Origin of the sequence: Pseudoalteromonas holothuriae, assembly GCF_945859825.1 — a bacterium.
Taxonomy (GTDB): Bacteria; Pseudomonadota; Gammaproteobacteria; order Enterobacterales; family Alteromonadaceae; genus Pseudoalteromonas; species Pseudoalteromonas holothuriae.
This window is the reverse complement of the sequence record NZ_CAMAPC010000023.1, coordinates 1-57671: the sequence shown is the minus strand read 5'-3', so window position 1 is coordinate 57671 and position 57671 is coordinate 1. Positions and strand designations below refer to the sequence as shown.

General features: G+C 40.1%; 50 protein-coding genes and 4 tRNA genes (1 of these 54 running past the window's edge). 45 read left to right on the top strand and 9 right to left on the bottom strand.

Annotation, left to right across the window (positions count from 1 at the left end):
• The 9 genes from OCI93_RS19065 to OCI93_RS19025 all read left to right on the top strand — a co-directional run.
• A tRNA-His gene (locus OCI93_RS19065) sits at positions 1-39 on the top strand; it begins 37 nt to the left of the window's first position.
• 15 nt (positions 40-54) lie between these two features.
• Positions 55-131, top strand: a tRNA-Pro gene (locus OCI93_RS19060).
• Positions 132-151: 20 nt separating this feature from the next.
• Positions 152-228 (top strand) — tRNA-Pro (locus tag OCI93_RS19055).
• Between the two features lie 275 nt (positions 229-503).
• Positions 504-1808, top strand: a complete 1305-nt coding sequence (gene tig / locus OCI93_RS19050; RefSeq protein ID WP_261594834.1) for a trigger factor — start codon at positions 504-506, stop codon at positions 1806-1808.
• A 149-nt stretch (positions 1809-1957) separates the two neighbouring features.
• Entirely contained in the window at positions 1958-2575 is a 618-nt protein-coding gene (gene clpP / locus OCI93_RS19045) for an ATP-dependent Clp endopeptidase proteolytic subunit ClpP (protein ID WP_261594833.1), read from the top strand.
• A gap of 126 nt (positions 2576-2701) precedes the next feature.
• Positions 2702-3985, top strand: coding sequence for an ATP-dependent protease ATP-binding subunit ClpX (gene clpX / locus OCI93_RS19040; RefSeq protein ID WP_261594832.1), 1284 nt, complete (start codon positions 2702-2704; stop codon positions 3983-3985).
• 122 nt (positions 3986-4107) lie between these two features.
• Complete coding sequence (gene lon / locus OCI93_RS19035) at positions 4108-6477, top strand: endopeptidase La (protein ID WP_261627059.1); 2370 nt, start codon at positions 4108-4110, stop codon at positions 6475-6477.
• 201 nt (positions 6478-6678) lie between these two features.
• On the top strand, positions 6679-6951 hold the full coding sequence (gene hupB, locus OCI93_RS19030) for a nucleoid-associated protein HU-beta (RefSeq protein ID WP_010371157.1): 273 nt from the start codon (positions 6679-6681) through the stop codon (positions 6949-6951).
• A gap of 167 nt (positions 6952-7118) precedes the next feature.
• Positions 7119-9029, top strand: coding sequence for a SurA N-terminal domain-containing protein (locus tag OCI93_RS19025; RefSeq protein ID WP_261627058.1), 1911 nt, complete (start codon positions 7119-7121; stop codon positions 9027-9029).
• A gap of 272 nt (positions 9030-9301) precedes the next feature.
• Here the strand turns inward: OCI93_RS19025 and OCI93_RS19020 are convergent, their stop codons facing one another.
• The 4 genes from OCI93_RS19020 to barA all read right to left on the bottom strand — a co-directional run bounded on the left by OCI93_RS19020 (position 9302) and on the right by barA (position 16301).
• Positions 9302-9811, bottom strand: coding sequence for a YfiR family protein (locus OCI93_RS19020; RefSeq protein WP_261594827.1), 510 nt, complete (start codon positions 9809-9811; stop codon positions 9302-9304).
• Positions 9804-11768, bottom strand: coding sequence for a TonB-dependent receptor plug domain-containing protein (locus tag OCI93_RS19015; RefSeq protein ID WP_261627057.1), 1965 nt, complete (start codon positions 11766-11768; stop codon positions 9804-9806). The genes OCI93_RS19020 and OCI93_RS19015 overlap by 8 nt, the downstream gene beginning before the upstream one ends.
• Complete coding sequence (locus OCI93_RS19010; RefSeq protein WP_261594825.1) at positions 11765-13042, bottom strand: sensor domain-containing diguanylate cyclase; 1278 nt, start codon at positions 13040-13042, stop codon at positions 11765-11767. Before OCI93_RS19010 ends, OCI93_RS19015 begins: the two co-directional genes overlap by 4 nt.
• Positions 13043-13544: 502 nt before the next feature.
• Positions 13545-16301 (bottom strand): two-component sensor histidine kinase BarA, encoded by a 2757-nt coding sequence (gene barA, locus OCI93_RS19005; RefSeq protein WP_261594824.1) that lies wholly within the window; start codon positions 16299-16301, stop codon positions 13545-13547.
• An 81-nt stretch (positions 16302-16382) separates the two neighbouring features.
• On the opposite strand from barA, the gene rlmD reads away from it, so the two are divergent.
• From rlmD to OCI93_RS18975, 6 genes are all read left to right on the top strand, one after another.
• The gene (gene rlmD, locus OCI93_RS19000; RefSeq protein WP_261627056.1) at positions 16383-17690 is read left to right on the top strand and encodes a 23S rRNA (uracil(1939)-C(5))-methyltransferase RlmD; all 1308 of its coding nucleotides are present in this window, start codon (positions 16383-16385) and stop codon (positions 17688-17690) included.
• Between the two features lie 5 nt (positions 17691-17695).
• Positions 17696-19852, top strand: coding sequence for a GTP diphosphokinase (gene relA, locus OCI93_RS18995; protein WP_261594822.1), 2157 nt, complete (start codon positions 17696-17698; stop codon positions 19850-19852).
• A 17-nt stretch (positions 19853-19869) separates the two neighbouring features.
• Positions 19870-20661, top strand: a complete 792-nt coding sequence (gene mazG, locus OCI93_RS18990) for a nucleoside triphosphate pyrophosphohydrolase (RefSeq protein WP_261627055.1) — start codon at positions 19870-19872, stop codon at positions 20659-20661.
• A gap of 124 nt (positions 20662-20785) precedes the next feature.
• Positions 20786-22420, top strand: coding sequence for a CTP synthase (locus OCI93_RS18985; RefSeq protein WP_261594820.1), 1635 nt, complete (start codon positions 20786-20788; stop codon positions 22418-22420).
• A 139-nt stretch (positions 22421-22559) separates the two neighbouring features.
• Entirely contained in the window at positions 22560-23852 is a 1293-nt protein-coding gene (eno, locus tag OCI93_RS18980; RefSeq protein ID WP_261594819.1) for a phosphopyruvate hydratase, read from the top strand.
• Between the two features lie 147 nt (positions 23853-23999).
• Complete coding sequence (locus OCI93_RS18975) at positions 24000-24971, top strand: prolyl hydroxylase family protein (RefSeq protein ID WP_261594818.1); 972 nt, start codon at positions 24000-24002, stop codon at positions 24969-24971.
• Positions 24972-24979: 8 nt separating this feature from the next.
• Here OCI93_RS18975 and mutH read toward each other — a convergent pair whose 3' ends face one another.
• A complete protein-coding gene (mutH, locus tag OCI93_RS18970) occupies positions 24980-25654 on the bottom strand; it encodes a DNA mismatch repair endonuclease MutH (protein WP_410007651.1) in 675 nt (224 codons plus the stop codon).
• Positions 25655-26086: 432 nt separating this feature from the next.
• Between mutH and rppH the strand changes: the two genes are divergently transcribed.
• From rppH to OCI93_RS18890, 16 genes are all read left to right on the top strand, one after another.
• Positions 26087-26614 (top strand): RNA pyrophosphohydrolase, encoded by a 528-nt coding sequence (gene rppH, locus OCI93_RS18965; RefSeq protein ID WP_261594817.1) that lies wholly within the window; start codon positions 26087-26089, stop codon positions 26612-26614.
• Between the two features lie 12 nt (positions 26615-26626).
• Positions 26627-28897, top strand: coding sequence for a phosphoenolpyruvate--protein phosphotransferase (gene ptsP, locus OCI93_RS18960; protein WP_261627054.1), 2271 nt, complete (start codon positions 26627-26629; stop codon positions 28895-28897).
• Between the two features lie 74 nt (positions 28898-28971).
• Complete coding sequence (locus OCI93_RS18955) at positions 28972-29781, top strand: sulfite exporter TauE/SafE family protein (RefSeq protein ID WP_261627052.1); 810 nt, start codon at positions 28972-28974, stop codon at positions 29779-29781.
• A gap of 9 nt (positions 29782-29790) precedes the next feature.
• A complete protein-coding gene (gene lgt / locus OCI93_RS18950) occupies positions 29791-30591 on the top strand; it encodes a prolipoprotein diacylglyceryl transferase (RefSeq protein WP_261594814.1) in 801 nt (266 codons plus the stop codon).
• Between the two features lie 10 nt (positions 30592-30601).
• On the top strand, positions 30602-31435 hold the full coding sequence (locus tag OCI93_RS18945) for a thymidylate synthase (protein WP_261627051.1): 834 nt from the start codon (positions 30602-30604) through the stop codon (positions 31433-31435).
• Positions 31436-31443: 8 nt separating this feature from the next.
• Positions 31444-32322 carry a UTP--glucose-1-phosphate uridylyltransferase GalU gene (gene galU / locus OCI93_RS18940; RefSeq protein WP_261594811.1) on the top strand — a complete coding sequence of 293 codons (879 nt, stop codon included), beginning with the start codon at positions 31444-31446 and terminating at the stop codon, positions 32320-32322.
• A gap of 134 nt (positions 32323-32456) precedes the next feature.
• The gene (locus tag OCI93_RS18935) at positions 32457-33008 is read left to right on the top strand and encodes an SPOR domain-containing protein (protein WP_261627049.1); all 552 of its coding nucleotides are present in this window, start codon (positions 32457-32459) and stop codon (positions 33006-33008) included.
• 126 nt (positions 33009-33134) lie between these two features.
• The gene (locus OCI93_RS18930) at positions 33135-33734 is read left to right on the top strand and encodes a DUF4402 domain-containing protein (RefSeq protein WP_261594809.1); all 600 of its coding nucleotides are present in this window, start codon (positions 33135-33137) and stop codon (positions 33732-33734) included.
• Between the two features lie 20 nt (positions 33735-33754).
• Positions 33755-34195 (top strand): DUF4402 domain-containing protein, encoded by a 441-nt coding sequence (locus OCI93_RS18925; RefSeq protein ID WP_261627047.1) that lies wholly within the window; start codon positions 33755-33757, stop codon positions 34193-34195.
• Positions 34196-34209: 14 nt separating this feature from the next.
• Positions 34210-35007, top strand: a complete 798-nt coding sequence (locus tag OCI93_RS18920) for a fimbrial biogenesis chaperone (protein ID WP_261594807.1) — start codon at positions 34210-34212, stop codon at positions 35005-35007.
• Positions 35008-35019: 12 nt separating this feature from the next.
• Positions 35020-37974, top strand: a complete 2955-nt coding sequence (locus OCI93_RS18915) for a carboxypeptidase regulatory-like domain-containing protein (RefSeq protein ID WP_261594806.1) — start codon at positions 35020-35022, stop codon at positions 37972-37974.
• A gap of 16 nt (positions 37975-37990) precedes the next feature.
• The gene (locus tag OCI93_RS18910; protein WP_261594805.1) at positions 37991-38653 is read left to right on the top strand and encodes an SPOR domain-containing protein; all 663 of its coding nucleotides are present in this window, start codon (positions 37991-37993) and stop codon (positions 38651-38653) included.
• Between the two features lie 63 nt (positions 38654-38716).
• Positions 38717-39313, top strand: a complete 597-nt coding sequence (locus tag OCI93_RS18905; protein ID WP_261594804.1) for a FlgO family outer membrane protein — start codon at positions 38717-38719, stop codon at positions 39311-39313.
• A gap of 13 nt (positions 39314-39326) precedes the next feature.
• Entirely contained in the window at positions 39327-40004 is a 678-nt protein-coding gene (locus tag OCI93_RS18900; protein ID WP_261594802.1) for a FlgO family outer membrane protein, read from the top strand.
• An 8-nt stretch (positions 40005-40012) separates the two neighbouring features.
• Complete coding sequence (locus OCI93_RS18895) at positions 40013-40666, top strand: FlgO family outer membrane protein (RefSeq protein WP_261594801.1); 654 nt, start codon at positions 40013-40015, stop codon at positions 40664-40666.
• A 90-nt stretch (positions 40667-40756) separates the two neighbouring features.
• Positions 40757-40831: transfer RNA gene (locus OCI93_RS18890), tRNA-Arg, on the top strand.
• Positions 40832-41077: 246 nt separating this feature from the next.
• Here the strand turns inward: OCI93_RS18890 and OCI93_RS18885 are convergent.
• Positions 41078-42271, bottom strand: coding sequence for a flagellar assembly protein FlgT (locus tag OCI93_RS18885; RefSeq protein WP_261627046.1), 1194 nt, complete (start codon positions 42269-42271; stop codon positions 41078-41080).
• A 109-nt stretch (positions 42272-42380) separates the two neighbouring features.
• Here OCI93_RS18885 and OCI93_RS18880 point away from each other — a divergent pair, with 109 nt between their 5' ends.
• Positions 42381-42860 carry an LPP20 family lipoprotein gene (locus OCI93_RS18880; protein WP_261594799.1) on the top strand — a complete coding sequence of 160 codons (480 nt, stop codon included), beginning with the start codon at positions 42381-42383 and terminating at the stop codon, positions 42858-42860.
• A 65-nt stretch (positions 42861-42925) separates the two neighbouring features.
• Here the strand turns inward: OCI93_RS18880 and flgN are convergent, their stop codons facing one another.
• The 3 genes from flgN to flgA all read right to left on the bottom strand — a co-directional run bounded on the left by flgN (position 42926) and on the right by flgA (position 44446).
• Positions 42926-43354 (bottom strand): flagellar protein FlgN, encoded by a 429-nt coding sequence (gene flgN / locus OCI93_RS18875; RefSeq protein WP_261594798.1) that lies wholly within the window; start codon positions 43352-43354, stop codon positions 42926-42928.
• Positions 43347-43670: a flagellar biosynthesis anti-sigma factor FlgM gene (gene flgM / locus OCI93_RS18870; protein WP_261594797.1), complete on the bottom strand. Its 324-nt coding sequence runs from the start codon at positions 43668-43670 to the stop codon at positions 43347-43349. The genes flgN and flgM overlap by 8 nt, the downstream gene beginning before the upstream one ends.
• A 68-nt stretch (positions 43671-43738) precedes the next feature.
• A complete protein-coding gene (gene flgA / locus OCI93_RS18865) occupies positions 43739-44446 on the bottom strand; it encodes a flagellar basal body P-ring formation chaperone FlgA (RefSeq protein ID WP_261594796.1) in 708 nt (235 codons plus the stop codon).
• 140 nt (positions 44447-44586) lie between these two features.
• On the opposite strand from flgA, the gene OCI93_RS18860 reads away from it, so the two are divergent.
• From OCI93_RS18860 to flgL, 13 genes are all read left to right on the top strand, one after another.
• Positions 44587-45519 (top strand): chemotaxis protein, encoded by a 933-nt coding sequence (locus OCI93_RS18860; RefSeq protein WP_261594795.1) that lies wholly within the window; start codon positions 44587-44589, stop codon positions 45517-45519.
• Between the two features lie 17 nt (positions 45520-45536).
• Entirely contained in the window at positions 45537-46370 is an 834-nt protein-coding gene (locus OCI93_RS18855; protein WP_261627044.1) for a CheR family methyltransferase, read from the top strand.
• An 82-nt stretch (positions 46371-46452) separates the two neighbouring features.
• Complete coding sequence (gene flgB, locus OCI93_RS18850) at positions 46453-46866, top strand: flagellar basal body rod protein FlgB (RefSeq protein ID WP_261594793.1); 414 nt, start codon at positions 46453-46455, stop codon at positions 46864-46866.
• A gap of 5 nt (positions 46867-46871) precedes the next feature.
• Positions 46872-47306 carry a flagellar basal body rod protein FlgC gene (flgC, locus tag OCI93_RS18845; protein WP_261594788.1) on the top strand — a complete coding sequence of 145 codons (435 nt, stop codon included), beginning with the start codon at positions 46872-46874 and terminating at the stop codon, positions 47304-47306.
• A gap of 14 nt (positions 47307-47320) precedes the next feature.
• Complete coding sequence (locus OCI93_RS18840) at positions 47321-48001, top strand: flagellar hook assembly protein FlgD (RefSeq protein WP_261594787.1); 681 nt, start codon at positions 47321-47323, stop codon at positions 47999-48001.
• A gap of 45 nt (positions 48002-48046) precedes the next feature.
• Positions 48047-49441 (top strand): flagellar hook protein FlgE, encoded by a 1395-nt coding sequence (gene flgE, locus OCI93_RS18835; RefSeq protein ID WP_261594786.1) that lies wholly within the window; start codon positions 48047-48049, stop codon positions 49439-49441.
• A 162-nt stretch (positions 49442-49603) separates the two neighbouring features.
• Positions 49604-50368, top strand: coding sequence for a flagellar basal body rod protein FlgF (locus tag OCI93_RS18830; RefSeq protein WP_261627043.1), 765 nt, complete (start codon positions 49604-49606; stop codon positions 50366-50368).
• Between the two features lie 18 nt (positions 50369-50386).
• The gene (flgG, locus tag OCI93_RS18825) at positions 50387-51175 is read left to right on the top strand and encodes a flagellar basal-body rod protein FlgG (RefSeq protein ID WP_261594784.1); all 789 of its coding nucleotides are present in this window, start codon (positions 50387-50389) and stop codon (positions 51173-51175) included.
• A 15-nt stretch (positions 51176-51190) separates the two neighbouring features.
• Positions 51191-51874, top strand: a complete 684-nt coding sequence (flgH, locus tag OCI93_RS18820) for a flagellar basal body L-ring protein FlgH (protein WP_261627042.1) — start codon at positions 51191-51193, stop codon at positions 51872-51874.
• A gap of 12 nt (positions 51875-51886) precedes the next feature.
• On the top strand, positions 51887-52981 hold the full coding sequence (locus OCI93_RS18815) for a flagellar basal body P-ring protein FlgI (RefSeq protein ID WP_261594782.1): 1095 nt from the start codon (positions 51887-51889) through the stop codon (positions 52979-52981).
• 105 nt (positions 52982-53086) lie between these two features.
• Positions 53087-54043, top strand: coding sequence for a flagellar assembly peptidoglycan hydrolase FlgJ (gene flgJ / locus OCI93_RS18810; protein ID WP_261594781.1), 957 nt, complete (start codon positions 53087-53089; stop codon positions 54041-54043).
• 1 nt (position 54044) lies between these two features.
• The gene (gene flgK / locus OCI93_RS18805; RefSeq protein ID WP_261594780.1) at positions 54045-56066 is read left to right on the top strand and encodes a flagellar hook-associated protein FlgK; all 2022 of its coding nucleotides are present in this window, start codon (positions 54045-54047) and stop codon (positions 56064-56066) included.
• A gap of 2 nt (positions 56067-56068) precedes the next feature.
• Positions 56069-57286 (top strand): flagellar hook-associated protein FlgL, encoded by a 1218-nt coding sequence (gene flgL, locus OCI93_RS18800; protein WP_261594779.1) that lies wholly within the window; start codon positions 56069-56071, stop codon positions 57284-57286.
• The last annotated feature ends 385 nt before the right edge of the window (positions 57287-57671 follow it).

The following is a 57671-nucleotide window of genomic DNA, read 5'->3' as shown; positions in this document are numbered from 1 at the left end:
TTCCGGTTGTCGTGGGTTCAAGTCCCATCAGTCGCCCCATCTACATACTTCCGTCGGCGATTAGCGCAGTTTGGTAGCGCACTTGGTTTGGGTCCAAGGGGTCGCAGGTTCAAATCCTGCATCGCCGACCACTTCTTAAAAATAAATTTATCGGCGATTAGCGCAGTTTGGTAGCGCACTTGGTTTGGGTCCAAGGGGTCGCAGGTTCAAATCCTGCATCGCCGACCACTTTATACTCTTCTATATTCCTAAAATTAACTAACTTTTAACCGTTCAGCCCTTATTTCTTCATAAATTTATCCTGATTGCTCGACTAAACATTTTTATAGGTTATAATGCCGCGTCTATTGTTTAACATAGCGCCCATGAAGGGCAGGCAGCAAGAATGACACATGCAATTGGTGCTCAAAACGGACTTCCGTGGATAGGCTGATTAAGGCATGATGTGTAACTTGTTTGTAAAGAAGGCGCGTTGTCGCCAAAATTGAAGATTGAGGTAAATCATGCAAGTTTCTGTTGAGACGACTCAAGGCCTTGAGCGCCGTCTGACTATCACCGTTCCTGCAGAGAACGTTGAGACTGAAGTAAAAAAACGCTTACAACAACTGTCTAAAACCCAGCGTATTGATGGTTTCCGTCCTGGTAAAGTACCAGTGTCTGTTATCCAAAAACGGTTTGGTGCTGCAGTTCGTCAAGAAGTTGCAGGTGAATTAATGCAACGTAACTACATTGAGGCGATTGTTGCTGAAAAAATCAACCCTGCTGGTGCACCTTCTTTTGCGCCAAAGTCATTAGATGCAGGCAAAGACTTAGAATTTGATGCAACTTTTGAGGTTTACCCAGAAGTTGCATTAAAAGACTTAGATAAAATCACGGTTGAAAAGCCTGTTGTAGATGTAACTGACGAAGACTTAGCAAATATGCTAGATACGCTTCGTAAGCAACACGCTACATGGGCTGAAAGTGATGCAGCGGCTGGCGAAAGCGACCGTGTAACGGTTGACTTCGTAGGTACTGTTGAGGGTGAAGAGTTTGAAGGTGGCAGAGCTGAAGACTTTCCACTTGAGCTTGGTCAGGGTCGTATGATCCCAGGTTTTGAAGACAACATCATTGGCAAAAAAGCTGGCGATGAAGTTGTTGCTGACGTGACTTTCCCTGAGGAATATCATGCAGAAAACTTAAAAGGTAAGCCTGCACAGTTCACAATTACAGTGAAAAAAGTTGAAGCTCAAGCACTTCCTGAGTTAGATGACGAATTCGCAACTAAGTTTGGTGTTGCTGAAGGCGGTGTAGATGCGCTCAAAGAAGAAGTTAAAAAGAATATGACTCGTGAACTTTCTCAAGCTATTAAAGCGAATGTGAAAGATCAAGCGATCAAGGGTCTTTTAGAGCATAACGAAACTGAAGTACCGAAATCACTAATCGATCAAGAAATCGATGCTTTACGTCAGCAAGCTGCACAGCGCTTTGGCGGTAACGCTCAAAACATGCCTGAGCTTCCCGCTGAGCTGTTTCATGAACAAGCTGTTACTCGCGTTAAAACAGGCCTTTTATTAGGCGAAGTTATTAAAGCGAGCGATATCAAAGTTGATGACGCAAAAGTTGATGAGTTAATTGATACTGTTGCATCAGCATATGAAGATCCAACAGAAGTTGTTGCTTATTATAAGAGCAATGATCAAATGATGCAGCAAATGCGTAATGTAGCAATGGAAGAGCAAGCAGTAGAATCTATTTTAGCTGGTGCGCAAGTTTCTGAAGTTGAAAAAGCATTTGATGAAATCATGAATCCACAGCAAGGCGCATAATAAGTCATTGACTTAACGCTAAGCTAACGATTTAATGGCTCGTGATGTTCTACACTGGTTTGTAGTTTATCCGGGCCATTTTTTTTGTAGGCAAGAATACCAACTAAACGCAGCCTGCCTAGAACGCTGCGGATTAAGGAATAAAAGATATGAATGACGGTATGATCGACCCTTTCAATGCATTAGTACCTATGGTTGTTGAACAAACGGCCAAAGGTGAGCGCTCTTTCGATATTTATTCGCGCCTTTTAAAAGAGCGTATTATTTTCTTAACTGGGCAAGTTGAAGATCAAATGGCAAATTTGATAGTCGCGCAGTTATTATTTTTAGAGTCTGAAAGCCCAGAGAAAGATATTTATCTATATATAAATTCACCAGGTGGTTCTGTAACTGCTGGTATGTCGATTTATGATACGATGAACTTTATTAAACCTGATATAAGCACGGTATGTGTTGGTCAAGCAGCAAGTATGGGCGCTTTCTTACTATCAGGCGGTGCTAAAGGTAAGCGCTATTGTTTACCCAATTCACGTGTGATGATTCATCAGCCGTTAGGTGGATTTCAAGGGCAGGCGTCGGATTTTGAAATTCATGCCAAAGAAATCTTATCGATTAAAGAGAAACTAAATCGATTAATGGCTGAACATACTGGTCAACCATTTGATGTTGTGTCTCGTGACACTGACCGTGACAATTTCATGAGCGCACAAGATGCTGTGGAATACGGGTTAGTGGATGCTGTTCATACTCGCAGAGATATTAAGTAACTTTTCAAGGAGCGGGGTTGTTAAACCTCGCTCTACAACTATGCGAAAGTCCATTTTATTTGGTATAGTTAAAACAATGTATATGGTTACCGTAAATAGGTAACAATGAAAATATGAGGTAGCTGAATGTCAGACACTCCAACAGACGGCGACAAAAGTAATAAACTCTTGTACTGCTCTTTTTGTGGTAAGAGCCAGCATGAAGTACGCAAATTAATTGCCGGTCCATCGGTATATATTTGCGATGAATGCGTCGAACTGTGTAACGACATCATTAGAGAAGAGATTAAGGATATTGCACCAAAGCATGATACAGGTGACAAACTTCCAGTTCCAAAAGAAATTAGACATCATTTGGATGATTATGTTATCGGCCAGGAACACGCGAAAAAGGTGTTGTCTGTAGCAGTATACAATCATTACAAAAGACTCCGCAGCCAAGGTGCTAAAAGTGATGTAGAGCTTAGTAAAAGTAATATCTTGCTCATTGGACCGACAGGCAGTGGTAAAACACTGTTAGCCGAAACGTTAGCAAGGTTGTTAGATGTGCCCTTTACTATGGCAGATGCAACAACGTTGACTGAAGCGGGTTATGTTGGCGAAGATGTTGAAAATATCATCCAAAAGCTACTACAAAAGTGTGATTACGATGTTGAGAAAGCGCAACGTGGTATCGTGTACATAGATGAAATTGATAAAATATCACGTAAATCTGATAACCCTTCAATTACGAGAGATGTGTCAGGCGAGGGAGTTCAACAAGCGCTATTAAAGCTGATTGAAGGTACTGTTGCGTCAGTGCCACCACAAGGCGGCAGAAAACATCCTCAGCAAGAATTTTTGCAGGTTGATACATCAAAAATCTTGTTTATCTGTGGCGGTGCGTTTGCAGGTTTAGACAAGGTGATTGAGCAGCGTAGTCATAAAAATACAGGTATAGGCTTTGGGGCCAATGTGAAGTCATCTGACTCATCACGCTCTTTAAGCGAGACGTTTAAAAATGTAGAGCCAGAAGATTTAGTAAAATATGGTTTGATCCCAGAGTTCATTGGGCGCTTACCTGTTGTTGCTACGCTTACAGAATTAGACGAAGATGCTTTAATTCAAATTTTGAGTGAACCAAAGAATGCATTAACCAAGCAATTCTCAGCGCTGTTTAAGATGGAAGATGTTGAGCTTGAGTTTAGAGAAGATGCGTTAAAGGCTATTGCACATAAAGCAATGGAGCGTAAAACAGGTGCTCGAGGCTTACGTTCAATCGTGGAGGGGGTTCTGCTAGATACTATGTATGAGCTGCCGTCGATTGAGGATGTAAGTAAAGTGGTAGTCGATGAAACTGTGATCAAAGGTGAATCTGACCCTATCTTAATTTATGAGAATAGCCCTCAGGATAAAGCTGTTTCAGAGTAAGCTTGTGAATCATGTAAAAAGGAGCCAATGGCTCCTTTTTTTATCAATGAGTTGAACTTTATAACCACTATCCCCATATAGTTTGGTATTAATAAAAATTAACGAAGTGTGAAGAGAATATAATGACGCTTGAGAGAACGGATCGAGTTGAAATTCCAGTACTGGCACTACGCGACGTAGTTGTGTACCCACATATGGTGATCCCGCTTTTTGTTGGTCGAGAAAAATCGATAAGATGCCTAGAAGCGGCGATGGAAAATGATAAGCAAATCTTTTTAGTCGCACAAAAAGATGCCACGGTCGATGACCCTAAAACAGATGAAATATATGACGTTGGTACTATAGCGACAGTTTTACAATTATTGAAGTTACCTGATGGCACGGTTAAGGTACTTGTAGAGGGGACGCAGCGCGCAAAAATCGAAGAATTTTTGGTATCAGATGATTATTTCCTAGCTCAAGCACAATTTCTTGAATCACAAGATATTGAAGAACAAGAGCAAGACATTTTTATTCGCAGTGCAGTGAGTCAGTTTGAAGGTTACGTAAAGCTTAATAAGAAGATACCGCCTGAGGTACTGACTTCAGTGTCAGGTATAGATGAAGCATCGCGTTTAGCTGATACTATGGCTGCGCATATGCCTATTAAAGTCCCAGAGAAGCAAAAAGTATTAGAATTAGATAGCGTTACAGAGCGTTTAGAGTATCTAATGGCGTTGATGGAAGGAGAAATCGACTTATTGCAAGTTGAGAAAAAGATCCGTTCACGTGTTAAGAAGCAGATGGAAAAATCCCAGCGCGAATATTATTTGAATGAGCAAATGAAAGCAATTCAAAAAGAGTTGGGTGAACTGGATGACGTGCCAGACGAGTTTGAGGCGTTGAAAAAGCGTATTAGCGAAGCACAAATGCCAAAAGAAGCAGAAGATAAGGCACTAGGTGAGCTGAATAAACTCAAAATGATGTCACCGATGTCTGCAGAGGCAACTGTCGTGCGTTCTTACATTGATACCATGATTGGTGTTCCTTGGAAAAAACGTTCTAAGGTAAAAAAAGATTTAGCTGGTGCACAAAAGATTTTAGATGCTGATCATTATGGTTTAGAAAAAGTGAAAGACCGTATTATCGAGTATCTTGCGGTTCAACAACGCACTAATAAACTTAAGGGTCCGATTTTATGTCTAGTTGGTCCTCCGGGTGTAGGTAAAACCAGTTTAGGTCAATCAATTGCTCGCTCAACTGGTCGAAAATACGTTCGTATGGCACTAGGTGGTGTACGTGATGAGGCTGAAATTCGCGGCCATAGGCGTACTTATATTGGCTCGATGCCAGGTAAACTTGTTCAGAGTATGAGTAAGGTTGGTGTTAAAAACCCATTATTCTTGTTAGATGAAATAGACAAAATGTCTTCGGATATGCGTGGCGATCCTGCATCAGCTCTACTTGAGGTTCTTGATCCAGAACAAAATAGTACGTTTGCTGATCATTACCTAGAAGTCGATTATGACCTGTCTGATGTTATGTTTGTTGCAACATCAAATAGCTTCAATATTCCGGGTCCATTGCTAGATCGTATGGAAGTGATACGTTTGTCTGGTTACACCGAAGATGAAAAGCTGAATATTTCTAAGCAGCATTTGATACCCAAACAAATTAAACGTAACGGTTTAAAAGATTCGGAAGTCGTTATCGAAGATAGCGCAATTATTGGTATTATTCGTTATTACACTCGTGAAGCCGGTGTACGTAACTTAGAACGTGAAATTTCTAAGCTTTGTCGTAAGGCTGTAAAAAATATCTTGTTAGATAAAGAGATTAAACAGGTAGTGATTAATCAAGATAACCTTGAATCATACCTTGGCGTTCAGCGCTTTGATTACGGAAAAGCTGAAGACGGAGATCGCATCGGTCAAGTTACAGGCTTAGCGTGGACTGAAGTGGGTGGTGATTTGTTGACGATTGAATGTGCAGCTGTTCCAGGTAAAGGTAAATTGACTTATACCGGATCCTTGGGTGATGTGATGCAAGAATCCATACAAGCAGCGATGACGGTAGTCAGAAATCGAGCTGACAAATTACGCATCAATAGTGATTTTTACGAAAAACGAGATATCCATGTACACGTGCCTGAAGGTGCTACACCTAAAGATGGCCCAAGTGCGGGTATTGCAATGGTGACCGGTTTAGTTTCCAGCTTAACAGGTAACCCTGTGCGCTCTGATGTTGCGATGACAGGTGAAATCACGCTTCGTGGCGAAGTATTGCCAATCGGTGGTTTAAAAGAAAAGCTGCTGGCTGCACACCGTGGTGGTATCAAAACGGTTGTCATTCCAAAAATTAATGAAAGAGACTTAAAAGAGATACCAGAGAATGTGCTTGAAGGGCTCGATATTCATCCAGTTACGTGGATTGATGAGGTTTTATCTCTTGCTTTAGCTAACCCATTAGAGAGTTTTGCTGTCGAAAACAGCAAAAATGAAGAAAAAGTCTAAAAAAGTGTGTGAAAGGGCTTTTCAAATCTAAAAGGTATGTTAACTTAAGCACTAGTTTTAAGCCTAGCCCTTATGTGGCCTAGGCTTGATAAAGATTTTTGAATTAGAGAGTCGCTGTGATGTCTCTAAATGAACAGCAAAAGTGGCGTTGTAAAAGTAACGAGACCGCTTTTGATAATAACAATGTAAGAGGATGATATTGTGAATAAATCTCAATTAATCGATCAAATCGCAGCTGATGCTGATATTTCTAAAGCGGCTGCAGGTCGTGCCCTAGATTCATTCATCGAGTCAGTAACTGGTGCGCTTAAAGATGGTGACTCAGTAGCGCTTGTTGGTTTTGGTACTTTTTCAGTACGTGAGCGTGCAGCGCGTTCTGGCCGTAATCCACAGACAGGTGAAACTATTCAGATTGCTGCTGCTAACATCCCATCTTTCAAAGCAGGTAAAGCATTAAAAGACGCTGTAAACTAATCCCTAATCGGATTTTAAGCGCGGCTTTACGTAGCTTCACAACTTTTACTTTATAAAAGTTGTGTGCAGCTTCAACAAAAAAAGCGTATCTGATAAGATACGCTTTTTTTACATTAGCGATAAACTCAAAGTGCATTGGTGCTTTGGCTTAGATAAGAGAAGAACAAATGCTTGAAAAGATCAGAGAAGGGTCACAGGGCCCCGCAGCCAAAATTATACTTGGCGTAGTCATCTTGTCTTTTGCTTTGGCAGGGATTGGTGGTTACCTAGGTCAGACCACAGAGCAACCTGTAGCAGAGGTCAATGGTGTCAAAATTAGTCAAACAGAGTTTTCTCGTGCATATCAAAATGAGCGGGCGAGATTAGAACAACAGTTTGGTGAGTATTTTACACAAATTTCAGCGGATCCTGCTTATATGGCTCGTATCCGAAAGGGTGTTGTTGATAGACTGGTACAGCAAGAGTTGCAAAATCAATTAGCTACTGAGCTTGGTTTACGTGTAAGCGATGAACAGGTAAGAAATGCTATTTTGGAAATGCCGTATTTTCAAATTGGTGGGCAGTTTAGTAACGACCGTTATTTACAGCTTATTCGTCAAATGAATTTTCAGCCAGACACGTTCCGAGAATATTTGCGTGAAGAAATGACCAGAACTCAGTTAGTTTCAGCAGTAGCTGGCACAGAGTTCATGTTGACTTCTGAGCTTAAAAAGGCGGTTGCGCTACAGCAACAAACGCGTGATTTAGACTATGTATTATTGAGTAAAGAGTCATTTAAATCACAGGTAGAAGTGGCTGAGCAAGAAATTGAAGATTATTATCAATTAAATCAAAATTTATTTCAGTCACCAGAACGCGTAGCACTGGAATATTTAGAGTTAAAAGCTGATGAGATTGAACCTAGTAAAGTAATTTCAGAAGAAGATGTTTTAGCTTATTACGAAGAAAGTAAATCTCAATACTTGGAGCCAGAAAAGCGACGTGTTTCTCACGTTCTTATCGAAGGTAGTGCAGACGATGCTGAAGCTCAACAAAAAGCACAAGATATCTTGAGTGAACTAAAAAGTGGTGCAGACTTTGCCCAAATCGCTCAAACACAATCAGATGATATTGTCAGTGCAGAACTTGGTGGTGATTTAGATTGGATCGAAAGAGACATGATGGACCCTGAGTTTGAAGAAGCGGCATTTTCATTAGAGAATGTTGGCGATATCACAGAAGTTGTAACATCTGAATTTGGGTTTCATGTTATTAAGTTAACTGATATTCAACGTCAGCAAGTCAAAGCTTTTGATGAAGTCAAAGATGAACTTCGTGCAGAGTTGGAGAAAGCTGAGAAAATTGACACTTTTTACCAAAAACAAACAGAAGTCGCTGAGTTAGCATTTGAGGTTTCTGATTCTCTTCAAGATGCAGCGATTGCAGCTGATGCTGAAGTTAAAAAGACACAGTTACTAGCACGAAATGCGCTGCCTGCACCTTTAAATTCACCAACCGTGACAAGTGTTATTTTTAGTCCAGAAGTACTTGAAGATAGAGTGAACTCAGATGTATTAGAGGTTGCGAGTGAACATATTGTTGTAGTACGTGTGAGTGACTATCAAGCCGCTTCGACTAAACCTTTAGAAGAGGTAAGCGCTCAGATAAAAGAAACACTAATTAATGATAAAGCTTCTGAATTGGTAAAAGAGCAAGCGCAAGAATTGTTTGCACAGCTGCAAAATGGCTCTGCCCTTGATGACATTGCACAAGCTCAATCAGTGGAAGTAAAGTCTGAGTCGGCCCTTAAGCGTCAGACTTATACGATTGCACCGGCGATTGTGAGTGAGGCATTTCAACTACCTCATCCAGAGGAAGATAAAGCACAGCTAGCAATGGTTGAGCTCAATAATGGAGATGCGGCACTGCTTAAGCTTAAAGCGGTTAATTCACCTCAGATAAGTGATGAGATTGACCCTCAGCAAGAACAGAGTATTTCAATGACACATGTAAATAAAAATTATAATGTATTTATTGCAGCTCTTGAGGCAAAAGCACAGGTACAACGCCCTCAGATAAATGTAGTGCAAGAAAACTAACCTTATCGTTTTGAAAAAAAAGGTGCCAAATTGGCACCTTTTTTATATTCTGGCTGAACATTTGGTATTCATGTTCTATATTAATTTTATTAAAACAGTGATCACTCTAGGAGCTAAATAACTCATGAACTGCATTAAAAGTGACACCTGTAGAATAACTACATAGCAAAAATTTTGTCTGGTTACTAAGTCGTTTATTCCGTGTAGTATCTGGTCATTTATTTAATGCAATTGGTATTATCTCATTTATTCGGCTCCAGAGTGGAGACTATTTAACGCACTTCAGACGCAAGCTTGAGTAAGTGCGCACTAAAGTTTAGCCCTCGACGCTTTGCATCGGTTAGGTTAATACGAAAACTTAGATTATTGGCATCTGCAATTAACCCGATCATTGCACCTTGGCGAAATCCTTCGCTAGTATCTGCAACAACTAAAATAGGCTGGTGTTCTAGCTCTGCAAGCCAATATTGAGTTTGTTGTCTATTTTGTTGACTCAAAAATAAAATGTCACAAAGTTGTGCTTGTTCATTACTGGGCAGCTCAATTACTTCTGAACTATTTTGAATGTTCTGAGTATCAAATAACGCAAGTACAGCTTTGTAAAGCTCATGATTACCCACGACGCAAAAGCTGAGCTTATCAGGGGGTGGAGGTGGCCACTTGCTGAACTGACTAAAGCGATATAAAAATGCAGCCTTGAGTTCATTTTCGCTGAGTCCTTGAGCATAACTAAAGGGCAGGTAAGAGATAAAAATGCACAGAGCAATGATGGCTTTAGTCATTACTCCAACTCCAGTTTATTGATAAGTGTATCTGGCGACGGCGTTGTACATAGGGGATAAAACCATCACTTGTTATTTCTAGGATTTTTTCATTGGTGATATTTCTCACACCTAAAGCAATGAATAGGCTATTGGTGCTTTGCCAATTTATACTCGCATCATGACTTGAGAATGCAGGTAATTGATAACCGAATGATTTTCTTTTACTTACCGCGTTAGAATGTAGGCTTAATAAAAAATTAGAAGCACCAAGAGGTACACTAAAGCGAAGTTGACCTATAAACTTAGGTGAATTAGCAATACCAAAACCACCCTCTAGTTCAGAGCGTTGAAATGCCATGCTGGCAACAAGTGACATACCAGCATGCCAGCGCTTATCAATGCCTAGCTCTAAACCTTTACTCCTAATTGGCGGTGTATTGAAATAAATGGGTGCGAAAAAATCTTCGTGAATAAGGTTTTTAATATTTGCTTTATAAAGGGTTGTAAAAGAAGAAAGCGAAGGTGTCCATTTTTGTATTAAGCTAACTTCATTATATTTGATTGTTTCATTCTTGGGGATATCAATATTGAAAGCGGTATTTGCATAGCGCTCTAAAAAATTGGCAACTCTAAATGCGCGGTTATGTCGAACGAGTAAGCTGTGTTTTTCTGCAAAGTTATACTTTAAACTAAAGCTAGGCGACCATCGAGCGGAACTAAAATCAGAGTTATCATATCGCAGCGCCCATTGAAACTTCAAGTTAGGCGTTAATCTCCATAAATCTTGAATATATAAACCATATCTAGACTCATTATTTTTTTGCTCGAAATTGAACTCATTTGGGATACTTGAGCTGGCGCTAAACTCTTGTCGATGATCTTTTTGAAAGTCAAATCCAACCATTAGCTCATGAGAGTCTAGCCCTAAGAACATTAATTGGCCATCTAAATTACTCCACCTTCCCGAGTTTCTTGGCCTATCAAACTCTACATCACCATTTGGTAAAATAAACGGTATCGATCGTTCTAAATCATTGCCATGGGTAGAAATATGAAAATAGGCTTCAATATCTTCAGAGAGTGTGTCATCGAAGGTGAGTGCAAATAAATAAGCTTCGCTTGTTAACTCTTCAAGCTCTGGTGTTGCTTGACTGATTAGGCTAAAGCCATCGGGGAAAATGCGTTTACGTTTTGAGCCAGCAGCTTGAAACTGCAAGCTCCCTCTTTGATGACTGAACATTAATCGAGTACTTTCATCATCATTAAGGTGTTGCCATTTGATCAATTCAGCTGGCACATTCAATACCGGATATGGTATGGCGTTAATTTTTGTTTTACTTATTGAGAGCCAGCTGTCAGAGCCTGAACTCGACCGAAACCCTATCGTCGCTCTAGCGTGTTGTGCACCATCATTGGTGATTGAGACTGCTGTATTCACGCCGCGTAATTTGCTTGTTGTTTTGGTTACAATGTTTATCACACCAAGTAGTGCATTATTTCCATACAGGGCTGCGGAGGCTCCCGGGCTGAACTCAACCCGTTCAATAAGCCCTACATCCACAAAGTTTTCATATCCTAAAAGCCCTGCATCTAATAGGTTTTCGTTTATTCTAGTGCCATCGAGTAAAAATAAAAATCGCGAATTAAAGTCCCCAGGGCGACCTATCCCTCTGGCACCAACATAAATAAATGAGCTATCATCTCGGGTTGTTACGCCTGCAAATAAGGCGATAATGTCAGCAATTGATTGCAAATTAAACTGTCTTATATCTTTGTCTGTTACCACATGCGTGATAGCCATGCTATCGCTGCTAGAGCGTTCAATTCGCGATGCAGTAGAGATTTGTGTATTAGTAGGTAGCTGGTTTAATTGTTGTCCAAGTAATGCTTCCAGATCAGGTAAAGATTTACTTAGTACTTGCGTGCTAAAAAATACGCTCATGCTAAGTGATAAAGCAATGTAACTTCCGCTCATGCTGAGACCTTTTTACTATACACTTTAAAGTTGTTTTTACCTGCTCGCTTTGCAGCATACATTGCATCATCAGCACAGTTTAATAAGTCCATTGCAGAACTAGCGTCATTAGGCGTATATGCTAACCCGATGCTAATACCGATTGGCATAATAGTATCTTTAATAATAATTGGTCGATTGATGATGGAGACAACACGCTCTGCCAATCTTTCTGCATTATCGGTCGACTCTATATTAGGTAATAATAATGCAAATTCGTCGCCACCGAGTCTACAGAGTAAGTCATCGCTTCTAATGATTGAGCTTATACGCACACCTACCTCAATGAGAGTCTCGTCGCCAGCATCGTGACCAAAATTATCATTCACATATTTAAAGTTATCTAAATCAATAAACATTAAACAGCTTAGGGGGTTTGGGTAGCTTGACTCGTTGGTAATTTTTTTCAGCATTTTATTTAGGGCAACGCGATTGGGTAAGTTTGTTAATGGGTCGGTAAGTACCATTTGTTTGAGTTGCTGGCCTTGCAGTTGCTCTTGCTCTAATTGCTGCCTGAGCTCTGCTTGAGAGATATCAACGCGTTTTAGTAATTCATTAAAACTACGTGTTAAAATACCAATTTCATCATTACGAATGACCTTTGCTCGTAGCTGAAAATTATGTTCTTTTGATACACGTTGTGCCAGCTCAGATAATGATAACAGAGGGGTTAAAGCTTTACGCTGAACTCGCGATAGCATAAAGGCAGAGAGCGTAAATAGAACGGTAATTAAAAGTGCTAGCATTAAAGTTAGACGCAAAAACCAATACACTATGCCAGTTAAGTCAAGCACCATGATCAAATCGCCTTCAACTTTACCTTTAATTGCTACAGGATAATACAGACGCATTCTTACCCCATCATAGACCCTTCGTGGTCGCACCGGTAATTGTTGATATAGTTCTGAAGAAGGAACAAAACTAGGCTCAGCGTATTCACTAAAGACCTCTCCATTGGTTTTACGCAGGGCGATAAACAGCACTTCTTTTCTATTTCCAACTAGCGAAAGTTCGTTATTTGCTGTATCCACATCGTTAAACACCAGCATTGGCACTACATTATGAGCTAGCTGGGCTAAATTAATTTCAGCGGTTTCTGCTTGGCGGTCTCTTACAACGTACCAAAGCAATATTGTGGTGAGAGCGAAAACCAGTAGCATACTGCTTGCCATAACAGACAAGTTGAGTTGGGTTAATCTTTTAACGAGTGACATGGTAGGCATAAGTTCGCTCAATGGCTCCTTACAAAACAAATAATTGTATTGTCTTAATAAATATAGATTAGAGATGCATAAAAGGCAGTAAAATGTCTGATAATTCATCGAATATATTGAATGTATATCAATTGAAAATCGCTTTATAGCGATATTAGAGCATTGGTTTAGGTCACTTTCAGATGGTCCAAATCACCTTAATAAGTTCACCCTAAAATAGAGCCGTGTATCTTTTTATAATATACTTCAGTACTGGATTAGCGAATTTCCCTCTATCTGAGTTATTTTCAACGGTGATAGGCTGTCATTACAGTATAAAAACGCCTGAATTTTGAACGCAACATCATCATTGAAGACGACTGTGAGGCAAGGAAAGTTGCTGAGAATCAAAGATAGTTGATGTTTTAAAAATCCAACTACTTATTTTCACTTTTTAGCAGAGACATAGAAGTTGCTGAGGCAGAAGTAAGTTTGTAAAGCGCATGTTCTCATATTATCACTGCTACATACGCTAAATCGTCTATTATCGTGTATTAGCATCTCGACTGAGGTTTGTTAGTTCATCAATTAATTCCAATAGCTCTGGTTCAAATTCACTGATAGGGCGCGATTGCTTGAGTGACGTTTCCAGTATTTCAGCCAAGCTTTTAAGTTTAGGCACGCCGGTATAACAACAAGCGCCATGAAATTTGTGAATAACTTTTAACAGTGCCTGCGTATCTTGCTGCTCATAAGCTTGCTCAAGTGTCTCTAGCAGTCCTTCTAAACCATCTAAAAGCATGTTAAGCATTTCAAGTGCTAAATCAGGTTTTCCTCCAGCATGCTGTAGTGCTAATTGCCAATCTAGTAACGGGCTCTCAAAAGGTGCAACGCTTTCATCATTGATTACTTTGGTTTTTTGTTTGCTCAATGGAGTCTTGGCACTGTGATCAGAAATAGTTTGTCTGAGCATATCTTCATCGATAGGCTTGGTTAAATAACCTTTAAAGCCATCTTTTAATAGTTGGTCTTTTTCACCAGTCAAAGCATGAGCAGTTACAGCAATTATTGGCGTACCTTCATTTAAAGAACACTCCAATATAGTTTTACAGGCGGTAATGCCATCCATAATTGGCATTTGAATATCCATTAAAATTAAATCATATTTGTGTGTTTTGCATAAACCAACGGCTTGGGCACCGTTATGGGCGGTGTCAATAAGCTCTACTTGATCTTCTAACAATGTGGAGAGAAGTTTTAAATTGGCGTCATTATCATCAGCGATTAACACTTTCATTGGTAAAATCTGGGTACCGCCGTCATCAACGGCAATACTTGGGTGGTCCAAGCGGTATGGGGCAGCAAGTACTTCACATAACTTTCTATGGTTGAGTGGTTTGCTCAGACAGGCATCTGCACCACTGCCAATTAGAGACTCTCGCATATTATGTGAAATAGTATTTAGCATTAAATATAAGTAGTCGGCAGCGTCTCGCGCTTTTGCTATATAGCTTTTTACCAATTGCATATGCTCAACACTGGCCATGTTACCTATTAAACAAATATCAAAGTTAAACTCCTTATTTAATGCGTCCAAGAAGGCCTGTTCACTTTCACATGAAGTAATTTGCATATCCCACTCTTCCAATTGAGAGACAACGGCTGAATGTGTATGTGCATGTGGCTCAAAATACAAAATGCGCTTATTTAATAATGAACTGTTTGGCAAATCATCATTGTAGATGCGATTAGGAAGCTCAAAAATCGCATTGAAGGTAAAACATGTGCCATTACCAGGTGCTGAGTTCAAGGTGATCCGACCTTTCATTGTTTCGACAATATGTTTAGTGATAATTAAACCAAGACCTGTCCCCCCAAATTTTCGAGTAATACTAGAATCAGCTTGTGCAAAAGGAATAAATAATGCGTCTTGTTTATCCATCGCAATACCCACACCAGTATCACTCACAGAGACTAGTAATGAGGCGTGAGAGTCATCTAATAAGCGATACGTCACATCTACCTTTACTGACCCTTTTTCAGTAAATTTAATGGCGTTGCTAACTAGGTTGATCAGCACTTGTTTAAATCGAGTGGGGTCACCGACAAGGTTGTCAGGGACTTGCCGGTTAATAGCGATAGACAGCTCCAAGTTTTTATCATGCGCACTGGGTGCCAATAAAGTCATGACTTCATTGACTGCATCACGTAATTGGAATTGAATATTCTCTAAATCCATGGCACCAGCTTCAAGTTTAGAAAAGTCTAAAATATCACTAATGATAGTGAGTAGGCTGTTGGCTGAGAGCTCTATGGTATCTAAATAGTCTTTTTGGTGTTTATTAAGTGGTGTTTTATACAGTTGGCGGGTAAAGCCAATTACGCCATTTAATGGGGTTCTTAGTTCGTGACTCATTTTAGCTAAAAAATCAGACTTTACTCGGTTCGCATCTTGTGCTTCTCGCTTAGCTATATTTAATTGAATATTTTGCGTTTCATACTGTTCAAGTGTTTCTTTATAGTCGCTTGTTGCTTGGTCAATGTGCTTTTGCATTTCGTCACGCTGCGCAATCATTTTTTCATTAATGGTATTGAGACCTTGGCGCAGTAATTCAAATTCACCAATCATCTGTCTCTCAATATCGATATCTCGCTTACCTTCTACTAATTTGTCGGTAGCGAGTAGTAATTGCGATAATGGTACGGTAAACATCTTGCTGATCCGAAAAGAAAGAAACCCGCCCAATAGTAGAGCAAATAAAATGATACAGCTGCTCCAAATCAATGCTTGTTGCTGTGAAATTAAAGCTTGATTTTGGCTTACTTCAATGGCTAACACCGATAAGGTTCTTGGATGTGTGGTATGCCATCGGTCTAGCTGTTTAGAAAAGTGTTTTATGGGTGTAAAAAAAACAAAAGAGTCGTTTAGCTTAACTAATTCCGTTTTATGTAACTGTGATACATCACCAAAAAAATAAAGTTGCTCAAACTGTTCGTGATAATTACTTGTAAGTAGTAATTGGTTATCTTGATCAAATAACGCAATACTCTTAATCAATGGCGAGTGTTTATTGTGTGCAGTACTAATAATCCGGTGCAATGCAGCTCTGTCTTGGGTTAATACGGCTTGTTCAGCAGCAATAGCAAGTGGCTCTGAAATACTACTACCTTGTTGATATAGAATTTCTTCAAGCTCAACATAGCGATTTACGGTAAAATACCCGCCAAGTATTAAGCCGATCAGCACTGTTGGAATGATGGTAAGTGCAAGAATGCTGTCACGAAGGCTAAGTTTTGTCATTGTAGGGCAGTGCGCAGAGTCATTAATTTATCAATAGATTATCTAGTTAGGCGCTGATTAGCAATGTTTAAGGGGTAGAGTATGGCGCAGTTTTTCCGAGCTAAGGCAGCAACATCAAAGGGAAAAAATATAGAATTGACTGTTGAGTCTATAGATCATCAAGGTCGAGGAGTGGCTAAATACCAAGGTAAAGTGTGCTTTGTTGAGGGGGCTTTGGCGGGTGAGTGTGTTAAAGCACAAATTCAGCAAGAAAAAGCAAAGTTGATTATTGCTAAGGCAGTTAAAATCGTCAGCCCAAGTGAGCAAAGAGTAATGGCATTTTGTAAAGACTACCACCTATGCGGTGGTTGTCAGTTACAGCATTTAGATCATACGAATCAGTTGACTCATAAACATAAAGCGTTAGATGCTTTGTTTATGAAGTTTACAAAAGTAGCTAATTTACCATGGCAAGCGGCAATAGAAAGTGAGTCAACGCACTACCGTCGCGCGGCGAGAGTAGCTTGCATATTTGATAATAAAGCACAGCGACTCAAATTGGGCTTTCGAGGCGCAAAGAGTAAGCAAATTGTGGAAGTTGCACAGTGCAATGTATTGACAGACCCATTTGTACATTGCTTTTCTCAACTTAGAGAGACTTTAAATAGACACACTGCGTGTTCTTCAATTAGCCATATTCAGTTATGTGATGCAGATAATGGCCAGTTTGTATTATTTCGGCACACTAAAAAGATAGAACAAAAAGTTAAAGATGAGCTTGCCACCGAGCTAAAACCTTACAATTTGCTATGGGATGATGGTTCTGGGCATACAGCTTATATGACTTTACCAAGTTATAAAGTCGCTCAATTGAACTTTGAATTTAAACTAGATAACTTTGTTCAAGTTAACCGTGCTGTGAATGAGAAAATGCTGTTACAAGCTCAAAGTTGGCTTGACTTGTCTAACGAAGATACGGTACTTGATCTATTTTGTGGTATCGGTAACTTTTCCTTATTGGTGGCAAAACAAGCGAGTGAAGTGATAGGTGTTGAAGGTTCGCAGTCATCGGTTGCAATGGCCAAGCAAAATGCGCACACTAACCAACTTAACAATGTGCAGTTCTTCTGTTTCGATTTAACCCAATCATTGTCACAGGCAAGTTGGTTTACAGAATCTTTAAATGTATTACTGTTAGACCCTTCACGAACTGGGGCCTATGAGATATTAAAACAGTTACCACTTATTCAGTTTGAAAAAGTGTTGTACGTATCGTGTGATCCGGTAACCCTTGCACGAGATTGTACTTTGTTGATAGAAGCCGGTTTTAAATTAGATAAAATTGGGCTAATGAATATGTTCCCGCACACAGGGCATATTGAAACTATGGCGTTGTTCCAAAGGAGGTAACAGGAATGGTTGCAACTCGCCAGTCGCATCAACAACAGCTTCCCGCTGACTTTTCAGCACGATTGTCACTGCTGGCATTGTCGGATGAGAAGCTGGCTCATTTAAAGCAAGCGCACGGCTTGTGTCCAACAGAGCCAAGTGCTGAGATGCTTAACAATGCCATTGAAATGGTTGAGATCCTTGCTGAACTGAACCTCGACGCCGAATCATTAGCAACGGCTTATTTGACCCCCTATTATTTGGCTAACCTGATTGATATCGATAATGTTAAAAGCGAATTGGGTGACAATATTGCGTTATTGCTAAATGGTGTGGAGCAAATGGCGACCATCAGTACATTGGCTCACCAGGGGAAAGGCCATGTACAAATTGATAATATTCGCCGCATGTTGATGGCAATGGTTGAAGATGTTCGAGCAGTGGTGATCAAACTTGCTGAGCAAATTTGCCATTTAAGAGCGGTGAAAGATGCGGATGAAGATGAGCGTGTTATTGCAGCCAAAGCAACGGCCAATATTTTTGCTCCTCTTGCTAATCGATTGGGCATCGGGCAACTAAAGTGGGAACTTGAAGATTTATCTTTTCGTTACTTACACCCACAGACGTATAAAAAAATTGCCAAACAACTTGCGGATAAGCGTCTTGACCGAGAAGCTTATATGGAAAATATGGTTACACAGGTTAGTGATAAACTCGATGCTGCTGGTATTAAAGCTCAGGTATATGGCCGACCAAAACACATTTACAGCATCTATAAAAAGATGTCGCAAAAAAACTATGAGTTTGACCAGCTATTTGATATTCGGGCTATGCGTGTTGTCGTGGATAAACTGCAAGATTGTTATGCAGCGCTTGGTATTGTGCATACAAGTTGGCGACACTTACCTAAAGAATTTGATGATTACGTTGCGACGCCCAAACAAAATGGCTATCAGTCTATTCACACGGTAGTATTTGGCCCTGACGGAAAAACGGTTGAAATTCAAATTCGCACCCAAGAAATGCATCAAGATGCTGAACTAGGTGTGGCGGCGCATTGGATGTATAAAGAAGGTGCTTTACCTGCACGTGGTTCTGGCTATGAACAAAAAATAAGTTGGCTAAGAAAGTTACTGCAATGGCAAGAAGAAGTGGTCGATGGCAGTGATTTAGCGGATGAACTAAAAAATCAAGTGGTTGAAGACCGTGTCTATGTGTTTACGCCAAGAGGCGATATATTTGATTTACCACTGGGCGCAACTCCGCTAGATTTTGCATACTATATTCACTCGAATGTGGGGCATCGCTGTATTGGCGCTAAAGTGTTTGGAAAAATTGTACCATTTACTTATAAGCTATCAACGGGTGATCAAATTGAAATTCTAACGCAAAAAAATGCCTCACCTAGTCGAGATTGGTTAAATCCTTCATTAGGTTATATCCATTCATCTCGAGCTCGCAGTAAAATTCACCATTGGTTTAAGCAACAGGATAGGGATAAAAACCTACTAGCTGGGAAAGAAATTTTAGATACGCAGCTTGCGAAGCTTGATTTAACTTATAAACAGCTAGAGCCAGCAATTGCACGTTTTAATTTTAAAAATGTGGATGACTTAATGGCTGCTGTGGGGGCGGGTGATATTCGCCTCAATCAGTTTTTAAATTATGTGCAGGATAAGCCCGAAGAGCTACCGAAGCTTAAAATAGCGTCACCTCGTAAAAGAAAAGGCGATAAAAACGGCGTTGTTGTTGATGGCGTAGGTTCTTTAATGAGTCATGTTGCCAAATGCTGCCAACCAGTACCCGGTGATGAAATTGTTGGTTATATTACCCAAGGGAGAGGGATTGCAGTACATAGAACGGACTGCGATGCATTTGCGCATATTAGTGACCTTCATCCTGAACGTGAAGTTGCGGTAAGCTGGTCTGAAGAAATTCAGTCGGCATATGCTATCACGATAAGAGTAGAAGCGCATGACAGACAGGGGTTGATCAGAGATATTAGTTCGGTGTTGGCGAATGAAAAAGTCAATGTATTGAATATGAATGTGCAAACAAACGATGAGCGGGCTGTGGCTATTTTTGAAATGAAAGTAGAAGTGTCTGATTTATCTTCTATGAACCGCTTACTCACTAAATTACAACAAATAGATGGTGTATTTGAATCAAAAAGGCAACACTAAAGTGAGCGTTAACTTACATGAGTGATCAAGTAGCAGAGTTGTTGTCAATTATGGCAACATTGCGTGACCCCGAAAAAGGGTGTGACTGGGATAAGCAACAAACGTTTAAATCTATTGTGCCACACACATTAGAAGAAGCATATGAAGTTGCTGATGCAATTGAAAGTAATAATATGGATGCCTTAAAAGATGAATTGGGTGATTTATTATTTCAAGTTGTGTTTTATGCGCAAATGGCACAAGAACAAGGGGCGTTTGACTTTAATGATATCGTAACTGGGTTGAACGACAAGCTAACACGTCGACACCCTCATGTATTTAAAGGGCAGCAGCAATTGTCTGATGCTCAGCTCGAAGAGCAGTGGCAGGTGATTAAAGCACAAGAAAGGGCTACTAAGCACCCCGCAAAAAAGCCACAGTTATGGGGTGATATTCCTAAAGTGCTACCGGCTTTATCAAGAGCACACAAAATTCAAAAGCGTGTTGCAGCATTAGGTTTTGATTGGCCAAGTTACCATGGTGCGCTTGATAAAGTGACTGAAGAAGTGCAAGAGGTCAGTGAAGCACTCGCTCAAGACCCTCACTCAGCGCACAGCGAGGAAGAATTGGGAGATTTATTATTTGCTACAGTCAATGTGGCCCGACACGCCAAGCATGACCCAGAACAAGCATTGCGTTTGGCATGTGAGAAGTTTACAGACCGTTTTGAACGAGTAGATGAAACCTTACGTCAGCAAGGGTTATGCCTCAAAGGTGCAACGTTATCGCAAATGGACAGTGCTTGGGAGCAAGTTAAACAACAAAAATAGGGCGAGAAGATAAGACATCGCTTTGTGTGATTTTTAGCTGGATTGATTTGAGGTGCTTTGCTATACTATCGCCCCGTCTTGATTCTTATTTAAATTCCATTTTTCCTGATATTCTAGGGTTCGCATGAGTACAAAATTTATCTTCGTAACGGGCGGAGTTGTTTCCTCCTTGGGTAAAGGTATTGCAGCTGCATCTTTAGCCGCTATTTTAGAAGCACGTGGCTTGAATGTAACGATTCTTAAGCTGGATCCCTATATCAATGTTGATCCGGGCACGATGAGCCCGATTCAACACGGTGAGGTGTTTGTAACAGAAGATGGCGCAGAAACTGACCTTGATTTAGGTCACTATGAGCGCTTTATTCGCACCAAAATGACAAGTCGTAATAACTTCACTCAAGGCCGTGTTTTTGAAGATGTATTACGTCGTGAGCGTAAGGGCGAATATTTAGGTGCCACTATTCAAGTTATCCCCCATATAACTAATGATATTAAGCGTCGTGTACTTGAAGGTGCTGAAGGCTATGATATTGCGATTGTTGAAGTGGGTGGTACTGTTGGTGATATCGAATCACAACCTTTTTTAGAAGCACTTCGTCAGCTAGGCACGGTGCTTGGTCGTGAACATGCACTATTCATGCACTTAACACTGGTGCCATTTCTTGGCACCGCAGGTGAAGTGAAAACAAAACCAACGCAACACTCTGTGAAAGAGCTGCGTTCAATTGGTATTCAACCTGATATTTTAGTTTGCCGCTCAAACTGTCGGTTGCCTGCTAATGAACGTGCAAAAATCGCATTGTTCACTAATGTTGAAGAAAAAGCTGTTATTTCACTCCCTGATGTAGACAGCATTTATAAAATTCCAGCGCTCTTAAAATCGCAAGATTTAGATAATCTAGTTTGTCGTCGCTTTTACCTAGAAGCACCAGAAGCTGACTTGGTTGAGTGGGAGCAGGTACTTTATCAAGAGTCTAATCCAACGGGTGAAGTAACGATTGGTATGGTTGGTAAATATATTGAGTTGCCAGATGCCTATAAATCAGTAAACGAAGCGCTTAAGCACGCTGGCTTGAAAAATCGTGTAACGGTTAACATTGAGTATGTTGATTCACAAGATATTGAAAGCAAAGGTGTTGAAAGACTTTCTCATCTTGATGCTATTTTGGTACCTGGTGGTTTTGGTAACCGTGGCGTTGAAGGTAAAATTTTAGCTGCAAAATACGCACGTGAAAATAAAGTACCATACCTTGGTATTTGTTTAGGCATGCAGGTTGCTTTGATTGAATATGCTCGAAATGTTGCTGGCCTTGAAGGTGCAAACTCAACGGAGTTTGATGCAAAATCAGCACATCCAGTTATTGGCTTGATCACTGAATGGTTAGATGCAGAAGGTAATCTAGAAGTGCGTGATGAAGAGTCTGATTTAGGTGGCACTATGCGTTTAGGTGCGCAAAAGTGTCATCTTAAAAAGGGTTCTAAAGTCCGTGATGTTTATGGTAATGACGAAATTGTAGAGCGTCATCGCCACCGCTATGAAGTAAATAACCATTATGTTGAGCGTTTGGAAAAAGCAGGTTTACAATTTACCGGCTTATCGGAAGACAAAAAACTGGTGGAGATCATTGAAAATAAAGATCACCCTTGGTTTATTGCGGCTCAATTCCACCCTGAGTTTACCTCCACGCCTCGCGATGGGCACCCGCTATTTGAAGGGTTTATAGCAGCAGCTTATACTCACCAAAAAGCGCAATCGTAATTAAATAATAAGCCGTGCATTTGCGCGGCTTTTTTATGAAGTAAGTATTGCTTTGCATTTAACATGTAAATGAAAACCAGTACTTATTTATAAGTACACAAACATTACACTCACCACTTTGGGAATAAGAGGAATCAAGATGTCAAAAATCGTAAAAGTGATTGGCCGTGAAGTTATGGACTCACGTGGTAACCCGACGGTTGAAGCGGACGTTCATCTAGCTTCAGGCGCATGGGGTCGTGCATGTGCACCATCTGGTGCATCAACAGGAACTCGCGAAGCACTTGAACTACGTGATGGCGACAAATCTCGCTACTTAGGTAAAGGTGTTTTAACTGCTGTTAATTTCATTAACGCTGATATTGCTCAAGCACTTGAGGGCAAAGATGCTTTGAATCAACGCGCTGTTGACCAAGTTATGATCGATTTAGATGGCACTGAGAACAAAGAAAAACTAGGTGCAAATGCGATTTTAGCTGTATCACTTGCTAATGCAAAAGCAGCAGCAGAAGATAAAGGTGTTGCATTGTATGAGCATATTGCAGACATCAACGGTACATCAGGCCAGTATTCAATGCCTGTGCCGATGATGAATATTATCAACGGTGGTGAGCATGCAGATAACAACGTTGATATTCAAGAGTTTATGGTTCAGCCTGTGGGTGCTAAGAGCTTCCGTGAAGCATTACGTATGGGTGCTGAAATTTTCCATAGCTTGAAAAAAGTCCTTAATGCTCGTGGCTTAAACACAGCGGTAGGTGATGAAGGTGGATTTGCACCAGATTTAAAATCTAATGAAGAAGCGTTAGAAGTTATTGCTCAAGCAGTAAGTGACGCAGGCTATGAGCTAAACAAAGATATTACACTTGCTTTAGATTGTGCGGCATCTGAGTTTTACGTTGATGGTAAGTACGACCTTAAAGGCGAAGGTAAAGCATATGACTCAGCAGGCTTTGCTGATTTCTTAGCTGACCTTGCTGCTCGATACCCAATTGTATCAATTGAAGATGGTTTAGATGAAAGTGATTGGGCAGGCTGGAAAGTACTAACAGATAAAATTGGCGACAAAGTGCAGCTAGTTGGTGATGATTTATTTGTAACTAACACGAAGATTCTTAAACGCGGTATCGATGAGAATATTGGTAACTCAATTTTAATTAAGTTTAACCAAATTGGTTCACTGTCAGAAACTTTAGATGCGATTAAGATGGCGCATGATGCTGGCTTTACTGCTGTTATCTCGCACCGCTCGGGTGAAACTGAAGACGCAACAATTGCTGATTTAGCAGTGGGTACAGCTGCGGGTCAAATCAAGACAGGATCACTGTGTCGCTCAGACCGTGTTGCTAAATATAACCAACTACTTCGCATCGAAGAAGCTTTGGGTGAGAAAGCAGCGTATAAAGGTCGCTCAGAAATTAAAGGTCAGTAATTTCTGAACAATAATTAAATGCTTTAAATACCGCTGAGCGTTAATCTAGCGGTATTTTTTTGCTCAAAATAAACCAAGGTAGTGTCCATTGAGTATCTGTAAATGGTAATATGTGCTTATTAATCGCTAAAAAATATAAAAATAACGATGCATAACAGCCGAATTTTTGAATTATTAGATGCAAAACATCAACGTCAACTCCCTAGTCAGCGAGAAGTGCTGGATGAAGCTCTAAAGAGTAAAGAATTTGCGCAACAATGGTTGTGCCATGCCATATCGAGTTCAATTAATATTCAAGAAATCGCCATTGTTTTGTTAGTGGCAAAAAAACATGCACTGGATGTATATACCGAACTGCTAGCCCTTTGGCCTATCCAATCTGAAGTATCATCACAGCAGCGAAATACGTTGACTGAAATAATCACACGGTCCCCCTTAGCAGCTCAACAAAAAGAATTAGATAGCATTGCACCAATTTGGAAAAGTTTAGTTGAGCAACAAAGCTATGAGTGCTTGATGAATGACAAGGTGACGCTTCATATGAGTAAGCTACAGAGTAACTTAGCTGAAAAGTTAGTCACTTATGCGCAATCCAGATTGGACCCCGTAGAGCTGTACGGGCGCATCGAAAGCCGTGAAAAGCGCAATAATGTCAGGGATAATGAGCAGTTTATTGCTGATATTCTCTCAAGTAATATGCTTTTATCAGTATGTCAAAGATTAATGTGTATGCACAATTTAGCACAGCTGCCTTTTGCTGAGCCTCCGGTGTTTTATCGTTATCGTGATGGGCAACAATATAAATGGCATTGCGATTATATTGTGCCTTCAAATCCTGAAATACGTAAAGAATTGGCGTTTTTTGGCCAGCGTATCGCCACAACAATACTTAATTTAACCGATAATTTTGACGGTGGAGAAACGAGTTTCAAGAAGTGGAATATTGACGTTATCGCTAAAGCTGGTCAGTTAATTCAGTTTTTTAGTGTTGAGAATAGCCAGTTAGACCCAAATTCAGTTCATGCTGGGTTGCCTGTTCTTCAAGGTGAAAAATGGGTGTGCACACTGTGGTTTAGAGACAAACCTTACTGGCTTAGAAGCTCGATTTGGTCATATTAATAATAGAATTATGCTTTAAACTCTTGCATGAGGATACTTTGTGTAAAGTTAGTTTTTAAGTAAAACCCTCTTGGTAATGTTTTTATAATCTTGCCTGCAGGTCCTATGGCATCAGTGGTTACTCTACTATTAGCCGCTTTAGGCCTGATTTGCATAACTTGCCCTAAATGCCCCGAAATTTCATCTACACGACCCAACGCGATGAGTTCAATTTGTTCTTCCCAATCCCTTTGTAGTGCAGCTTGTTGAGCTGATGATGGCTGCCATAAAAAACCACTGCCAATAGTGCGGTCAACTGGCAAGATATCTCGTTCAGCCAGTACTGGCAGCCATAGTACATGGTTGAGCTTCTTTTTTACGGTACTGTTTGCCCATCTGATGCCTGTTAAGTTAGTAAGTGGGACAACAGAGACATAGGTTGTCTCTAGAGGTTTACCTGCATAATCAATAGGTAGCGATTTTAGTTCAATTCCTAATAATTCAAAGTCAGGTACAGGTTTTGAGCCTGCGCTTGCACCTAGCACATACTCTAAGAGCTGCCCAGGCCACCCCTTTTCACGTAATAAGTGCTCGGGGCTTTTAAATTGATATTGAGTTGCCAGGTCGCCCAGTGTAAGACCTGAAATAGCTTCAACACGCTGCATCAATTCTGCGATCGTTTGGGGAGGAGAGGGTTTAATCATGATAAGTAATAATAGCCAGATTATGGAACAGGCATTGTAACTAAAATTCGTAATATATAGAAATTCAAGTTAAATGGCTGTGCGATTTTTAATCTAATTTGTTTTTGTTTGTTTAATCACCGCATAAATATACAGTGCTTTTCTTTATTGTATTGAAATAAAAGAAATTTTCTATTCTTAGTTGAGAGGTGCAACCTGTAAAAAATAGGAGGGCTTGGATAAATACAACAATATGAACATAATTATCCACAGTTTCTGTGGAGAAAGTACTGTATATGTCGGTTAATTGTGGATTTGTTTGTAAATTAAGCGTAGTTATAAAATATTATGTACAAGCTGTGAGTAACTTGAGTAAAAGCAGGAATAATATTTGCTGTGTGCCAGAAGTTGTGGAACAATCATTAAAAATCGACTTATAAAAGAGGCACTAAGGTGATTGATGCCGAAGGTTTTCGTGCCAATGTCGGAATAGTGATCTGTAATAATCAAGGTCAAGTATTTTGGGCTCGGCGTTTTGGACAGCATTCTTGGCAGTTTCCACAAGGTGGCGTTGATGAGGGGGAGACTCCTGAGCAAACGATGTATAGAGAACTGTATGAGGAAGTGGGTTTAAAGCAAGAAGATGTAGAAATTGTTGCCAGTTCTAAGCACTGGTTACGTTATAAATTACCAAAGCGGTTGATCCGTAGAGATTCAAGTCCAGTGTGTATTGGCCAAAAGCAAAAATGGTTTTTGCTGAAGCTTAGGTGTAAAGATGAAGATGTAGATTTGTTGCATACACATCACCCTGAATTTGATGATTGGCGATGGGTCAGCTATTGGTATCCAGTTAGGCAAGTAGTATCTTTTAAAAGAGATGTATATCGGCGTGTGATGAAAGAGTTTGCACCGTTTGCAATGCCCTTTAATAGAAAAGAGCCTCAGGGCAGAGAGTCATCTAATTGGCGGCACCGCCGATAAAAGGAGTTAACAGTGTTAGCAACGTTGCGCTCAATTGTTGAATCGGTTTCACAACAAGCAAATCTTGATGATGCTTTGACGCAATTTGTAATTTTGGTCAAACAGGCCATGAATACTGAATGTTGCTCCATTTACTTTGCAGACTATAGCCAAGATAACTTTGTACTCATGGCCAGTGATGGCTTAAATCCAAACGCTATTGGTCAATTTAGAGTGGGCTTTACAGAGGGCTTAGTGGGGCTGGTGGCTCAAAGAGAAGAGCCAATCAATATTGCTCATGCGCAGTCTCACCCTCGTTTTAAACTATCACCGGAAGTGAATGAAGAGGGCTATAATGCATTCTTATCTGTGCCAGTGGTTCACCAGCGCAAAGTGCTTGGCGTTATTGTGGTGCAGCAAAAAATGGCTCGGGTATTTAGTCACGATGAAGAGTCATTTCTTATTACTTTGTCGGCTCAACTTGCATCTCAACTAGCACATGCTGAAATTCAAAATGTTTTGCTGCAAGAAGCAAGCGCGCACCATACATCCGTATTAAAAGGTGTATCTGGTGCACCGGGGATCGCAATCGGTCAAGCGTTTGTGGTACTTCCCAAACTCAGTTTTGATAGTATCGAACCACAAAAATCAACCCATATTGAGCAGCAAAGGCAGTTATTTTTGCAGGCTGTCGCCACAACTCGACAGGAATTTCACCTTCTAGCGAATACCCTTAGTGACACGATACCCAAAGAGGCATTGGCAGTTTTTGAAGTGTATCAACAATTGTTAGATGCGCAAAGCTTGGGCCAACAAGTAGATGCTCAGTTAAAATTAGGGTGGAATGCTAAAAGTGCCTTAAAGCATGTGATTGAAAGCTTGCTTAAGCAATTTAATGCGATGCAAGACCCCTATATTAAAGAGCGTGCTGTTGATGTTAAAGATATTGGTTTAAGGGTGTTACACCACTTAGTTAGTACTGAGCATGCTGTGAAGACATATCCCGATGATACCGTATTAATAACACACACTCTGACACCAACTATGCTCGCAGAAATACCCAAAGATAAGTTAAAAGGCGTTGTGAGTGTGCAAGGCGCAGCTAATTCTCACGCATCGATTTTAACGAGAGCAATGGGTATTCCGGCAATTTGGGGTATAGAAGATATACCCCTTTTGCAACTAGAAAATAAAGATATTATCTTAGATGGTTATGCGGGGCGGCTATATATTTCGCCTTCGAACGTATTGCGTCATGAATATGAGCAAATACGTTATCAGGAGGGACTGCTGCATGATAAATTTGAAGCAGAATATGCGCTTCCACCTATAACTCTTGATGGTGAGAGAGTGAGTTTACTTCTTAACGCAGGGCTTGATTTGAGCACTGAATCATTAACTTCAAAGTATTGCGATGGGGTCGGTTTGTATCGCACCGAAGCGTGGTTTATGCAAAAAGGACGCTTCCCATCACAGAGCGAACAAGAGCAATGGTATCGCGAAGTTTTAACACGCTACCACCCAGAGCCTGTGGTGATGCGCACCTTGGATATAGGCGGTGATAAAGTTTTAGATTACTTCGATATTAAAGAAGAGAACCCTTTTTTGGGTTGGCGTGGTATCCGAGTATCGTTAGATCACCCGGAGCTATTTCTCGATCAATTAAAAGCCATGATTAAAGCTAATGCAGGATTAGGTAACTTGCGCATTATGTTACCTATGGTCAGTCATACAGAAGAAGTCGATGACTCTTTAGCTTTACTAGAGCAAGCATATTTTGAGTTACAAGAAGAGTGGGCTGATCAGTTTCTATTGATCGATAAGCCAGAGATTGGAGTGATGTTAGAGGTTCCTTCAAGTGTGTTTTTATTGCCCGAATGGTCAAAAAAAGTCGACTTCTGTTCAGTGGGGAGTAATGATCTAACACAGTACTTATTAGCCGTTGATAGAAATAATGCACAAGTTGCGGATTTATTTGACCCCTATCATCCTAGTGTACTTCGCGTGCTTAATAGTATTGCCCAAAGTTGTCAAAACTTTGAACTGCCCTTTAGTTTATGTGGTGAGTTAGGCGGTGAGCCAGAAGGGGCGATTTTATTGGTGGCTATGGGCTATCGACGACTCAGTATGAATATTTCCTCTTTAAGTAAAGTTAAGTGGGTACTAAGACGTTTACATGTAAGTAGTATGGAAGTGCTGCTTGAAGAATGTTTAGCGCAAGCCTGCGCTAAACAAGTACACCGTTTATTACGTAACTTTATGATTGAACATAATTTCAGCGAACTACTCTACCAGTCAAACTAACCCGGATAGTAAAGATGCACAGCCGCAAAGAATGCGTTACCATTACGCGCTTAAAATATAAGAGATATTGATTTATGAGCGACGTTATCTTGCTGATAGTCGGTTGCGCATTACTTGGAAGCGTTGTTGGTTTTCTTGCAGGGCTACTGGGAATCGGTGGCGGGCTGGTAATTGTCCCCGTTTTATCCGGTATTTTACGTTATTTTAATATTGTTCCAGAGTCACAAATAGTTTTAGTGGCTATTGCTACATCTTTAGCATCCATTTTATTTACCTCCACTTCGTCTGCATTAGCACATCATCGAAATGGTAATGTGCCATGGGATATTGCTCCTTTTGTAATGGGAGGGGTTGCCGTGGGTGCTTTAATCAGTGGCTTTTTAGCTGCACTACTGCCTGAACCAATTATACGGGGTATATTTGCTACCAGTGTGGTATTGATAGCAATTAGAATGCTCTATAGTAGCTCTAAAAAGGCCGCACCTATACGGCAGCTTCCGAGTAGACCGGTTTTATCAATGTTAACGACTATGATGGGTGGCTTATCAGCGATGATAGGAATAGGGGGTGGTGCTTTAATTGTACCTTTGCTTAGTTACTTTTCTTTAGATATTAGAAAGGCAATTGGGTGTGCATCGGCTTGTGGCATTGTCATCGCCTTATTTGGTTCGTTGGGATATATTACATCAGGAAGTGCTCATTATACTATTTTACAAGGTTTTGCTGGCTTTATCTATTTGCCAGCATTGTTTGGTATTGTATTAACGTCTTGGTTTATGGCACCAGTAGGTGCTAAGTCGACTCAGTTTTTACCGGTTTCGACAATCAAGAAAATTTTCGCGGCGTTGCTGTTAGTCATCGCCACTCACATGATCATTAGTTAAGGGAAAGCGATGGCTTTGCAGTTTCCACAGATTGACCCCATTATATTTTCAATAGGGCCATTGAGCGTGCGTTGGTACGGCGTGATGTATTTAATTGGTTTTTTGTTTGCTATGTGGATGGCAAATAGGCAAGCCGAAAAGCCCAACTCAGGCTGGACCAAAGAGCAAGTTAGTGATTTGCTGTTTTACAGCATGTTAGGTGTGATCTTAGGTGGAAGAATTGGTTATGTGTTGTTTTATCAGTTTTCATATTTTATAGAGAATCCATTATATTTATTTAGAATTGACCAAGGTGGTATGTCTTTTCATGGTGGTGCATTGGGTGTGATCACAGCCATCATTGTATTTGCGTTACGAACCAAAAAGTCAATTGTTTCCGTTGGTGACTTTGTTGTACCTCTGGTGCCAGTTGGCCTTATGGCGGGAAGAATAGGTAACTTTATTAATGGTGAGCTTTGGGGTCGAACGACCGACGTACCTTGGGCGTTTGTATTTCCGACAGGTGGACCATTACCAAGACATCCATCGCAATTGTATGAAGCGCTTTTTGAAGGCTTAGTATTATTTATTATGCTTGTCTGGTTCGCTAAAAAACCAAGACCAGCGGGAAGCATAGCAGGCTTATTCTTGCTCGGTTATGGTGTATTTCGCTTTGTGATAGAGTATTTCAGAGAGCCTGATGCGCATATTGGCTTGTATGCAGGCATGATTTCTCAAGGGCAAATATTGTCATTGCCTATGGTAATTGCCGGCGCTGCACTGATGGTGTGGGCATACAAAGTACAGCCAGAGTCAATAAAAAATAAATAAGATAGTCATTATGAAACAATACCTAGATTTGATGCGCTATGTAAAAGAGCATGGCACCAAAAAAGAAGACCGTACTGGCACAGGCACGCTGAGTGTATTTGGTTATCAAATGCGCTTTGACTTGCAAGAAGGTTTTCCATTAGTAACAACGAAAAAATGTCATTTGCGCTCGATTATTCACGAATTACTATGGTTCTTGAAAGGCGAAACAAATATTGCTTACTTGCAAGAAAATGGCGTGAAAATTTGGGATGAATGGGCAACTGATGAAGGTGAACTGGGCCCAGTTTATGGCAAGCAATGGCGCTCTTGGACCGGTGATACTGGGCAAGTGGTTGATCAGATAAAAGACTTGGTTGAACAAATAAAAAGCAATCCAGACTCGCGGCGTCTTATTGTTAGTGCTTGGAACCCCGCATTATTACCCGATACGCAGTATACACCAAAAGAAAATGCTGCCATGGGTAAGCAAGCCTTACCTCCATGTCATACTTTATTTCAATTTTATGTTTTAGATGGCAAGCTCTCTTGTCAATTATACCAGCGTAGTGGCGATATTTTCTTAGGCGTGCCTTTTAATATAGCCAGTTATGCGCTACTGACATTGATGGTGGCACAGGTCTGTGATTTACAACCCGGTGAGTTTATTCATACCTTTGGCGATGCGCATTTGTATTTGAATCATCTGGAGCAAGTGGAAGAACAGTTATCTCGAACGCCGTTTGCAAAACCAACGATGAACATAAACCCCAATGTAAAAGATATATTTGCTTTTACTTTTGAAGATTTTGTGCTTGAAGGGTATCAAGCTCACCCACATATTAAAGCACCTGTGGCTATTTAGGAGAGAAAATGAAAGCCGTTATTCCAGTTGCCGGTTTAGGCACGCGCATGTTGCCTGCAACTAAAGCAATTCCAAAAGAAATGCTGCCTATCGTTGATAAGCCTCTTATTCAATATGTTGTTAACGAGGCGGTTGCAGCAGGGGTAAAAGAAATTGTACTTGTGACGCATTCCAGTAAAAACTCCATAGAAAATCATTTTGATACTAGTTTTGAACTTGAAGCGACCTTGGAAAAGCGTGTGAAGCGCCAGTTATTAGAAGAAGTTCAGGCTATTTGCCCAAAAGACGTGACCATTATTCATGTTCGTCAAGGTGAAGCTAAAGGCTTAGGGCATGCAATCAACTGTGCCAGACCGATTATTGGTGATGCGCCGTTTGTGGTTATGTTACCCGATGTATTAATTGATGAAGCGGCCAGTGATTTATCAAAAGACAACTTGGCACAAATGATCCAGCGATTTACACAGCAAGGTCAAAGCCAAATCATGGTCGAGCCTGTAGCGCATCAAGATGTTGACAAGTTTGGGATTGCCGATATTGGTGATGTGACGTTAACAGCAGGGGAAAGTACGGATTTGTACACTTTGGTTGAAAAGCCCGCGATTGAAGATGCACCGTCTGATTTGGCGGTGGTAGGGCGTTATGTATTGAGTAAAGAAATATGGCCACTGCTTGCTAAAACTCCTTTGGGCGCAGGTGGCGAGATTCAGCTAACTGATGCTATCGCAATGCTAATGGAGCAAGAGAAAGTTCAGGCTTATGCAATGAAAGGTAAAAGTCATGATTGCGGTAGTAAATTAGGCTATTTACAGGCTAATGTTGAATATGCATTAAGGCGTAGTGAATTCAGTAGCGATTTGAAAGCGCATATTAAATCTTTGCTTTAATACTAACCGTGTCAAAATGTAACTAGTGGATTGCTATAAATTTTAACTGTAAATTAAAGTGTCTTAATGGCACTTTTTTTGCTTTTAAACACATAAGGAATATTGCTCATTTGAAATACAAAGGGAGCGTGAAGATGTTAGATACCAAAAAATTCGTTTTACCTTTACTAGTCGGCTTGTTAAATGTTTCTTGTTCTTTGGTAGATCACAACAGGAGTAAAGACACGCAATTTGTCACTAAAGCCGAAGTAGAGCCTTATTTAACGCAATGGCAGAACAGCCAAGACAGTATCACTCGCCTTAGTGAGATGGAAAGTGATTTAGCACTACTAATAAGACTAGTCGCATCGCAAGCCGATTTAGAATCGCTGCCCTCTGAACTGAGAGGGGATTTACATCGAGTTACTCATGCTGTTGCAGATAAAGAGAGTGACTCACAACCGCAACCTTTCGTACAATTAGCAATATTTATACAAAAATCACGGGCTGATTCTTATTTAGCGCAGTTTAAAAAACGTCATCCTAAACTCGCTACAGTGATGACTTATCAAGTCAGTGGTTTTACCAAAGGGAATATAGAATATTATCGAGCTTTAGCAGGGCCTTTTAGTTATAAAAGAGATGCTGAAAAAGTGTGTTATATACTGCAAGCCATGTCGCAGTCATGCCAAGTGCTTATAGAGTAAGTGATTTGTGTGAAATAGTATTTTACAAAATTAGGAACAAAAGTGTAAAGTATCGGGATAATTTGACGATACCCAAGTGGGGGCCACACTTTTCAATGGATGGCCAAATTAATTTAAGGAAATATAATGAAAAACAATATATTTATCATTTCATCTTTTATATCAATTGGTATTCTTAGCGCACCAGCATTAGCAAAAACGCAGCAGTTTTCTGCCACTGTAAATGTACAAAACACCTTTAACATGACCAAAGGTAAAGACTTGAGCTTTGGAACGATCCGTGCAAAAGCAGATACGACGAATGCTGATATTGCAAGCTTAGTTATTCCATCAGACCCAGATGCGCAGGCAACGACAGATACCACAGGTACAGGTGCCGTTATCGCTATATTAGGAGAAGAGGGCAGTGCAGCAGAATTTAGCATTGAGGGGTTACCACAGTATGCCAGCCTGACGATTACTAACCCGACAGAGACGGATCTCGTTGCAGGAGGAAGCCAAGACTCTGACGCAAAGTTTAAGCTTAGTGACTTTACTTACTTTGTCAGAGTGGGCACCAGCGCAGGGGCTGTAACTGGTAATACTTTGCGTGCTGATGCAGAAGGTAAAATTGAGTTTCTTCTTGGCGCAACATTAAATACTAGTAACAATAGCACTGACGGTACAACTACTGATTATGTTGATGGTGAATACTCAGGCACGTTTAATCTCGAGGTAGATTACTAAATTCCACTTGGCTTTTTAAAATGTTCAAATGGCAGTTGTCAGGTTTACTATTTGGCTCAATTAGTACTTTTGCACAGGTAATTGAGCCTCTTGATTTTGGCACTTTAGTTATTGTGCAAAACAATCAAGAGTCGTCTATTAGTGTGTTTCATGATGGTCGAGTTGTCACCAGTGGACTGTACACGCACACAAGAGGCCACCCAGCTTTACTTATTGTAGACTCCTTACAACCAAACAGCCGCGTGTATATATCTGATAATGTTAGCCAAGCTAGATTAAATAATAACTTAGATAATCAGCACTTTATCGTTGAAAAGCTGTTGTATAGGCAATCACAGATTACTGATCAGCATGGAGAGCTTGAGCTATCTATTGGGGCAATGCTCAAAACGTCCGCAAATGGGCGTCCCTATTATGATGGTCAATACTCTTGTGTGCTTGAAATAAGCGTGGACTATTAATAAGCATGAGAATAATGCATACACCTTACTTATTTATTTTTTTATCATTCTTTTTAACTGTGGCAAGTAGTTTTAGCGCGTCAGCCAATTTACTCATATCTCCCACCCGTATTGTGTTTGATGAACGTACGCGAACAGCGAAAGTGTATGTTATCAATAACTCTTCTGAGCGGAAAATGTATCGTTTGCAGTGGCAAGAGAAAAAGGCAAAGTCTGAAGGCGGATATGAGTCATTACCTGATTTAACCAGCACTTCACTTAGTCCGATGATGCGTATGAGTCCAAGCCAAATCTCATTGGCCCCAGGGGAGCGCCAGGTCGTCAAACTTGCGCTAAGAAAACCTCGTGATTTAGCTGAGCTAGAATATCGTTCTCACTTGCGTTTTAAAGCGCTCCCAAATGAGAAAAATTATTCAGAAAAACAGTTAGGGATCACCCTAAATATGGTAATGAGTTATTCAATTCCTGTAATTTATAGGGCTAATAAATCAATACCTAAAGTACGTATTGCTGATGTAAGAGTAGTGCAGCCAGATATGCTGGAATTAAAAATGCTCAGAACCGGTAAGCAGAGTACTTTTGGGCTACTAGAAGTGCTATTTACCCCTGAAAATAGTCAAAAGCAGCAACGGGTTGCAGTGTTATCTAATTTTAGTATTTATCCAGAATTGGCTGAAGCTAAAGTGCATTTGAGCACCATAGATGGTTTTAGATTTACACAAGCAGGGGAGCTAAAGGTCCGTTATGTGGGTGGAAAAGAGTATGTTGGTCATGTGTTTGCGCAGCACTCAATAACATTAAAACATCAATAGCGGCTATTATCTATGCAAGCTCGCAATCAAGAACTGCTTGTTGCATTTACCATGATTTTATTAAGTAGCCATGCAAGCGCAACGGTAAACAATTACTCAAATATTCTGAGTGTTTTAAAGCAAATTGACAATAAGTTAGTGGCATCGCAATTAGCACCTAATCTGAAAGATACTCACAGTAGTATTCCTGAAGGTGAAATGCTTTTTCTTTCTTTATATTTAGAAAATAACTACTTAGGAGAGGTGGTAGGTGTCAAGCATAAATCAGGGTCATGGCTTGAGTTAACGAGCTTCTTCGACAGTCTAGATTTTGCAATTGTAAAAAATGAGAGTGAGTTTGAAGGCTGGTTTATAGATACAGAGAATGAATTTTATTTTGATGTACTAAATCAAACTGTAGCAGTTAACGGAAAAAATATTACTTTATCCAATGGTGATATTCACCTAGAACAAGATGAAGTATATGTTGACCTTAAGGCGTTAGAGTCTTGGTTTGGGCTGAGTTTGGAAGTTGATTATCGTGCGCTTGAAATGTCGTTAAGCTCTAATCAGGTTCTACCCATAGAGGCTAAGCTTGATAGAGGTAAACGTCAAACAAGTAAGCTTGCTAAGAGCCGCTACGCAACTAAACCATGGAAAGCGAGTCCTTATCGCTTTTTTTCATCGCCACTGGCTGATGTGCAACTTGGTTATAGTGAATCAAAAGCGGACAAAAAAGGCTATTACTCCGTGTTGGGTTCCCATGATTTTGCCTATTTACGTAGTGAGTATTTTTTAGCAGGGAAATCTTCGGATTTGCTTAATCAATCTAGAGTTAAGCTAAGTCGCAACAGTGCTCAAGGCGATTTATTCAAAGGTATCAATGTCACCCAGTTTGAGGTCGGTGATATTGTCGCAACTCAGGTGGGAAGTCTTCATCAAAATCAATATGCAAGGGGTCTAAAGCTCTCTAATGCGCCATTGCACAGATTACTTGATCAAAATCGGATTACAATTACAGGTGATGTGCAAAATGGTTGGGATGTAGAGCTTTATCAAAATGGCGTTTTAGTAGAGCAAGTTTTGGCTAGCTATGATGGTCGTTATCTATTTGAAAATATAAATTTATTAATTGGATTAAATGAATTTGACATCATTCTGTATGGTCCCCAAGGGCAAGTTGAAAAGCGCACTGAGCAGCATTTTGTTGATGGCAATGCGCTAAAACTGGGAGAGGGAGTATATGAACTCTCAGTAACGCAACAAGGTTATCGTACTTTAGATAGTCAACGGTATAGAGTTGCCCCAATTGGATGGTTACTGTCCAGTCGTTATGAACGCGGGGTATCTGATAATATGTCTGTATATGGTGCGACTTCAGTTAGAGCAAGCAAAGGTTCGGGGCCACAAAATATTTTGGCATTTGGTACTAACATGACACTTGCAGATAGGTTTTTGGTTAATTTAAATTATGAGAAAGATGATTTGTCTCAATCGCGGGTTGAGTTAATTACTCGAGCCAAAATTTTCGACCAAGCGATGAGACTTCACTATAAGCGTTTTGAGCGCAATAAAATAATAGCTCCACAGCTAAGACAAAGTAATACTCAGTCGTTACTTGGCTTAGACTTCACTGGGAATGTATCTTCTGTTGCATATGGGCGATTGAGTTATAGAAATTCGATTGGTATTTCACAAAGGCAGGTAGGTGAAGATCATAAAGAAATAAAAAATGGCTTTAACTACACGCTAGGAAGATATGGGTTTGGCAATCAAATACAATGGCGACAACGTGCAAGTGGCATAATAACGAGTGATGGTAGCGCTCAGCTTCAAGCTCGATTTGGGCGGGTTTACAGTCGACTATCGGTAGATTATACATTGCAACCTAACAGAGAAATTAGTGGTTATTCTGCTCAATTTAATACCAATGTGGCAACCAATTTACAAGCACAACTTACCTACTCGAGCTCTTTAGATACTGATTTAGATGTTACTAAGTTAGCCTTAAATTGGCAAAATCAAAAGTTAAGTATCAACACCTCAATGTCCTATGATAGTGATGATGATTGGCAGTTTGGAGTGTTTGGGCGATTTAGTGTGGGTTATAACACATTAGGCAACGACTATTTTATTTCGCACAGAAGCTTAGCTAAAAGTGGTAGCGCGCTTGTGAGGGTCTTTTTGGATGAGAATAATAATGGCGAATTTGATGTTACAGAGCCACTAATAAAAGATGTAAAAGTAAATGCATCGCAAGCTTATCGGCACGCTGTTACCAATGCCAAAGGTGTGGCTATATTGACAAGTATGCAAATAAATAGAAAAACAGATATTGTGCTGGATGAGACGAGTATAGCTGAGCCATTTATTATCCCTGCGCATGAGGGGGTTTCTATAACACCAAGAGCTGGATATGTCGAATACATCGACTTTCCATTAGTAAACTCAAGTGAAGTAGAAGGAAGTGTATATTTAGCCGATGGCAAAGTTTTGCCGTATGCCAAAGTAAAGTTGATAGATCAAAAAGGCAGTGAAGTTGCAAGTACAGAATCTGCTTATGATGGCTATTACTTATTAACAGGCTTGAAACCAGGCGAATATACAGCAACAGTCGACCAATCTCAAATGAAGCAGAAAAGCCTTAAAGCAAAGCAGCGGGTTCATGTTGAACTACCGAATGAAGGGGAAGTACTTTCTGAAGTTAACCTGTCTTTACAAGCGCTAAGCAAAGTGAATGGTGTGGTAGTAAGCTTAGGTGCGTTTTCATCTTTACCCATTTTAAAAACTTACTTTGTTTTGATAGGCAATAAAATAAACAAGTTAAATGCTTATCAGCCTTTTTACATATACGATTCGCAGCAAGAAAAATACATCTTAGCCTTAAGCTATACGGGAAAGTCAGTTGCAAAGGCTGAACGTGACTGTGAGCTGGTAATAGAGCAGGGGTTAACGTGTAATGTTTTGCATACGTTAATTCGGTATTAATTTAAAGAAGGAATAAATGATGCTTAAAATTAACTGCCAAATATGGCAGTTCGCTATGATGCTATTTATTGTCGGTGTCAGCAGTGCCTGCACGAGTACAAAAGATACTGAAGAACAAGAAGTAACATTGACTAGAACACAGTTGGAGCAACTTCAAGAGTCTGCCAGGCAGTGGCAAGAGGCAAAAGATGGAATAGCAAGGTTATTACGTATCGAGAAAGACCTGAGTATTTTAATAACACAGCTTGATAGCTTAGTTAAACAGCAAATTAATAGTGGAAATGACAGAAAAAGTTCGTATGCAAGCGATCACTCTCTTAAAAAGGTAATAAAAGTAACAGCCGCTAAGCAAATTGAAAATGTGCCACAAATGACATCTGATAAATTAGCATCGCTACCTAAAGTGACCCCTAAATACGCATTACAATTAAGCGCGGTAACACAAAAGAGTCGGTTAGATAATTTAATTCCAAATTTGAAATCAAAGTTGCCAGATACATTAAGTGAAAATTTGAATATTGAAACGACACAAATAGATAATGTGACATTTTATCGTTTAAAAGCTGGTGGCTATTCAGATAAAAAGTTGGCCCTAGAGGCATGTAACAACCTTAAGCTAAAATCAATAAACTGTATTGTTAGCCTTTCGAGTGACCAAACGGCGAAAACCAAACTGTAATTGATATTTAGGTATGGTTTTTGCATTTATTTAGACAGAGTTATTTGTTTAGGTTTAATAAAAATGCGCTTAGTTCTATTTTTGTTATGCATTGGTCTTTCAGGGTGCCAAAACATAGGGTATGTAAACAAGCAACACCCTCTTTATATTACACCCGAGAAAAAGATGGCACCTTATACTGTGCATCAATATGTTAGTGATCTTAGTGTTCAGCTCAGTAACATAACAGGTGTACGTAAGCGTAATGCCCGCATTGCAGTAATGAGTTTTTTTAAGGCAGAAGGTCTAGGAGAGGGACTTGCAACCCAACAAGCTTCAGGTTTAAGCCAACAAATACAAGAGAGTCTATTGACCCAATTTACACAATTGGGTTATCACATCGTGGAACATCGATTAGAAAATCAGCTGTCGCTGTTAGATAGTGCAGATAGTATGCTAAGTCGAAATATTGATAATTTACGTGAGCGCCAGAGTATTGACTTTATAGTGGCAGGCACTTTAACTCAGCAGCAACATGCTTATATTGTTAACGCAAGACTCATCGATACGCAAAGTGGACGAGTTGTTTCTGCTGCGACGACTGAAATTCCAGTGAACGTGATGTGGTCAGATGAAAAAATACAGCAACGCGATGGGTTGATCTATCGCAGTGAATATTGATGAGGAACATACAATGAAGAATTATTTGTATCTTTTGCTATTACCATTAAGCGTTGGCTGTGCAAACATGCTGGACAACTTTGGTTCTCAGAGCCAACAAGTTCAGGGTAATAATAATGCACAACGTGGCGTTATAGCACCCAATACTTCAAAGGAGGTATTTCAGTCTCGTAATGCAATGCCAAATTTAGTCAGCCAAAGAGCGAATGTGAGCCGCAAGAACATCAACCATTATGTGCGTGGAATAATGCAAGATTTAGTAGAAAACTTGCAGTATGTGAATGCAAAAACACCTTTGGCAGTATCAAGTTTTGTCTATTTAGATGATGAATATGATCAGGGGACCTTGTTAGGTAACCAACTATCAGAAAGCTTTATGCATGAATTACATAAATTTGGTGTTTCTGTGATTGATTTTAAAACTACAGACTACATGCGAGTGACTCCACAAGGCGATTTTGTTTTTAGTCGTGACTATTTGGAGCTTAATGAAACACATAGCTTTCAATATGTTTTAGCTGGCACGTTAGTCAATCATCAAGGTGGTGTATTAGTTAATGCTCGAATCGTAGGTATTAATAGTAAAGCCGTGGTCGGTTCCGCACAGGGTTTTATCCCTCAGCAAGTTGTTGATGCTTTGGGTAATAGTTATAGAACGGATGGCATTTTACTGAAAAAAACCAGTAATTGAGGTGTAAAATGAAGCAGCAAAATTATCTGTTGATAGTAACGGCGTTAACCTTAGGTGGTTGCCAACTATTAAATAATACTCAAGCGCCAATTGCACAGCAACAGGTAGCACCGAGTCAAATTGATGTGCTCTATCATGAAGCCCATGAACAACAGCAAGCGGATGAGCTACAGAGCTTGCCAAATTCACGTCGGTTTAGTCCCGTAATACATAACTTACAGTTGGCTAATTATGTTGAACAAATGGCTTTGGATCTTGTAGATAATTTGTATTCTGAGCAAGAGGTAAATATCGCGGTCACTTCTTTTGTAGACTTTGATAATAATTTACGTACCACAAACCAGCTTGGTAATCAGCTTGCTGAAACCTTCATTCACCAACTACAAAAATTTGGTTATGGTGTAGTGGACTTTAAGGCGACTCAGTCAGTGTCGGTGACAAAAGGCGGAGATTTTTCTTTTTCCAGAAGATCTAAAGCACTGACAAGTAAAAAAATCGCCAGTCATGTGCTTTCTGGTACCATGATTTACAGGAGTACTGGTGTAGAAGTCAATGCGCGTGTTATTGATATTGATTCTAAACAAGTGGTGGCAAGCACACGTAAAATTGTACCTACATACGTCTTACATAATGCAGATATTGCATTGTCAGGGGTAAGATGAGCAATGTTATGCGACTTAGATTAAGTGGCTGACTTTTATAAAAAAGTATTGAAATGTAATAGAACCTACGGCTATAATTTCAGCCGTAGTGGCCCCTTAGTTAAATGGATATAACAGTCCCCTCCTAAGGGATAGTTGCAGGTTCGATTCCTGCAGGGGCCGCCAACATACCTACTTTATACACTTCTTTAAATTAATATTAAGATTCACTTTTATCAAGTCAAAATTTTTGTCTGCTCTTACTGTTCTAAAGCGCTTACTTGGCGCTCAAAATTTATTAAGTCAGTGAAACCTTAAAGGGGTTGTAAGATAAGTAGTTCAGTGATTGAAAATAAATATTTAGAATAAAATTTATTCAAGGAAATTTAGCTGCGCTTAACGGGCCAGTGCAGCTTATCCCTAGATATAAGCTTAATTATCAAGTAAAAAACTTTCTGCACTTTTCACTTTGATTTGAACTATGTCATTGAGCTGTATATTACTTAACGGGCGTGAATTTAAATTAACTGCTGTCGCGCTTTGCATATTTACGTTAATGATTTTTACTTGCTCTATAGTTTGCATTGTGGAATTTATCACAGAACCTTTACTGGTAATGATGTTGCTCTGATGCATGATGGACAGTATCTTACCAGTTTCCAACCCATGGGCTTTTCCAAGGTTAATCACTACCTGATCGTTATCTAAATATAAGATTTTTCCCTTAGTCGGGATACAAGAAACAGCTGCATTCATATCTTGGCTGACTTTATTAAATACTTCCTGGATCTCTTGAGCATAATGAGAGTTCCAAAACTTTTCACTGTGCACATCGATTAATTTGGTTTTTTCAAAAGGCCAAACACCTTGTGTGGCATAGTGCTGCTGCCAGACTCTTTCATAGGTCAGTGCATCATACAAAGCAAAGTCGATTTTAAAGCTTCTTGCGTATTTATCATCTTGCCAAAAAGCATATTCACTGTTTAGTTTATCTGTATCAGCAATATCAGTGATCTGGCTTAATAAAACATATTGGCTATTACTGTTCATTGCGATTGTTTCGATTAGTAAAGGATTATAATTAAATTGCTGAGAGAAGTACTCTGTTACGTTTATTGAGATATTAAGGTATGGAATTGGTTTTATAGTATTTGTCCGCTCATTCAAGGTATTAAACAGCCTCTGAGATGTAGATTTAGCGATGTCAAATATTTGACCCATACGAGCTTGGTGTGGTTGTGTCAATTGGCTTTGAGTAATGGCTATCTGTTTATTGAATTGCTGTTCAAGGCACTTACCCTGCGTTGTATAAATATCGAGGTGTAGAGTAACACTGTATTGGTCCTGCTCCTTACTTTCACTTACTAAGTTGACTTGCTGTATTTCACCATGAGATTGAATTTTTAGCTCATCTTGGCTTAATATGCCATCAGCCACGCTTTGCACACTACTTACGGTTGCGCCAGAAAAAATAAGAGCTTGTGTTATAGCGTCTTTGACGGCTGCTTGTCTTGCTTGAGCAACATCGCGACCTTGAGTACTTGCATAACCAACAACTTCATACCATTCTGCTTTGACAGCAGTACTGATACAAATAAGTGCAAGTAAAGTGGTAGCCTTAATCATAATTAGCGCCTCAAAAATATTATACTGAGTTAGAAGCAAATCATGTACCACAATTTATGGCAAGAATTGTGCATAAATAAATACTATTAATCTTGTGAGGTGATCAACCATGAATATCGAAAAGCAAAGAAACCGAATCGGCCTTATTAGTATAGTGGTGCTTTTGTGTTTTATAAGTGGCTGTAGTAGTTTATTTGATAAGCACATTGAATACGAGTATGTAAAACCAGATAACTACCCTGTGTTAAAAGCAATTGGGTATGCACCATTGAGTGCGCAGCCTGGTATAAGCAGTTCACAGAAAATGTTAATGGCAGTTAAGGTCTCAAAACTTGAAGCATACCGTGAACTAACGGAGCAAGTATATGGTCAGAGCGTCACATCTAGTATGACAGTTAAAGGTGCTGTTGCCCAAAATGATGGCTTAAAAAGTCAAGTGAGAGGGGTTATCCGTGGCGCTAAAGTTGTGAAAAGCTATGCTGCAGGTGATACATATGTTACAGAGCTTGAGTTAGATATGAAGCGTGTTCACGACCTTTATATAAGCCAAGCGAAGCCAAGAAAAATTAAGCGAGTTACTTATTATTAAGTGCCGATTGAACACGTTATGAGAGGCTTTAATCGGAGCAATTGTAAAGATAGAGCCTTTAAACATTAGGCTTTGAGGTTTTTAACTAGTTCATTATTTTGAGAAACAACAGCACCGTCTTGGCTATATGTTACGGATGATGGAGCACCAATTAAAATTTCCTTCAGGTCTTTAATACTGAGATTGGCTTGGTGGGCAGCTTGAGCATTGACTTCATTTTTTTGTTTACATTCAATCAGCAGGTTTTCTATCTTTGCAGTAATTACTTTAGCTTTTTCTTGTTCAAATAAGTACTTATCAAAGCCAGATATCTCTTTATCTAGCTTTTGAATGTTATTAAGTAGCGTTAGCTTTTCTCTTGCTAAATCTTTGAGTCCATCACCTTTTCTTGCAGCCAAAGATTCAAGCTCACTATCTAGCAACTGGGTCAAAGTTGATAAATGAGTGAGCTGTTTGTCTAGCTTATGGACACAAAGGTTAAGCTGATCATCCATACATATCAAACTCAAATGCGGCAATATTCTTTGCTAACTTTTCAGCGTCAACTTGATATTTGCCTTCGCTAATGGCTTTTTTAAGTTCAGCGACTTTATCGCTATTAAAGGCTGGCGCTTCTTGAGCTTTGTCCTGTAAATTTTTAAGTTGACGCGCTTGCGGTGTCAAGCTTACAGAATCTGCAGCAGCTTTTTGTGGCGCTTTAGAAGGTGCGCTATTCACATTGACATCATTTTTTTGCAACTCAGCCTTTTGCTGCTTAATATTATTAAGCGCGCTGTTTGTTTGCGATTGACCTTTTACGTTATTTACCATGACCATGACCCAAATAAAGTTTCTTGCCTAATATATCGGCGACTGTGACTATAACTTTAGCAAAAATTTTAGATATTCACCTCAACAGAATCAACATCTTTTACTCTTCCTGACACTATCTTTCCAGACTTTTGATTTTTAACCCGAATTTGTTCACCTAAGTTACCATCTTGCAATGCGACACCCGATGTTTTTATAGTCAAGGTCGGTGTTTTAGCATAGATGTTCACAATATCGCCTTTGCAAACCATACAAATTTGATTCATACCTATGGGCATACCTTCTCTTAGAGTACGCTTACTTCGGCTACCAATCAATAAATTAAAATCTTCAATATAAGATGACCTCACAAAGTGCTTAGGTCGATATTCAAGTTTCAAGTGTTGCTCAGTTAAAAGCTCTCCTTTGCTGATCATTTCTTTACTTACAATCACTGGGAATAATTCTTCTATGCGAATATGTACATATTGAGTCCAACCAGATAAGTCGTCACATTTAAGTTGTACAGTAACTTGTCGATTAAATGGTGGTGTGGCATTAGTCGATACGTCCAGTGGCGTTTTACATTGGCGTGTGGCAAGTCTCGAATCTAAGGGTATTGCATAAATTTGCAAATTAGAGTCGGGCTTAGTGATTGTTAGACTTGAGATATATGAACGAGCAGTTTCCTCGAGTGCTTGATTATTGAAACCTTGGGCATAAACTTCACAACTGAGTAGAATGTATACCATTGTGGTGAAAAACGCTGAAGTTTTGGTTTTTTTTAACAAACTCATGATGTTTCGACTATGCTTATCATGTGAAAAAGGGTATAAAGATTTTGCGTTAATTGTGACACCTCTTCAAGAGTTATTGTTTCTTCATTAACGTCTGCAAGTATCGTTCCGTTAAGCATTATTAAAGGTAGGAGATTGAAATGGCAGGTATTTTAGACTCAGTAAACCAACGAACTCAGTTGGTTGGGCAAAACCGCCTAGAGTTATTGCTATTCAGGCTTAAGGGTCGACAACGTTTTGGCATTAACGTTTTTAAAGTACGTGAAGTACTGCAATGCCCGCCACTAACTAGTATGCCTAAATCAAACTCATTTGTTAGGGGCGTTGCACACATTCGTGGGCAAACTATTTCTGTGATCGATATGTCACTCGCCGTAGGGGGTCCTGCAATTGAAGATATACATAACTGCTTTATAATTATCGCAGAGTATAATCGCTCAGTTCAGGGGTTTTTGGTTGGTGCTGTGGAGCGTATCGTTAATATGAATTGGGAGAAAATAATGCCACCGCCATCGGGGGCTGGTCGTTACTCCTATCTTACTGCGGTAACAGAAATAGAAAATGAATTGGTTGAAATTCTTGATGTTGAGAAAATTCTCAACGAGATTTGTCCTGTAAATACAGAAGTTAGCCAAGATATCGTTTCTGATGGTGAGATGCAAAAAGACTTGGGTGAGAGAATAGTGTTCATTGCTGATGATTCAGCTGTTGCTCGAAATCAAGTTAAAAGGGCGCTTGAGCCGCTGGGAGTGCAAACTGAGCTAGCTAAAAATGGCAAAGAAGCATTGTTAAGGTTGCGTGAAATTGCTGAGATGGATTGCCAGAATAATATTACTGAGCGTGTTGGCTTATTGATTTCTGATGTTGAAATGCCAGAAATGGATGGATATACGCTCACTGCAGAAATAAAAGCAGATCCAAAATTGGCACCATTGCATGTTATCCTGCATACTTCTTTGAGTGGAGTATTTAATCAGGCAATGATCCAAAAGGTCGGTGCTGATGATTTTATCGCAAAGTTTAACCCTGATGAATTGGCAGCAGCCGTGAAAAAGTGGGTTCACTGTGACTAATGAATGGCGGTAATACATTGGAAAATAAGCATCTTCAACAAAGCGAATATGATCAGTTTAGAACTTTTCTAGAGCAACAGTGCGGTATTGTACTAGGCGATAATAAGCTTTACTTAGTTAAAAGTCGTTTGGCACCCCTAATGGCAAGATTTGGGGTTGATACGTTATCAGCATTGGTGAGCAAAACGCTTAGTCCACATGAGCGGCAATTACGTGCCGCAGTCGTGGATGCAATGACAACGAATGAAACATTATGGTTTCGTGACGCCTATCCGTTTGAGTTATTAAAAACAAAAATTTTTCCTGAATTTAATGACTTGCGTAGGCCCATCAAAATCTGGTCTGCAGCCAGTTCCTCTGGCCAAGAGCCTTATTCTATTGCTATGTCTGCAAGTGAGCATCAAAGCAAAAGTGCAGGGAATTTGAAAATGGGAGTTCAGATAACAGGCACAGACATCTCTAATACCATGTTAGATATGTGCAAAAACGCAGAATATGATGCTCTGGCTTTAGCGAGAGGGTTGTCTGCTGAACGGCGTAAGAAATTTTTTAAAGACAGTGGCAATGGTATGGCGCAAGTTGTCGACCCAGTCAAAAAGATGGTGAACTTTAGGCACCTAAACTTGTTGGATTCTTACGCGTTGATGGGGAAATTTGATGTTATTTTTTGCCGAAATGTACTCATTTATTTTTCGCCAGATGTAAAGGCAAAAATTATTTCTCAATTTGCTCAAGCACTAAACCCCAAAGGGTATTTATTTCTTGGAGCCTCAGAATCCATGGCTGGATTAAGCGATTCATTTGAGATGATACGTTGTAACCCAGGAATAATTTACCAGAAAAAACAATAGTCTATGGCGGTTTCTCCGCCATTTTCATTTTTGGCCCACCTTTTGCTTTAACTTCATAGAGTCAAATTTTTGGAGTTGTGTTATGGCAATTAGTTTTGATAAAGCTTTGGGCGTACATCCTCATACTATGCTTATTCGTTCACAGCGTGCTGAACTTTTAGCCAGTAATATAGCCAATGCCGACACCCCTGGATATAAAGCGAAAGATATTGATTTTGGGCAGGCATTTAAAGCGGCAAAGTCTAGTCAGCAAAGTGGCAACAGCATGGTTCGAACAAACGAAAATCACCTCAGTGGCGGTAGTAAACTGACCGGAGGGGTTGAGTTATTTCGTAATCCAAATCAAACAGATACAGGTGATGGTAACTCGGTTGATGTACAAGTGGAACGAAACTTGTATGTACAAAACTCATTAGAGTACCAAGCAAGTTTGCGATTTCTATCTGGTAAGTTTAAGGGCTTGAAAAAAGCCATTGGTAGTCAAGGTCAAGGGTAATTACTATGAGTTTATATAACGTATTTGATATAGCAGGTTCAGGTATGAGTGCTCAGAACATTCGCCTGAATACGACTGCCAGTAACATTTCAAACGCAAATAGTGTCAGTTCGAGTCAGGATAAAGTTTACCGAGCTCGTCACCCAGTATTTGCCGCTGAGTTGACTAAGGCGTCTTCTATACAAGACCCAACCAGTTTAGGTGCGTCAGTTGGGGTTAAGGTATTGGGAGTAGTAGAAAGCGATAAGCCTCTACAAGTTGAATATAATCCTAATCACCCAAGTGCAGATAAGGATGGTTACATCTATAAGCCAAATGTGAATGTGGTTGAAGAGATGACGAATATGATCTCAGCATCACGCTCATATCAAACTAATGTACAAGTAGCTGATGCTGCTAAGCAAATGCTTAGCAAAACCTTACTGCTTGGTCAGCGCTAACGGGAGTATAGCTGATGAGTAATGATATTAATGCGGCATCACCTTCAACATATATGGACTCTCTTCGTTGGTCTGAGCAAAATAAACCAGAAGAGAAAAGTGATGAGTTAACTCAGGAGGACTTCTTTTCATTGTTAACTCAACAGCTGTCTTTTCAAGACCCAAGTAAGCCTGCTGATAACGATCAAATGATTGCGCAAATGACTAACTTTACTATGGCTGAAGGTATTTCAAACCTCAATAGTAAGTTTGAGCAACTATCTGCGTCAATGACCTCTAATTCAGCGCTGCAAGCTTCAACTTTAGTTGGTAAAAAGGCGTTACTAGAGTCTGACACAATTGAGTTTGGGTCTGATGGGTTATCTAAAGGTTCAGTCATTGCACAGTCACCTGTAGAGAAGTTAACGATTAGCATCTATGACGATACAAATCAGCTTGTTAGACAAATTGACTTAGGTAGTAAGCCTGCAGGTGCTGTTCGCTTTGAATGGGATGGTAAGAACTCCGACGGCACGACAATGCCTGAAGGTGAATATTCAATAAAAGCTGAGGGCAGTGTTAATGGGCAGTTTTCTAGTTTACCCATGGCAACATTTAAAAATATTGACAGTGTTAATATAAATGGCGCCAATGGCATCATTATTAATACTAAAGCGGGTGCAGTGAGACTCACTGATGTCGCCGAGATAGCATAAATATTTAAGTAACAGATTTAACCTTAAGTAAAAAGAGGTGAGAACATGAGTTTCAATATAGCACTAACCGGTTTAGCAGCGGCCCAAAAAGATTTGGATACGACTGCAAATAATATCGCTAATGTAAATACCACAGGCTTTAAAGAGTCTAGGGCTGAGTTTTCTGACGTATATGCCGCATCTGTATTCAGTGCGGGTGCCACTAAAAATGGTGATGGCGCACAAACAACGATGGTTGCACAACAGTTTCACCAAGGCTCTTTAAAGTTTACACAAAACTCTTTAGATTTGGCTATTACGGGTGAAGGGTATTTTGCCACGAGTGAAGATTTAAGCTCGCAAGATTATGCTTACACACGAGCAGGGGCTTTCAAGTTAAATAAAGATAACTTTATTGTTGACTCCAAAGGTAATTTTTTACAAGGTTTTCCAGTTGATGCAAGTACTGGTGATACTACATCAGTGAGCTTAAGTACCTCAACGGCACTGCAAATTCCTGATGCATCAGGGTCACCGCGCGCCACTAATAATGTCTATACATCATTTAATCTAGATTCACGAGCATCGGTCCCAACACTGGCTTTTGATCCGAATCAGTCAGCGTCGTATAATTCTTCAACCTCTACTACATTGTACGACTCATTAGGTGAGCCGCATGTTATGCAGCTATTTTTTAGAAAAACAGCCGACAATGACTGGAGTGTTTATGCCACCATGGATGGTAAACAATTTAACCACCTAGGTGATGAGGTAGAGCCAGCGGCTACACCTGCGGTTTTAAGTACACCTATCTCCATGTTTCGTTTTGACTCAAGTGGTTTACCTAGCGCAACAGTCGCTGACCCGCTTGCAGCACCACCCCTTTATAATGCAGTGGCACCGGCCACGACTTTTAATGCATTGACAATACCAGGCTTGGTGGCTGGTGGTAATCCAGGGTTATCTGAGTTACTAGGTAATGGCGCGACTTTTCCTAATGATGTAATCGTTAATTGGCGTGATGAGGCTAACACCACAAATAAGCTACCAACGCAATACGCAAGTCGTTTTGAAGTAAAAGCATTGGAACAAGATGGCGCAACGGTTGGCAGATTAGCAGGCATTGATATTGGCGCTGATGGTAAAATTGTGGCGTCATACAGTAATGGCGATTCTACTTTCTTAGGCCAAGTTGCTATGGTTCGTTTTTCCAATTCGCAAGGCCTACAGCAAGTAGGAAATACGTCTTGGAAAAAGAGTCTAACCTCTGGTGAGCCAATTGCAGGAGAGCCAGCTTCTGGAACTTTAGGTACAATTAACTCATCTGCGTTAGAGCAATCAAATGTCAACTTAACCAATGAGTTGGTTGATTTGATTAGTGCACAGCGTAACTTTCAAGCTAACTCTCGAGCACTTGAGGTTAACTCAACCATTCAGCAAAACATCTTACAGATCCGATAGGTTCGGTTTGATAAAAAAGCCGCAATTTTTTGCGGCTTTTTTGTGGTCATATCTTTTCTATACTTCCGTCATATCTTTGGCAGTTCTTCATTATATTAGTTGTGTTTTTCTGGCATTAAAATTGCTTTATTCATTATATGAAAAATTATTTAGGCCAGAACGATGGATAAAATGCTATATGTGGCGATGTCCGGTGCTAAGCAGAATTTGCGAGGTGTGGCGATAAAAGCCAATAATCTTGCCAATGCCAATACGACTGGTTTCAAAGCCGACTTTGCGCAAGCGCGTTCTATGCAAGCTTTCGGTGAAGGTTTACCAACACGTGTTTTTGCGATGCAAGAACGCCCTGGTACTAATATGACAGCAGGTTCTGTTGTAGAAACAGGTAGAGATTTAGATATATCCGTTGCACAAAAAACGTGGATCAGCGTAATGGATGAAAGTGGAAATGAAGCATACACCAAAGTAGGTAATTTTAATATTCGTGCAGACGGGGCATTGATCACCAGTCATGGACGTCAAGTTGTTGGCGAAGGTGGGCCAATTATCTTGCCAGTACCTGTTGATAAAGTGATATTTAGTGATGATGGCTCAATTCAAATTCGTCCTCAAGGCGCACCCGCTAATTTTATGGAAGTGGTAGATCGCTTAAAAATTATTGAAGCAGACAATAGCCAATTAGAAAAAGGCAATGACGGTTTGTTCAGGCCAAAAGAAGAAACACTGGTGAATGGTTTGTGTGGGTTTTGCGATATTTCGCCAACTGCACGAGTCATGAGCGGCACGTTAGAGCGTTCTAACGTAAATCCCGTGCATGAGATGGTTGATTTAATCAACCATCAACGCCAGTTTGAAATGCAAATGAAACTAATGAAAACAGCGGAAGAGATAGACGAGCGTCACGTGTCTCTACTGCGTATCGTCTAACCAAGTGAGGTAGATATTATGAACCCAGCATTGTGGATCAGTAAAACAGGCTTAGACGCCCAGCAAACTGACATAGCCGTTATTTCCAACAATTTAGCGAATGCGAGCACCGTTGGATACAAAAAAAGCCGTGCTATATTTGAAGACTTACTTTATCAAAATATTAATCAACCTGGCGGCCGCTCCTCTCAAGATACCGAGCTGCCCTCTGGTTTAATGCTAGGTGCGGGCTCTAAAGTGGTAGCAAACCAAAAGAACTTCTCACAAGGTAATATGCTTAGTACTGAGAACTCATTAGATTGGATGATACAAGGGCCTGGTTTTTTTGAAATTCAAATGCCAGATGGCACAACCGCTTATTCGCGTAATGGTCAGTTTACCACAGACGAAGAAGGGCGAGTTGTTACTCCTGGTGCAGGCTTTCCTATTCAGCCGCAAATGAATATCCCTGATGATGCACAATCAGTGACGGTGTCACAAGATGGTGAAGTGTCTGTGGCAATCGCGGGTCAGGCAGAGAATGTGGTTATAGGGCAGTTGGTCATTAGCGACTTTATTAACCCATCAGGTTTAGAACCAATCGGGCAAAACTTGTATACCGAAACTGCTGTAAGTGGTGCACCGGTACAAGGTAATCCGAGTGTTGACGGTTTAGGGTCAATCGTGCAGGGCGCATTAGAGACATCGAATGTAAATGTAACGGAAGAGTTAGTTAATTTGATTGAAACTCAGCGAGTTTATGAAATGAACTCAAAGGTTATTTCAGCAGTAGATGAAATGCTAAGTTACATCAATCAACAGTTATAATTTTTAGGGGGCAGTATGCGTGATTTTAGCTTAGCAATTTTGGTAACCGTTTTACTTTCAGGATGCGTGTCAACACAAAACGCTGATGTGCAAAGAGATGACCCATACTATGCGCCAATGTATCCAGAACAACAAGCCGATCCTATTGTGGCAACAGGTTCGCTATTCAGTCAGCACCTTTCTAATGATTTATACTCTGATAAGAAGGCACTGCGTACAGGCGATATTATTACTGTCGTACTGAGAGAGTCTACACAGGCATCAAAGGCTGCTAATAATCAAACAGACAAAGAAACCGATGCTTCTCTTAGCCCAGTTACTGGATTGGGTGGCTCTGCTATTAATATAGGTAAAGAGAGCCTTCAGTTTGGTTTGGAATCAGAGTCTTCATTTAAAGGAGATAGTCAAGCAAATCAGTCAAATAGCCTAGTTGGTAACATTTCAGTCAATGTGATGAGAGTTCTACCTAATGGTAACTTAGTGATTAGAGGCGAAAAGTGGTTAACGCTTAATACGGGTGAAGAGTTTATTAGGCTAGAAGGTTTGGTTAGGGCAGCGGATGTAAATGCTGACAATACAGTGCAGTCGAACAGAATTGCTAACGCGAGAATCCAATATTCGGGCAAAGGCCAGCATCAAGAAACACAAAGCGCAGGGTGGTTGGCTCGTTTCTTTATGAGTACATTACTGCCATTTTAAAAGGTAAAGACGATGAAAATGTTTCTTATAGTATGTGTTGTACTAGGTAGTTTGTTCTCACAGTGCGTACGTGCCGAACGAGTAAAAGACGTTAGTATGGTTGAAGGTGTGCGTTCAAATCAATTAGTGGGTTACGGTTTGGTTGTTGGTCTGCCAGGTACGGGGGAGCAAAGTCGATTCACTGAGCAAAGTTTTAAAGCTATGCTAAGTAGTTTTGGTATCACCATGCCATCGAGTCTAAAACCAAAGATAAAGAATGTGGCAGCTGTTGCTGTTCATGCAGACTTACCACCCTTTGTAAAACCGGGTCAAAAAATTGATGTAACTGTTTCCTCTATCGGAAGTGCAGGCAGTTTACGTGGTGGAACATTATTACAGACCTTTATGAAGGGAGTAGATGGCAACGTGTATGCGATTGCTCAGGGCAGTTTAATTGTGGGTGGATTAGGTGCTGAAGGGTTAGATGGAAGTCGTGTGGTCATTAATACGCCCACAGTTGGACGTGTGCCAAATGGGGCAATGGTAGAACGCGCTGTCAAAAGCCCATTCACGCAAGGTGACCATATTACCTTTAATTTAAATAGCCCTGATTTTACAACGGCAAAGCGTTTAGCAGATACAATTAACGCTTTAGTGGGCCCCAATAGTGCAAAGCCTTTAGATGCAGCGTCAGTTAGGGTTATTGCGCCAAGAGACCCATCCCAGCGTGTGGCCTACTTATCAACACTTGAAAACTTAGAGTTTAAGCCCGCAGATACGAATGCCAAAATTATTGTTAATTCACGCACTGGCACAATTGTTATTGGTAAAAATGTGAAGCTGCAGCCTGCAGCAATCACTCATGGTGGTTTAACTGTGACGATTGCAGAGCAGCAAAACGTTGCTCAGCCGCAGGCATTAGCGCAAGGTGAAACGGTGGTAACACAACAGAGTATTATTGATGTTGACACCGATGATTCACGGGCATTTGTGTTTGACCCAGGTGTTAGCTTAGATGATCTTGTTCGTGCTATTAACCAAGTTGGCGCAGCACCTGGTGATTTAATGGCTATTCTTGAAGCGCTTAAAGAAGCTGGCGCTATCAATGGTCAATTAGTCGTCATCTAAAGTTTTATTTTTAATCAATCAGTTAGCCTCGAAATATCGGGGCTTTTTTTTGGCTTACTTCTTGCATTTATTTAAACATGATTTTCAACATGTGTCGTTGAGCAGATGAATACTAATCCGTTAGACAAACAAAACTTTTTTGATTTAGGTGATCTTAATACCCTACGTCAAGATGCCTTAAAAAGCGGCACTGACTCTCAAGCATCTAATGAAGCTCTTAAAAAGGCAGCGCAGCAATTTGAGTCGATTTTTACGCAAATGCTTTTAAAGAGTATGCGCAAAGCGAATGAGGCGATGGAAGATAAAGAAAGTCCATTTAATTCCAGTAGCGTCAAGTTCTTTGAAGAAATGCACGATCAGCAGTTATCTGTTGAGCTTGCAGGAAAAGGGAGTTTAGGCCTTGCAGATCTAATTGTTCAACAATTAGCTCCCAATGGTGAGGGCTATACGCCAGCTTCTGTTTTACGTACTAATGCAAACTTACAAAGCGATAAAATCGCCAATGGTGAAGCGACGTCTCATGTGGCACAAAAGTCAGCCGATAAATCAGATAACCAGGATGATTTTAAAGACCCTGAGTCATTTGTTGGGGCCCTTTGGAGTCATGCAAAAGAAGCAGCACAAAAGATAGGGCTGAATCCCGCTGTAATGGTAGCTCAAGCTGCATTAGAAACGGGTTGGGGTAAGCATGTGATTGCGAAGCCGGATGGCTCTAGTAGTTTTAATTTGTTTAATATCAAATCTGATAAGTCTTGGTATGGTGAGAGCGCCAAAAAGCTGACACTGGAATTTGAGCAAGGGCTGCCAGTGCAAAAGCAAGCACATTTTAGAGCATATGATTCTATTAAAGAAAGCATTAGTGATTATGTCGATTTTTTACAAAATAACCCAAGGTATGAACAAGCGCTCAAAAAAGTAAAAGAGCCGGCCCAATACCTTGATGCTTTGCAAGAGGCAGGTTATGCCACGGACCCAAATTATGCTCAAAAGATTAAAAGTGTGTTACAGCGTGGAGAGTTTAAACAAATGCTCTCTTCTTTGATCCGCCAAGGAGTAAATTGATATGACCTATGATCTTATGAATATAGGCAGTCACGGCATTCGTGCCAGTAACGAGTTACTGCAAACAACCAGTAAAAACATCTCTAATATGAATACCAAAGGGTATATTAGAGAGCGTACTGAGCATACAACAATGATTGGCAATCAAGTTGGTCGTGGCGAAACAGTTAGGTTACTTAATGATTTTGCTCAAAAACAACTTAATAGAGATATATCGAGTAAGTCTTATTATGAGCAATTTGTAACCGAATCATCTCGTGTTGATACCTTGTTTTCACAAGAGTCGAATAGCCTAAGTACCAGCATCAATTCTTTGTTTAATAATTTACAAGAAGCTGCTAACCAACCTTCATCGTCTGTAACACGCTCTTTATTTATGACTGATTCACAGAACTTAGTTGACCAAATGCATCGCTTATCGGGTATTGTTTTTGATCAACAAGGGATTGTGAATGAGCAACTGAATGTATACACCAGTGAAGCAAATAATTTGATTGAAAATATCAGCAACCTAAATAGTAAAATTACAGCGAGCCGAGGACAAGAGGGTTCTAATGTTGCCAATTCAGTTTTTAATGAGCGAGATGAAGCAATTAAAGATCTTGCTGAGTTAGTTGATATCGAAACAATAGATGGTCCTAATGGTGAAAAGATGGTTTTCTTAGGATCTGGTCAATCGCTAGTTATGGAAAATGGTACGTTTAATACACTAGCTCTTAATGGTGACCCTGACCCAGAAGTTAAAGAACTCAAGTTGGATGTAGCAAATGGCAATGCAGTCGCATTAGATGTCGATATTGCTAACCTAAAAGGAAAAATTGGCGGCTTACTGGCGTTTAGAGATGAGATTTTGTACCCTGCTCAAAACCAAATTGGGCAAATAGGCCTTGCTTTGGCTGATGCATTTAATCAGCAGAATCGCTTAGGCATGGACCTTGATGGAAATATGGGGCAAGACATTTTTAAAATCCCAACCGTACAAGGTTATGCTTATCAAGATAATACTGGTGCAGGCTCAGTGACCGCAACTGTAGAGGCAGGGTTGGGCGAAAATGTTCCTGCAACTGATTTTCGAGTTACTTTTTTAACAGCGACAAGTGTTGAAGTGGCAGCCATAGATGCTAAAGGTAATGTGATTGGTACTCCTACAACAGCCAATGTGACCGGTGGTGTTGTCAATTCAACGACAACGGTTCCAGCGGGCGCTGATTTATTTGGTTTGGACATATCCGTTGCTGCGGGTGCTGCAGTTAATGATAGCTTTTTAGTTAAACTTAATTCTACAACGGCCAGTTCTATTTCGCTAGAGACAGACAGGCCAAATCACTTGGCTTTAGCATCGCCTATACGCACAAACGCAGGTGCTAGTAATGTGGGTAGTGGTACTATATCAGCAGGGCAGGTAACGAGTATTGGCACTGGTTTTAATGCGACTTCCACGCCAGGTAATCCACCGGTACTGACAAATGGTGCGATCACCATTACCAAGACCGCAACAGCAAATGAATATCAAATTACAGATGGCAGTGGTACTAGTACTTTCACGATTACCCCACCTAGTAAGAATATGTTGACGCAAGCTGGGGCACCATTTAATGGATATGGGTTTAACTTTGATATTGAAGGACAGCCTGCTACGGGTGATACATTTACTCTAGAAGTTAACACGGGTGGTTTTGATGATAACCGTAATGGTTCTGCTTTATCTCAATTACAATCGAGTGAGTTAGTACGAAAAGATGTGATAACCACGGCAGTGGCTGATAATTTAGCGACTTTCAATGAAGCATACGCTGGGCTAGTGACTGATATTGGTGTTGTGGCCAATCAAGCCAAAACCAATGGTGCTGCTTTTGAAGCGTTAGCGAATCAGTCAGAAGCGTGGTTTGAGTCAATGTCGGGCGTAAATTTAGATGAAGAAGCGGCTAATTTACTACGTTTTCAACAATCTTACTCGGCATCAGCTCAAATCATTTCAACAGCGCGATCTGTTTTCGATACACTACTTAGTGCTGCGAGGTAATTATGCGTTTATCAAATAATTTGATGTATAAAAATAGTTTAAACTCAATCTTGAACAATCAACAAGAGGTGAATAAATCGCAGCAGCAGGTTAGTACACAAAAGCGTGTGTTAAGTGCCAGTGATGACCCATCTGCTATGGCAAGAGCGCTGCTATATGGAGATAGAATTCAGACTAATGAGCAATACACGAAAAATACCAGTATGTTGAATAGTCGTCTTGAAACGCAAGAAACGGTGCTAGATAATATTAATGAATCGTTGTTAAAGGCGCAGCAACTAGCAATACAAGCAGGTAACGGTGCATTAACGGCCTCAGACCGGGCGGGTATCGCTGAAGAGGTCAATACCATTAAAACTGCTGTGCTTGATTGGATGAATGCAAAATCTGAAGACGGTCGGTATATTTTCTCTGGATATCAAGACAATACTCAAACTTATGAATTTGACCAAGTTACCAATGAATATACATACAGGGGTGACCAAGGGCAGCATAAAATTAAAGTGGCGGAGGGAGTAGAAATACGCTCTAGTGATAATGGTTTTGATGTGTTTGAAAAGGTTAGCAAGCGATTGAATATAGATAGCACCTCAGTAGCACCTGCAACGGCTACAGTCTATGTTAATGAACAAGGCTCGTTTGATAATTTTCACAAAGCGAACTATAACGCTGATCCAGCAGCCCCTGCAACTGCCAATACAATCACTATAAATGTTACATCAGCAACAACATTTGATGTGGTTCAGGGTGGCGCAACCATCCAAAGCGGTACGTTTAGTGGTAATAGCTTAAGTGCTGCAGGTATGGATATGACTTTTGCTGGCGCAGCGCCAACTTCATTTAGTTTTGATTTGGAAAAACCCACAACTCAAAATGTGTTAAATACATTGGATAATCTGAGTACGGCGCTGACAGATTCAACACTTGGTAGTGTTGATTATCAGCAAGCACTTGCTGATGCTATGGTTGGCTTAACCAACGCGAAAAATGTTGTTTCTCAGACTCAATCGGGGTTAGGTGGCAGATCTAACACTGTTGAAAGTATCTTATCTGCAAATCAAGCACTTGATATAAATAATAAATCGGCCAAAGCAGGCCTGGTTGAGATTGATATGGCAGAGGCAATCTCGAATTTAACTAAGCACGAGACAGCATTGCAGGCTTCTCAGGCAACATTTGGCAGGTTGTCGAGCTTAACGCTATTAGATTACATTCGTTAGTTCATGTTCATTGCAAGTACTTCAGGCTTCTAAATTTAGGCGCCTTTTAATTGCAGTGAACAAGTAGTAAAATAATTTTACTAAAATATTGCTCATTCTAGTCTTATTTAATGCAATTGGTATAAAAACAATAAATCTTACATAATATATTGATTAGTATTAAGTTAAATTCTAAGAACAAAATTTCCCCAAAAATATTGATGCTTCATAACTGTTAATTAAAAAAATAAAAACAATTTTAAAACAATAGGTTATAAAAAAACAAAAAAATAGCTAAAGGATTTTCTGGTAAGCCCGATAACTTAAGTATCAAAGCTTGAGAGTAAAATTGACTCAAAGAGCAACAGTATTAAGTTTAGCGTAAACACAGGGTTTACCGCAGGAG

Excerpts from the sequence above, each read along its gene's own strand:
- tig (WP_261594834.1), top strand. The coding sequence starts at position 504 with ATGCAAGTTTCTGTTGAGACGACTCAAGGCCTTGAGCGCCGTCTGACT.
- clpP (WP_261594833.1), top strand. The coding sequence starts at position 1,958 with ATGAATGACGGTATGATCGACCCTTTCAATGCATTAGTACCTATGGTT.
- clpX (WP_261594832.1), top strand. The coding sequence starts at position 2,702 with ATGTCAGACACTCCAACAGACGGCGACAAAAGTAATAAACTCTTGTAC.
- lon (WP_261627059.1), top strand. The coding sequence starts at position 4,108 with ATGACGCTTGAGAGAACGGATCGAGTTGAAATTCCAGTACTGGCACTA.
- OCI93_RS19025 (WP_261627058.1), top strand. The coding sequence starts at position 7,119 with ATGCTTGAAAAGATCAGAGAAGGGTCACAGGGCCCCGCAGCCAAAATT.
- OCI93_RS19020 (WP_261594827.1), bottom strand. The coding sequence starts at position 9,811 with ATGACTAAAGCCATCATTGCTCTGTGCATTTTTATCTCTTACCTGCCC.
- OCI93_RS19015 (WP_261627057.1), bottom strand. The coding sequence starts at position 11,768 with ATGAGCGGAAGTTACATTGCTTTATCACTTAGCATGAGCGTATTTTTT.
- barA (WP_261594824.1), bottom strand. The coding sequence starts at position 16,301 with ATGACAAAACTTAGCCTTCGTGACAGCATTCTTGCACTTACCATCATT.
- rlmD (WP_261627056.1), top strand. The coding sequence starts at position 16,383 with ATGGCGCAGTTTTTCCGAGCTAAGGCAGCAACATCAAAGGGAAAAAAT.
- relA (WP_261594822.1), top strand. The coding sequence starts at position 17,696 with ATGGTTGCAACTCGCCAGTCGCATCAACAACAGCTTCCCGCTGACTTT.
- mazG (WP_261627055.1), top strand. The coding sequence starts at position 19,870 with ATGAGTGATCAAGTAGCAGAGTTGTTGTCAATTATGGCAACATTGCGT.
- OCI93_RS18985 (WP_261594820.1), top strand. The coding sequence starts at position 20,786 with ATGAGTACAAAATTTATCTTCGTAACGGGCGGAGTTGTTTCCTCCTTG.
- eno (WP_261594819.1), top strand. The coding sequence starts at position 22,560 with ATGTCAAAAATCGTAAAAGTGATTGGCCGTGAAGTTATGGACTCACGT.
- OCI93_RS18975 (WP_261594818.1), top strand. The coding sequence starts at position 24,000 with ATGCATAACAGCCGAATTTTTGAATTATTAGATGCAAAACATCAACGT.
- mutH (WP_410007651.1), bottom strand. The coding sequence starts at position 25,654 with ATGATTAAACCCTCTCCTCCCCAAACGATCGCAGAATTGATGCAGCGT.
- OCI93_RS18955 (WP_261627052.1), top strand. The coding sequence starts at position 28,972 with ATGAGCGACGTTATCTTGCTGATAGTCGGTTGCGCATTACTTGGAAGC.
- lgt (WP_261594814.1), top strand. The coding sequence starts at position 29,791 with ATGGCTTTGCAGTTTCCACAGATTGACCCCATTATATTTTCAATAGGG.
- OCI93_RS18945 (WP_261627051.1), top strand. The coding sequence starts at position 30,602 with ATGAAACAATACCTAGATTTGATGCGCTATGTAAAAGAGCATGGCACC.
- galU (WP_261594811.1), top strand. The coding sequence starts at position 31,444 with ATGAAAGCCGTTATTCCAGTTGCCGGTTTAGGCACGCGCATGTTGCCT.
- OCI93_RS18935 (WP_261627049.1), top strand. The coding sequence starts at position 32,457 with ATGTTAGATACCAAAAAATTCGTTTTACCTTTACTAGTCGGCTTGTTA.
- OCI93_RS18930 (WP_261594809.1), top strand. The coding sequence starts at position 33,135 with ATGAAAAACAATATATTTATCATTTCATCTTTTATATCAATTGGTATT.
- OCI93_RS18925 (WP_261627047.1), top strand. The coding sequence starts at position 33,755 with ATGTTCAAATGGCAGTTGTCAGGTTTACTATTTGGCTCAATTAGTACT.
- OCI93_RS18920 (WP_261594807.1), top strand. The coding sequence starts at position 34,210 with ATGCATACACCTTACTTATTTATTTTTTTATCATTCTTTTTAACTGTG.
- OCI93_RS18915 (WP_261594806.1), top strand. The coding sequence starts at position 35,020 with ATGCAAGCTCGCAATCAAGAACTGCTTGTTGCATTTACCATGATTTTA.
- OCI93_RS18910 (WP_261594805.1), top strand. The coding sequence starts at position 37,991 with ATGATGCTTAAAATTAACTGCCAAATATGGCAGTTCGCTATGATGCTA.
- OCI93_RS18905 (WP_261594804.1), top strand. The coding sequence starts at position 38,717 with ATGCGCTTAGTTCTATTTTTGTTATGCATTGGTCTTTCAGGGTGCCAA.
- OCI93_RS18900 (WP_261594802.1), top strand. The coding sequence starts at position 39,327 with ATGAAGAATTATTTGTATCTTTTGCTATTACCATTAAGCGTTGGCTGT.
- OCI93_RS18895 (WP_261594801.1), top strand. The coding sequence starts at position 40,013 with ATGAAGCAGCAAAATTATCTGTTGATAGTAACGGCGTTAACCTTAGGT.
- OCI93_RS18885 (WP_261627046.1), bottom strand. The coding sequence starts at position 42,271 with ATGATTAAGGCTACCACTTTACTTGCACTTATTTGTATCAGTACTGCT.
- OCI93_RS18880 (WP_261594799.1), top strand. The coding sequence starts at position 42,381 with ATGAATATCGAAAAGCAAAGAAACCGAATCGGCCTTATTAGTATAGTG.
- flgN (WP_261594798.1), bottom strand. The coding sequence starts at position 43,354 with ATGGATGATCAGCTTAACCTTTGTGTCCATAAGCTAGACAAACAGCTC.
- flgM (WP_261594797.1), bottom strand. The coding sequence starts at position 43,670 with ATGGTAAATAACGTAAAAGGTCAATCGCAAACAAACAGCGCGCTTAAT.
- flgA (WP_261594796.1), bottom strand. The coding sequence starts at position 44,446 with ATGAGTTTGTTAAAAAAAACCAAAACTTCAGCGTTTTTCACCACAATG.
- OCI93_RS18860 (WP_261594795.1), top strand. The coding sequence starts at position 44,587 with ATGGCAGGTATTTTAGACTCAGTAAACCAACGAACTCAGTTGGTTGGG.
- flgB (WP_261594793.1), top strand. The coding sequence starts at position 46,453 with ATGGCAATTAGTTTTGATAAAGCTTTGGGCGTACATCCTCATACTATG.
- flgC (WP_261594788.1), top strand. The coding sequence starts at position 46,872 with ATGAGTTTATATAACGTATTTGATATAGCAGGTTCAGGTATGAGTGCT.
- OCI93_RS18840 (WP_261594787.1), top strand. The coding sequence starts at position 47,321 with ATGAGTAATGATATTAATGCGGCATCACCTTCAACATATATGGACTCT.
- flgE (WP_261594786.1), top strand. The coding sequence starts at position 48,047 with ATGAGTTTCAATATAGCACTAACCGGTTTAGCAGCGGCCCAAAAAGAT.
- OCI93_RS18830 (WP_261627043.1), top strand. The coding sequence starts at position 49,604 with ATGGATAAAATGCTATATGTGGCGATGTCCGGTGCTAAGCAGAATTTG.
- flgG (WP_261594784.1), top strand. The coding sequence starts at position 50,387 with ATGAACCCAGCATTGTGGATCAGTAAAACAGGCTTAGACGCCCAGCAA.
- flgH (WP_261627042.1), top strand. The coding sequence starts at position 51,191 with ATGCGTGATTTTAGCTTAGCAATTTTGGTAACCGTTTTACTTTCAGGA.
- OCI93_RS18815 (WP_261594782.1), top strand. The coding sequence starts at position 51,887 with ATGAAAATGTTTCTTATAGTATGTGTTGTACTAGGTAGTTTGTTCTCA.
- flgJ (WP_261594781.1), top strand. The coding sequence starts at position 53,087 with ATGAATACTAATCCGTTAGACAAACAAAACTTTTTTGATTTAGGTGAT.
- flgK (WP_261594780.1), top strand. The coding sequence starts at position 54,045 with ATGACCTATGATCTTATGAATATAGGCAGTCACGGCATTCGTGCCAGT.
- flgL (WP_261594779.1), top strand. The coding sequence starts at position 56,069 with ATGCGTTTATCAAATAATTTGATGTATAAAAATAGTTTAAACTCAATC.